At 72.4% G+C, this 55878-nt stretch carries 51 protein-coding genes and 1 pseudogene (2 of these 52 only partly in view); 28 read left to right on the top strand and 24 right to left on the bottom strand.

Annotation, left to right across the window (positions count from 1 at the left end; all coding sequences use genetic code 11):
- Both QFW80_RS10525 and QFW80_RS10520 read left to right on the top strand, forming a co-directional pair.
- Window positions 1–883, top strand: the 3' portion of a protein-coding gene (locus tag QFW80_RS10525) for a DNA/RNA non-specific endonuclease (RefSeq protein WP_280601853.1). Its footprint begins 359 nt before the window's first position; only the last 883 of its 1242 coding nucleotides appear in the window; its start codon lies beyond the left edge, outside the window; the stop codon is at window positions 881–883.
- A complete protein-coding gene (locus QFW80_RS10520) occupies window positions 880–1269 on the top strand; it encodes a hypothetical protein (RefSeq protein ID WP_280601852.1) in 390 nt (129 codons plus the stop codon). The genes QFW80_RS10525 and QFW80_RS10520 overlap by 4 nt, the downstream gene beginning before the upstream one ends.
- 12 nt (window positions 1270–1281) lie before the next feature.
- Here QFW80_RS10520 and cyoE read toward each other — a convergent pair whose 3' ends face one another.
- The 4 genes from cyoE to QFW80_RS10500 all read right to left on the bottom strand — a co-directional run bounded on the left by cyoE (window position 1282) and on the right by QFW80_RS10500 (window position 4859).
- Complete coding sequence (cyoE, locus tag QFW80_RS10515) at window positions 1282–2220, bottom strand: heme o synthase (RefSeq protein ID WP_280601850.1); 939 nt, start codon at window positions 2218–2220, stop codon at window positions 1282–1284.
- Window positions 2221–2365: 145 nt separating this feature from the next.
- A complete protein-coding gene (locus QFW80_RS10510; RefSeq protein ID WP_280602215.1) occupies window positions 2366–3577 on the bottom strand; it encodes a COX15/CtaA family protein in 1212 nt (403 codons plus the stop codon).
- A complete protein-coding gene (locus QFW80_RS10505; RefSeq protein WP_280601848.1) occupies window positions 3577–4146 on the bottom strand; it encodes a hypothetical protein in 570 nt (189 codons plus the stop codon). Before QFW80_RS10505 ends, QFW80_RS10510 begins: the two co-directional genes overlap by 1 nt.
- Entirely contained in the window at window positions 4143–4859 is a 717-nt protein-coding gene (locus QFW80_RS10500) for an SURF1 family protein (RefSeq protein WP_280601846.1), read from the bottom strand. Before QFW80_RS10500 ends, QFW80_RS10505 begins: the two co-directional genes overlap by 4 nt.
- A 62-nt stretch (window positions 4860–4921) precedes the next feature.
- On the opposite strand from QFW80_RS10500, the gene QFW80_RS10495 reads away from it, so the two are divergent.
- The gene (locus QFW80_RS10495) at window positions 4922–5149 is read left to right on the top strand and encodes a twin transmembrane helix small protein (protein ID WP_280576898.1); all 228 of its coding nucleotides are present in this window, start codon (window positions 4922–4924) and stop codon (window positions 5147–5149) included.
- A gap of 118 nt (window positions 5150–5267) precedes the next feature.
- On the opposite strand, the gene QFW80_RS10490 is transcribed toward QFW80_RS10495, so the two are convergent.
- The 5 genes from QFW80_RS10490 to coxB are packed head-to-tail and all read right to left on the bottom strand — an operon-like array spanning window position 5268 to window position 9541.
- On the bottom strand, window positions 5268–6152 hold the full coding sequence (locus tag QFW80_RS10490; protein WP_280601844.1) for a cytochrome c oxidase subunit 3: 885 nt from the start codon (window positions 6150–6152) through the stop codon (window positions 5268–5270).
- Between the two features lie 25 nt (window positions 6153–6177).
- On the bottom strand, window positions 6178–6759 hold the full coding sequence (locus QFW80_RS10485; RefSeq protein ID WP_280601842.1) for a cytochrome c oxidase assembly protein: 582 nt from the start codon (window positions 6757–6759) through the stop codon (window positions 6178–6180).
- Entirely contained in the window at window positions 6756–6893 is a 138-nt protein-coding gene (locus QFW80_RS10480) for a hypothetical protein (protein ID WP_280601841.1), read from the bottom strand. Before QFW80_RS10480 ends, QFW80_RS10485 begins: the two co-directional genes overlap by 4 nt.
- Window positions 6894–6914: 21 nt before the next feature.
- Window positions 6915–8549, bottom strand: a complete 1635-nt coding sequence (gene ctaD, locus QFW80_RS10475; protein WP_280601839.1) for a cytochrome c oxidase subunit I — start codon at window positions 8547–8549, stop codon at window positions 6915–6917.
- A gap of 23 nt (window positions 8550–8572) precedes the next feature.
- On the bottom strand, window positions 8573–9541 hold the full coding sequence (gene coxB, locus QFW80_RS10470) for a cytochrome c oxidase subunit II (RefSeq protein ID WP_280601837.1): 969 nt from the start codon (window positions 9539–9541) through the stop codon (window positions 8573–8575).
- A gap of 316 nt (window positions 9542–9857) precedes the next feature.
- Between coxB and QFW80_RS10465 the strand changes: the two genes are divergently transcribed.
- The 3 genes from QFW80_RS10465 (at window position 9858) to QFW80_RS10455 (ending at window position 15791) form a co-directional block, all read left to right on the top strand.
- Entirely contained in the window at window positions 9858–10574 is a 717-nt protein-coding gene (locus QFW80_RS10465) for an AraC family transcriptional regulator (protein WP_280601835.1), read from the top strand.
- Between the two features lie 158 nt (window positions 10575–10732).
- Complete coding sequence (gene putA / locus QFW80_RS10460) at window positions 10733–14005, top strand: bifunctional proline dehydrogenase/L-glutamate gamma-semialdehyde dehydrogenase PutA (protein ID WP_280601833.1); 3273 nt, start codon at window positions 10733–10735, stop codon at window positions 14003–14005.
- An 871-nt stretch (window positions 14006–14876) separates the two neighbouring features.
- The gene (locus QFW80_RS10455) at window positions 14877–15791 is read left to right on the top strand and encodes an AEC family transporter (protein WP_280601832.1); all 915 of its coding nucleotides are present in this window, start codon (window positions 14877–14879) and stop codon (window positions 15789–15791) included.
- A 653-nt stretch (window positions 15792–16444) separates the two neighbouring features.
- Here QFW80_RS10455 and QFW80_RS10450 read toward each other — a convergent pair.
- Window positions 16445–17782: an OmpP1/FadL family transporter gene (locus QFW80_RS10450; protein WP_280601831.1), complete on the bottom strand. Its 1338-nt coding sequence runs from the start codon at window positions 17780–17782 to the stop codon at window positions 16445–16447.
- A gap of 202 nt (window positions 17783–17984) precedes the next feature.
- Between QFW80_RS10450 and QFW80_RS10445 the strand changes: the two genes are divergently transcribed.
- Genes QFW80_RS10445 through crcB form a run of 3 tightly spaced genes read left to right on the top strand, consistent with a single transcriptional unit; the run spans window position 17985 to window position 19441 of the window.
- Window positions 17985–18677, top strand: a complete 693-nt coding sequence (locus QFW80_RS10445; protein WP_280601830.1) for a rhomboid family intramembrane serine protease — start codon at window positions 17985–17987, stop codon at window positions 18675–18677.
- Window positions 18678–18728: 51 nt separating this feature from the next.
- Entirely contained in the window at window positions 18729–19049 is a 321-nt protein-coding gene (locus tag QFW80_RS10440) for a DUF1820 family protein (protein WP_280601828.1), read from the top strand.
- Between the two features lie 5 nt (window positions 19050–19054).
- Window positions 19055–19441, top strand: coding sequence for a fluoride efflux transporter CrcB (crcB, locus tag QFW80_RS10435; RefSeq protein WP_280601827.1), 387 nt, complete (start codon window positions 19055–19057; stop codon window positions 19439–19441).
- A gap of 274 nt (window positions 19442–19715) precedes the next feature.
- On the opposite strand, the gene QFW80_RS10430 is transcribed toward crcB, so the two are convergent.
- The 3 genes from QFW80_RS10430 to gpmI all read right to left on the bottom strand — a co-directional run bounded on the left by QFW80_RS10430 (window position 19716) and on the right by gpmI (window position 24672).
- Window positions 19716–21599, bottom strand: coding sequence for a S41 family peptidase (locus tag QFW80_RS10430; RefSeq protein WP_280601825.1), 1884 nt, complete (start codon window positions 21597–21599; stop codon window positions 19716–19718).
- A gap of 323 nt (window positions 21600–21922) precedes the next feature.
- Window positions 21923–23161 carry a murein hydrolase activator EnvC family protein gene (locus QFW80_RS10425; protein ID WP_425603545.1) on the bottom strand — a complete coding sequence of 413 codons (1239 nt, stop codon included), beginning with the start codon at window positions 23159–23161 and terminating at the stop codon, window positions 21923–21925.
- Entirely contained in the window at window positions 23158–24672 is a 1515-nt protein-coding gene (gpmI, locus tag QFW80_RS10420) for a 2,3-bisphosphoglycerate-independent phosphoglycerate mutase (RefSeq protein WP_280601823.1), read from the bottom strand. Before gpmI ends, QFW80_RS10425 begins: the two co-directional genes overlap by 4 nt.
- 172 nt (window positions 24673–24844) lie before the next feature.
- Here gpmI and QFW80_RS10415 point away from each other — a divergent pair, with 172 nt between their 5' ends.
- From QFW80_RS10415 to QFW80_RS10405, 3 genes are all read left to right on the top strand, one after another.
- Window positions 24845–25519, top strand: coding sequence for a DUF4097 family beta strand repeat-containing protein (locus QFW80_RS10415; protein ID WP_280601822.1), 675 nt, complete (start codon window positions 24845–24847; stop codon window positions 25517–25519).
- A gap of 70 nt (window positions 25520–25589) precedes the next feature.
- Complete coding sequence (locus QFW80_RS10410; protein ID WP_280601821.1) at window positions 25590–27290, top strand: M28 family metallopeptidase; 1701 nt, start codon at window positions 25590–25592, stop codon at window positions 27288–27290.
- 235 nt (window positions 27291–27525) lie between these two features.
- The gene (locus QFW80_RS10405; protein ID WP_280601820.1) at window positions 27526–27924 is read left to right on the top strand and encodes an MAPEG family protein; all 399 of its coding nucleotides are present in this window, start codon (window positions 27526–27528) and stop codon (window positions 27922–27924) included.
- Here the strand turns inward: QFW80_RS10405 and QFW80_RS10400 are convergent.
- Both QFW80_RS10400 and tyrS read right to left on the bottom strand, forming a co-directional pair.
- Entirely contained in the window at window positions 27911–28456 is a 546-nt protein-coding gene (locus QFW80_RS10400; RefSeq protein ID WP_280601818.1) for an MgtC/SapB family protein, read from the bottom strand. The genes QFW80_RS10405 and QFW80_RS10400 overlap by 14 nt on opposite strands.
- 25 nt (window positions 28457–28481) lie before the next feature.
- On the bottom strand, window positions 28482–29699 hold the full coding sequence (tyrS, locus tag QFW80_RS10395) for a tyrosine--tRNA ligase (RefSeq protein WP_280601816.1): 1218 nt from the start codon (window positions 29697–29699) through the stop codon (window positions 28482–28484).
- 182 nt (window positions 29700–29881) lie between these two features.
- Between tyrS and QFW80_RS10390 the strand changes: the two genes are divergently transcribed.
- From QFW80_RS10390 to QFW80_RS10380, 3 genes are all read left to right on the top strand, one after another.
- On the top strand, window positions 29882–31363 hold the full coding sequence (locus QFW80_RS10390) for a M23 family metallopeptidase (RefSeq protein ID WP_280601814.1): 1482 nt from the start codon (window positions 29882–29884) through the stop codon (window positions 31361–31363).
- Between the two features lie 417 nt (window positions 31364–31780).
- The gene (locus tag QFW80_RS10385; RefSeq protein ID WP_280601813.1) at window positions 31781–32881 is read left to right on the top strand and encodes an anhydro-N-acetylmuramic acid kinase; all 1101 of its coding nucleotides are present in this window, start codon (window positions 31781–31783) and stop codon (window positions 32879–32881) included.
- 64 nt (window positions 32882–32945) lie between these two features.
- Window positions 32946–33122 (top strand): hypothetical protein, encoded by a 177-nt coding sequence (locus tag QFW80_RS10380; protein WP_280601812.1) that lies wholly within the window; start codon window positions 32946–32948, stop codon window positions 33120–33122.
- Window positions 33123–33179: 57 nt separating this feature from the next.
- On the opposite strand, the gene QFW80_RS10375 is transcribed toward QFW80_RS10380, so the two are convergent.
- The 4 genes from QFW80_RS10375 to QFW80_RS10360 form a co-directional block, all read right to left on the bottom strand.
- Window positions 33180–33443, bottom strand: a complete 264-nt coding sequence (locus QFW80_RS10375; protein ID WP_280601811.1) for a hypothetical protein — start codon at window positions 33441–33443, stop codon at window positions 33180–33182.
- Window positions 33440–34744: an AmpG family muropeptide MFS transporter gene (locus QFW80_RS10370; protein ID WP_425603544.1), complete on the bottom strand. Its 1305-nt coding sequence runs from the start codon at window positions 34742–34744 to the stop codon at window positions 33440–33442. Before QFW80_RS10370 ends, QFW80_RS10375 begins: the two co-directional genes overlap by 4 nt.
- A complete protein-coding gene (locus QFW80_RS10365) occupies window positions 34741–35541 on the bottom strand; it encodes an exodeoxyribonuclease III (protein ID WP_280601809.1) in 801 nt (266 codons plus the stop codon). Before QFW80_RS10365 ends, QFW80_RS10370 begins: the two co-directional genes overlap by 4 nt.
- Window positions 35542–35695: 154 nt before the next feature.
- Window positions 35696–36046, bottom strand: a complete 351-nt coding sequence (locus QFW80_RS10360) for a zinc ribbon domain-containing protein YjdM (RefSeq protein ID WP_280601807.1) — start codon at window positions 36044–36046, stop codon at window positions 35696–35698.
- A gap of 74 nt (window positions 36047–36120) precedes the next feature.
- On the opposite strand from QFW80_RS10360, the gene pyrE reads away from it, so the two are divergent.
- Both pyrE and QFW80_RS10350 read left to right on the top strand, forming a co-directional pair.
- Window positions 36121–36780, top strand: a complete 660-nt coding sequence (gene pyrE / locus QFW80_RS10355; protein ID WP_280601805.1) for an orotate phosphoribosyltransferase — start codon at window positions 36121–36123, stop codon at window positions 36778–36780.
- A gap of 25 nt (window positions 36781–36805) precedes the next feature.
- Window positions 36806–37456, top strand: coding sequence for a hypothetical protein (locus QFW80_RS10350; RefSeq protein WP_280601804.1), 651 nt, complete (start codon window positions 36806–36808; stop codon window positions 37454–37456).
- Between the two features lie 32 nt (window positions 37457–37488).
- Here QFW80_RS10350 and QFW80_RS10345 read toward each other — a convergent pair whose 3' ends face one another.
- Window positions 37489–38739 carry a TIGR03862 family flavoprotein gene (locus QFW80_RS10345; protein WP_280601802.1) on the bottom strand — a complete coding sequence of 417 codons (1251 nt, stop codon included), beginning with the start codon at window positions 38737–38739 and terminating at the stop codon, window positions 37489–37491.
- A 91-nt stretch (window positions 38740–38830) separates the two neighbouring features.
- On the opposite strand from QFW80_RS10345, the gene QFW80_RS10340 reads away from it, so the two are divergent.
- Entirely contained in the window at window positions 38831–39952 is a 1122-nt protein-coding gene (locus QFW80_RS10340) for a Gfo/Idh/MocA family protein (RefSeq protein WP_425603543.1), read from the top strand.
- 857 nt (window positions 39953–40809) lie between these two features.
- Here QFW80_RS10340 and QFW80_RS10335 read toward each other — a convergent pair.
- The 3 genes and pseudogenes from QFW80_RS10335 to coaBC form a co-directional block, all read right to left on the bottom strand.
- A complete protein-coding gene (locus QFW80_RS10335) occupies window positions 40810–43149 on the bottom strand; it encodes a phosphomannomutase/phosphoglucomutase (RefSeq protein ID WP_280601801.1) in 2340 nt (779 codons plus the stop codon).
- A 22-nt stretch (window positions 43150–43171) separates the two neighbouring features.
- A complete protein-coding gene (gene dut, locus QFW80_RS10330) occupies window positions 43172–43645 on the bottom strand; it encodes a dUTP diphosphatase (RefSeq protein WP_280601800.1) in 474 nt (157 codons plus the stop codon).
- Window positions 43642–44864, bottom strand: a pseudogene (coaBC, locus tag QFW80_RS10325) (bifunctional phosphopantothenoylcysteine decarboxylase/phosphopantothenate--cysteine ligase CoaBC). The gene dut and the pseudogene coaBC overlap by 4 nt, the downstream one beginning before the upstream one ends.
- A 198-nt stretch (window positions 44865–45062) precedes the next feature.
- On the opposite strand from coaBC, the gene radC reads away from it, so the two are divergent.
- The 10 genes from radC to QFW80_RS10275 all read left to right on the top strand — a co-directional run bounded on the left by radC (window position 45063) and on the right by QFW80_RS10275 (window position 54449).
- Window positions 45063–45737, top strand: a complete 675-nt coding sequence (gene radC / locus QFW80_RS10320) for a RadC family protein (protein WP_280601798.1) — start codon at window positions 45063–45065, stop codon at window positions 45735–45737.
- A gap of 97 nt (window positions 45738–45834) precedes the next feature.
- Entirely contained in the window at window positions 45835–47535 is a 1701-nt protein-coding gene (gene argS / locus QFW80_RS10315; RefSeq protein ID WP_425603542.1) for an arginine--tRNA ligase, read from the top strand.
- Between the two features lie 12 nt (window positions 47536–47547).
- Window positions 47548–48294 (top strand): SPOR domain-containing protein, encoded by a 747-nt coding sequence (locus QFW80_RS10310; protein ID WP_280601797.1) that lies wholly within the window; start codon window positions 47548–47550, stop codon window positions 48292–48294.
- 76 nt (window positions 48295–48370) lie between these two features.
- The gene (locus tag QFW80_RS10305; protein WP_280601796.1) at window positions 48371–48742 is read left to right on the top strand and encodes a hypothetical protein; all 372 of its coding nucleotides are present in this window, start codon (window positions 48371–48373) and stop codon (window positions 48740–48742) included.
- Window positions 48743–48884: 142 nt separating this feature from the next.
- Window positions 48885–49640, top strand: coding sequence for an SDR family NAD(P)-dependent oxidoreductase (locus tag QFW80_RS10300; RefSeq protein WP_280601795.1), 756 nt, complete (start codon window positions 48885–48887; stop codon window positions 49638–49640).
- A 281-nt stretch (window positions 49641–49921) separates the two neighbouring features.
- Window positions 49922–51172 (top strand): MFS transporter, encoded by a 1251-nt coding sequence (locus QFW80_RS10295; RefSeq protein ID WP_280602210.1) that lies wholly within the window; start codon window positions 49922–49924, stop codon window positions 51170–51172.
- 410 nt (window positions 51173–51582) lie between these two features.
- Complete coding sequence (locus QFW80_RS10290) at window positions 51583–52047, top strand: DUF4126 family protein (RefSeq protein WP_280601794.1); 465 nt, start codon at window positions 51583–51585, stop codon at window positions 52045–52047.
- Entirely contained in the window at window positions 52044–53408 is a 1365-nt protein-coding gene (locus QFW80_RS10285) for an FAD-containing oxidoreductase (protein WP_280601793.1), read from the top strand. The genes QFW80_RS10290 and QFW80_RS10285 overlap by 4 nt, the downstream gene beginning before the upstream one ends.
- A 106-nt stretch (window positions 53409–53514) precedes the next feature.
- Window positions 53515–54069, top strand: a complete 555-nt coding sequence (locus QFW80_RS10280) for an RNA polymerase sigma factor (protein WP_280601791.1) — start codon at window positions 53515–53517, stop codon at window positions 54067–54069.
- On the top strand, window positions 54066–54449 hold the full coding sequence (locus tag QFW80_RS10275) for a DUF6768 family protein (RefSeq protein ID WP_280601789.1): 384 nt from the start codon (window positions 54066–54068) through the stop codon (window positions 54447–54449). Before QFW80_RS10280 ends, QFW80_RS10275 begins: the two co-directional genes overlap by 4 nt.
- A 9-nt stretch (window positions 54450–54458) precedes the next feature.
- Here the strand turns inward: QFW80_RS10275 and speA are convergent, their stop codons facing one another.
- Window positions 54459–55878: the 3' portion of an arginine decarboxylase gene (speA, locus tag QFW80_RS10270; RefSeq protein ID WP_280601787.1), read on the bottom strand. Its footprint extends 470 nt past the window's final position; the window shows 1420 of its 1890 coding nt (coding positions 471–1890); its start codon lies off the right edge, out of view; its stop codon occupies window positions 54459–54461.

Raw genomic sequence — 55878 nt, 5'->3', positions numbered from 1 at the left:
GCGGATCGAGATCCAGGGCGCCGACACGCTCGGCACGCCGCTGGAGGCCAGCTTCCAGGCGCTGGCGAAGGCCAACGGACTGGGCGCCGTCAGCGACGTGCGCCTGTCGCTGGAGATGACCGCGGATGGCGAACTGCGGGTGATGACCGCCAGCCAGGCCCTGTTCGACGCGCCGCGCGACGGCGGGCCGGCGTCGCTCCCGGCGGACCGGCAGGATTTCATCCGCCACACCGCGCTGCTCGACGACCCGGCCGGCACCGACCGCGCCGGCTACACCCGCATGCTGCTCGACGGCACCCCGCACGAGGCGAGCGTACGCATCGCCGAGGACGTGGACGGGCGCGCGATCACCGGCACCGTGACCGAGACCGGCAGCGGCGAGACCAATGAAGTCGTGTGGACGCTCGACGACAGCGGACGCCCGCGCTCGGCCGACGCCACGCTGACCTGGGAGCCGGGCAGCGGCGGCCGCGAGTCCGACCGCATCGAGGCCAACGCGCAGAGCCGCTTCCGCGCCGACAACGACATGAAGGGCAGCGGCGACGACGTCGGCCACGTGATCGCCTACCGCTTCGTCAACGGCCACGGGCCGGTGAACATGTTCCCGCAGCAGAGCCACTTCAACCAGCGCGTGTTCGCCGCGATGGAGCAGGAATGGGCTGACTGGCTGGGCGCGGGCATGGACGTGCGCATCCAGGTCACGCTGGGGCCGGAGAACACGCGCCGCCCCGACGAAGTGCGGGTGGACTACGAAGTGATCGACCCGGCCAGCGGACGCACGGTCTATGATCCGCAGCTGGTGGTGTTCGACAACGAGGCAGGCCAGGTGTTCGACCGGATCGCGCGCGAGGACATGGATTCGATGATCGGGATGCGCGCTTGAGCGGCGCCGACAAGGACGCGCTGGTGCGCGGCATCGGCGAACTGCTGGTGCGCGACATCGCCACCGCCGGACACGACCTGGACGGCTATGCGCTGATCGCCGACTACGCCGGCGATGCGCGCCGGATCAGCGGCTTCGGCTATCGCGACGGCGAGGCGCCGCGCGCGGCGACGCCGCAGGCCGCGCTCGACACCATCGGCGCGCGCCTGGACGAGCTGCGCGAGGCGACCCGCGTCGACGGCCGGGCGCCGTGGACGGTGTGCGTGATCCAGTTGCGCCGCGCCGGCGGCAGGCTGCACGCCGAGTTCGTCTACGACGAGGCGGCGCAGTGGGAAATCACGCCCGCGACGCTGGCCGAAGTCGCGGAGCGCGCGCGGCCGGCCTGACGCCTGCAGGTCTCAGCCGACGCGCTGCAGCTCGAACGCCTGCACCGGCGCCGGATCGATCCACGGCAGCAGCCAGTGGTCGAGCAGCAGGAACGCGAACAGCGCCATCAGGTACACCACCGAGTAGTTGAACACCTTCATCGCGAACAGCTCGTCCGGTGGATCGAGCAGGCGCCAGGCGTACCACAGGAACACCAGGCCCAGCACCACCGCGCCGCCGAGGTAGAACAGCCCGCTCATGCCGATCGCCACCGGCAGCAGGGTCACCACGCACAGCAGCACGGTGTAGAACAGGATCTGCCAGCGGGTGTAGGCCACGCCGTGGGTCACCGGCAGCATCGGTACCAGCGCACGCGCGTAGTCGTCGCGGCGGAAGATCGCCAGCGCCCAGAAATGCGGCGGCGTCCACACGAAGATGATCAGCACCAGCAGCAGCGCGTGGGCCCAGTCCCACTGCCCCTGCATGTTCGTCACCGCGGCCCAGCCCAGCAGCGGCGGCGCCGCGCCGGCGATGCCGCCGATGACGATGTTCTGTGGCGTGGCGCGCTTGAGGAAGCCGGTGTAGACCACCGCGTAGCCGATCAGCGAAGCGAAGGTGAGCGCGGCGGTGAGCGGGTTCACCAGCGCCACCAGCAGCGCCATCGACAGCGCGCCCAGCGCGACCGCGAACGCCAGCACCTGCGCCGGGCGCAGCGCGCCGGTGGCGAGCGGGCGGTCGGCGGTGCGCACCATGACCTTGTCGATGCGCTGGTCGATCAGGTGGTTGATCGCGGCGGCCGAGGCCGCGGCCAGCCAGATGCCGAGCAGCCCGAACACCGCCTCGCGCCAAGGCGGCAGGCCCGGCACCGCGAGGAACATCCCCACCAGCGCGGTGAACACGATCAGCGCCACCACGCGCGGCTTGGTCAGCGCCCAGTACGGACGCAGGTCGAAGGCGCGTGCAGCGCTCATCGGCCCGCCACCACGGAGCGGCCGAGCGCGACGCGACCCGGGGTGCCCGCGCCAGGCATGCGCGCGCGCGAAAGGCCGGCGCTCGCCGCTGCGACGCTGGAACGCGCCAGGGCACCCGGCTGTGCAGGGAGGCCGCGCACCGGCCTCAGCCCGCGCGCCGCAGGCGCGCCAGCAGCGACACCAGCGCGAACAGCAGCAGCGCCGCGCCGCCGTTGTGCATCACCGCCACCGGCAGTGGCAGCGACAGCTTCACGTTGAGCACGCCGAGCAGCACCTGCGAGACGGTGAGCAGCGCGAGCGCCAGCGCCCAGCCGCGCAGGCCCGGCGTGCGCGACAGGCGCCACGACAGCGCCAGCAGCACGCCCGCGGCCACCACCGCGAACAGCCGGTGCGCCATCTGGATCGCGATGCGCGACGCGCCGTCGAGCACCCCGCCCTCGTAGTCCACGCCCACGCCGCGCCAGAGCACGAAGCCTTCGCGGAAATCGGACGGCGGCCACCACTGGCCGACGCACTTGGGGAAGTCGATGTAATGGGCCTGTGCGGTGGTCCAGCCGCCGGCGCCGCAGGCCAGCGCGGCGTAGTTGGCGCTGACCCAGCCGCCGAGCGCGATCTGCACGCCGAGCACCGCCACCGCCGCGACCAGCCAGCGCCGCAGCGCGCGCGCGTCGGCCAGCACGATCGGCAGGTGGGTGGCACGCCAGGCCATCCACGCCAGCAGCGAGAACGTCAGCATGCCGCCCAGCAGGTGGCCCATCACGATCACCGGCTTGAGCAGCATCGTGACCGTCCACTTGCCCAGCAGCGCCTGGAAGATCACCACCGCCAGGGTGAGTGCGGCGGCGGGCGCGAGATCGCGCGGGCCGCCGGCGGCCGTGCGTCGGGCCCAGGCGACCGCCGCGCCCAGCAGCATCGCCTCGCCCAGCCCGGCGACCGCAAGCGCCGCCCCGATCTGGCCGCGCATGTACAGCGGAATGGCTCCCGCCACCAGCGCGGAGGCCACCAGCACCAGCGCCACGCCGAAACGGCGCCGGCGCGCGGCGAGCAGCGCCAGCACCAGCACCAGCACGCCCAGGGTCGCGGCGAGGTGGCGGTGCACCTGCTCGCGCCAGGCCTTGTGGTCCTCGAACGGGCGGATCGCGCTGGCCGCGTGGCCGCTGGCCTCGTCCACCGCCTGCGGCCAGGTCGCGCGGCCGTAGCAGGTGGGCCAGTCCGGGCAGCTCAGGCCGGCATCGGACAGCCGCACGAAGGCGCCGAACACGATCACGCCGAACGTCAGCGCCACCGCCAGCCAGGCGATGCGGTGGAAGTGCCGGTGCACCAGCGGGCGCGAGGGGACGGGAGCGGGGGTCGACATCATCTGAGCTTGAGCAGGCGGGCCACGTCTTCGCGCAGGTGGCCCGGATCGGAGCCGGGAGGGTAGCGCAGGATGACGAAGCCGTTCGGGTCGATCACGTACACCGGGGTGCCGGCCGGGTCCTCGCGCCGCGGCAGCGCCTGCAGCAGCGCGGGGTCCGGCGCCAGTTCGCGCCAGGCGGCATTGCGCACCGCGCCGACGGGCGGAGTGCCGATCCAGAGGATGTGGACGTGGTCGGCGCGGTGGCCGAACAGCTGCCACACGGTATCGAGCTGGCGCGAGAGTTCCACGCACGCCGCCGCGCAGTCCGCGGGCGGCGCCAGCGCGATGCGCCAGGTGCGCTCCGCCGGCCGCCAGGCGTATTCCCCGCCGTCCCGCAGCCGCGGTGCCACCGTGCGCAGGTCGCCCGGCGGGTCGAGCAGTTCGCCGTGGTTGCGCGTGCCCTCGGGCCGCCAGCCGGAGAACCGCAGCGCGCCGGCCACCAGCGCGCTGCCCAGGAACAGGACCACGATCAGGACCAGCATGCCGCGATTGCGGGCGCGCTGCGGCGCGGGGAGGGGGGCGTTCATCGGCGGGACCGGCGGAAGGTGAGGATCAGCGCGGTGACCAGCACCGCGAGCGCGAGGCCGAACCACTGCACCGCGTAGCCCAGGTGCTTGTCCGGCGGCAGGGTGTTGGGCAGCACGTCGAGGTCGCGCGCGTGGCCGAGCGGCAGCGCCGGGTCGAGCTTGAGCACCCGCGGCGGCAGCCCGTCGAGTCCGAGCCCGGCCGGCAGCGCGGCCCCGTCGAGCCGGATCGCCAGCAGGTTGCCGTGGGCGGTGCTCGCCGGCGCCGCATCGGCCAGGCCGGCCGACGGCGGCGGCGCGAGCAGGCCCTGCACGCGCTGCCGTCCCGCGATCGGCGGCGACACGGGCATGCTGCGGTCCGGCGGTACCGGCAACCAGCCCAGTTCGACCAGCAGCGGCGGTGCGCCGACCGGTGCGAAGGCGCGGTACACGCGCACGCCCGCACGGCCGCCGCGCTGCTGGTTGTCGAGCAGTACCGCCGGCGCCGGCAGGAACTCGCCTTCGCCGGCGGCCCAGTCGAACGTGCGCGCGCGCGACGCGTCGGCCGCGGCCGACAACGGCCGGGGATTGCGGTCGGCGAGCGTCGCGGCCACCGCGTCGAGCAGCGCCTGCTTCTCGTGCATGCGCGAGAGCTGCCAGCGCCCGAGCGCGGCGAAGGCCGCGATCGCCAGCAGCGCCAGCGTCCAGCCGGCAACCAGCGTGGCGCGCCTGCTCACGCCCGGATCCCGCACGGCTGCGATAATGCCGCCCGGCCCCGCAGCCCTGCCCGGAGTTGGTGATGAACGATTCGCTGAAGACGCTGGTGATCGTCGCCTTCCTGGCGCTGATCCTGTGGAACCTGGGCGCCGGCCTGTACTACATGCTGGTCGACAAGGGCCAGAGCAAGCGCACCGTCAACGCGCTGACCAAGCGCATTGCGCTGTCGGTGGGACTGATCCTGCTGGTGCTGCTGGCCAACCACATGGGCTGGATCGAGTTCCACGGCGTCGGTCGCAACCCGGGCTAGCGCCGGACGCGGTGGCCCCGCAGAAACGGAAAGCGCCGGCATGCCGGCGCCCTCCTGCTTCGGATCATGGCGATCGCGCTGTTCCGATCCCCGATCCCCGGTGGCCCGGACGGGGCCGTCAAAGCACATAGACGAACAGGAACAGCCCCAGCCACACCACGTCGACGAAGTGCCAGTACCAGGCCACCGCCTCGAACGCGAAGTGGTTCTCCTTGGTGAAATGACCCTTGGCGCAGCGCAGCCAGATGATCGCCAGCATCAGCGTGCCGAGCGTGACGTGCAGGCCGTGGAAGCCGGTGAGCATGAAGAACGTCGAGCCGTAGATGCCCGAACCCAGCGTCAGGTTGAGGTCGCGGTAGGCGTGGACGTATTCCTCGGCCTGGAAGAACAGGAACACGCAGCCCAACAGCACGGTCAGCCCCAGGAACACCAGCAGCTGGGTGCGATGGCCGGCCTTGAGCGCGTGGTGGGCGATGGTGACGGTCACGCCCGAGGTCAGCAGGATCAGGGTGTTGAGCAGCGGCAGGCCCCAGGCGGGGATGGTCTGGAAGCTGCCGCCGACACTGCCGGGGCCGGCGGTCGGCCACGCGGCGCTGTAGCCTTCCCACAGCAGGTAGTTGGTGGCCACGCCGTCGCCGGCCCCGCCCAGCCACGGCAGCGCGAACTGGCGGGCGTAGAACAGGGCGCCGAAGAACGCAGCGAAGAACATCACTTCCGAGAAGATGAACCACACCATCCCCATCCGGAACGAGACGTCGACCTGCTTGTTGTAGTAGCCCGACACCGACTCGAGCACCACATCGGCGAACCACTTGAACAGGATGAACGACAGCCCGGCCACGCCGACCAGGAACGTCGCCTTGCCCCAGCTGACGTCGTTGAGCCAGGTGGCGAAGCCGAGCATCGCCACGAACAGCGCGACCGAGGCGTACACCGGCCAGCGGCTGCCGTGCGGCACGAAATACACGTTCGGGTCGCTCGGGTGGGCGTGGGTCTGGGCCATGGTGTGGAGTCCGGATTGCGTTGGGTCAGGGGGCCGAATGCGGCACGGTCGACGACGGCGCCGCCGCCGCGAGGCGTTCGGTGAGCACGTCGTTCTTGAAGAAGGTGTACGACAGGGTGATGGTGTGCACGTCGGCCGGCAGCGACGGGTCGACGATGAAGCGCACCGGCAGGTCGCGCGTCTCGCCGGCCTGCAGGGTCTGCGCGGTGAAGCAGAAGCACTCGGTCTTGGCGAAGTAGCCCGAGGCGCGCGCTGGCGCCACCGACGGTGTCGCGCTGCCGACGATCGCCCGCGCGCCGTTGTTGTGCGCGGCGTAGGTGGCCTCGTACTGCTCGCCCACGCGCACGCGCATGCGGGTGGCGTTGGGACGGAAGCCCCAGGGCAGCTTCGAGTTCACGCTGCCGTCGAATTCCACCGTCACCCAGCGCTCATCCGGCACCGCCGACGCGACCGCGGAGGCGTCTGCGGCGGTGTTGTCCAGGCGAATGCCGAACACCTTCTCGCACGCGATCCGGTAGAGCGGCACCAGCGAGAAGGTGAACACGAACGCGCCCAGCGAGATCGCCGCCAGCTTCGCGATGCCCTTGCCGGGTGCCGGCGCACTCATCGCCCGATCACCCCGGACGCGATGAAGGCGACGTAGATCGCCACCGCGATCGCGCCGACGATCACGGCCGTGCGCACCGCGCGACGGCGGCGCAGGGCCGCGTCGTCGCCGTCGTGCTGCGGGGCCGGTGTCATCTCGATCGCCATATCGCGCCGTCAGTGCGCCACGTCGTCGTGCGCCAGGTCGCCCGGACGCAGCACCGGTGGGGTGCCGAAGGTGTGGTGCGGCGCCGGCGACGGCACGGTCCATTCCAGGCCCCGCGCGCTGTCCCACGACCGCGCCGCGGCCGGCGCGCCGTGCTTCAGCGAATGCCACAGCACGAAGAACATCATGAATGGAGTGACGAACATGCCGAACGCGCCGATCGAGCTGATCAGGTTCCAGTCCGCGAACACCACGTTGTAGTCCGGAATGCGGCGCGGCATGCCGGCCAGGCCCAGGAAGTGCTGCGGGAAGAACAGCAGGTTCACGAACACCATCGTCCACCAGAAGTGGAACTTGGCCCAGGTCTCGTTGTACATGCGCCCGGTCCACTTCGGCCACCAGTAGTACACCGCGGCGATGATCGCGAACAGCGCGCCGGTCACCAGCACGTAGTGGAAGTGCGCGACCACGAAGTACGTGTCGTGGTACTGGAAGTCCGCGGGCACGATCGCGAGCATCAGGCCGGAGAACCCGCCGATGGTGAACAGGATCACGAACGCGATCGACCACAGCATCGGCGACTCGAAGCTGATCGAGCCGCGCCACATCGTGCTGACCCAGTTGAACACCTTCACGCCGGTGGGGATCGCGATCAGCATGGTCGCGAACATGAAGTAGATCTCGCCGCCCAGCGGCATGCCCACCGTGAACATGTGGTGCGCCCACACGATGAACGACAGGAACGCGATCGAGGCCGTGGCGTACACCATCGCCTGGTAGCCGAACAGCGGCTTGCGGCTGAAGGTCGGGATGATCTCCGACACGATGCCGAACGCCGGGAGGATCATGATGTAGACCTCGGGATGCCCGAAGAACCAGAAGATGTGCTGGTACATCACCGGGTCGCCGCCGCCGGCGGCGTTGAAGAACGAGGTCGCGAAGAACTTGTCGGTCAGCAGCATGGTGACCGCGCCGGCCAGCACCGGCATCACCGCGATCAGCAGGAACGCGGTGATCAGCCACGCCCAGCAGAAGATCGGCATCTTCAGCAGGTCCACGCCCGGGGCGCGCATGTTGAGGATGGTCGCAATGACGTTGATCGCGCCCATGATCGAGCTGATGCCCATCATGTGGATGGCGAAGATCACGAACGCCACGTTGTAGCCGCCCTGCAGCGACAGCGGCGGGTACAGCGTCCAGCCGCCGGCCGGGCCGCCGCCGGGCAGGAACAGCGTCATCAGCAGCAGGGTGAAGGCGAACGGCAGGATCCAGAACGACCAGTTGTTCATGCGCGGCAGCGCCATGTCCGGCGCGCCGATCTGCAGCGGCACCATCCAGTTCGCCAGGCCCACGAAGGCCGGCATCACGCCGCCGAAGATCATCACCAGCGCGTGCATGGTGGTCATCTGGTTGAAGAACTCGGGGCTGACGTGCTGCAGGCCCGGCACCGCCAGCTCGGTGCGGATGACCACGCTCATCGCCGCGCCGATGATGAACATCACGAACGAGAACAGCAGGTACAGCGTGCCGATGTCCTTGTGGTTCGTGGAGAAGAACCAGCGCTCGACGAACGACTGCCGGTGGCCGTGTTCGTCGGTGTGGACGTGCTCGATCGGAGCGGCGACGGTGTTGGGATGCGTTGACATGGGGCGATGGCCTTGGAATTCGGTCAGCCGGCGCTGGGCGCGTCGGCGGGAGCGGCGGCGTCGGTCGCCTGCGGCGCGGCGGGCTCCTCGCCCTGCTGCACGTCTTCGATCATGTCCGGGTCGACCGAACGCGGGGAGGTGCCGTCACCGCCCTCGGGCACCTGCGACGGGTCGGCCGGCGCGGAGTCTTCGGCCTTGCGCGCGGCCAGCCAGGTGTCGAACTCGGCGCGCGGCACGGCGCGCACCACGATCGGCATGAAGCCGTGGTCCTTGCCGCACAGCTCGGCGCACTGGCCGCGGTACACGCCGGGCTCGAGGATCTCGGTCCAGGCCTCGTTGATCAGGCCCGGGATCGCGTCCTGCTTCCAGCCCAGCGCCGGCACCCACCAGGCGTGGATCACGTCGTCGGCAGTGATCACGAAGCGGATCTTGGTGTCGGTCGGCACGACCAGCTCGTTGTCGACCTCGAGCAGGTAGTGCGGGTTGGCCGCGGCGTCGGGACGCTCGCCGCTCTGGCGCAGGCGGTCGGACTCGCGGTCCAGGCGGCTGGTCAGCTCCACGCCCTCGCCCAGGTATTCGTACTTCCACATCCACTGGATGCCGGTGACCTTGATGGTCATCTCCGACTCGCGGGTGTCGTACATCGCCACCAGCTTGGCGGTCGCCGGCACGGCCATGATCACCAGCAGGATGATCGGCACCACCGTCCACAGGATCTCGAGCTTCGTGCTGTGGGTGAAGGTGGTGTCCGGCACCGCGCCGCGTGAATGGCGGAACTTGTACATCGCCACGCCCATGGCCGCGAACACGATCACGCCGATCGCCACGCAGATCCACAGCGCCAGCATGTGCGCCTCGTACGCGTTCTGCGCCGAGGTGGTGACCCCGCGCCCCATGTTCAGCTGCCACGGCTTCGCATCCGCGGCCAGCGCCGCCATCGGCAACGATGCCAGTACCGCCAACCCCCACCGCGAGAAACGCGCCTGCATCATTGCCTAGACCCCAGTCATCGGTCGCGGCCCGGGGGCCGCCTGCGAACCTCAAGAGCTCATGACTGCGGACACCACGCCGGCGCAACCCGCCACCGCACCACCCGCGTCTGAACGTGGCGCACCCGCATCACGGGCGCGCGAAAACTTCCAAATGGTAGCGGCCGCGAGGGTTTAGGGGCAAGCCGACGGCCGCGACGCGGGCCGGCGCAGGCGTCTGCGCGGGACACGGCGGGGCTAGAATCCGGGCTTGTTCCCCCCGGCGCCGACGGACCGGTCGCGCTGGCCGCCGCGCCCGTGCGCAGGATCCGACCGCCCCATGCGCCAGCCCGCATCGCCCGCCCTGGACGCCACCGAGGTCGAGGCCCTGTTCGACGCCATCCCGGAGGTCCTGTTCTTCATCAAGGACCGCGAGGGCCGCTACACCCACGTCAACGCCACCATGCTGCGGCGGCTGGGCCTGCGCTCGCGCCGCGACATCATCGGCCGCCGCGCCAGCGACGTGTATCCGGGCGGGCTGGCGGCCAACTACGGGCTGCAGGACCAGCAGGTGCTGGCCGGGGCGGTGATCGACCACCTGCTGGAGCAACACCTGTTCTCCGACCAGGAGCCCGGATGGTGCCTGACCAGCAAGCGCCCGCTGCGGGTGGGCGGCGAGGTGGTGGGGCTGGTGGGCATTTCCCGCGACCTGGCCGGGCGCGAGGGCCTGGAAGACGACTACCGCTCGCTGCACGCGGCGCTGGTGCACATGAACCAGCACTACGCCGGGCACGTGCGCGTGGCCGACCTGCGGGCGATCACCGGATTCTCGGAGTCCAAGCTCGAACGCACCTTCCAGAAGGTGTTCCAGCTCACCCCGCTGCAGCTGCTGACCCGGATCCGGATCCAGGCCGCGATGCATCGGCTGCAGGGGCCCGAGCCGATCGCCGTCATCGCCCAGGCCTGCGGCTTCAGCGACCAGAGCGCGTTCACCCGCCGCTTCACCGCCCTGGTGGGCCTGACGCCGGGCGCCTACCGGCGCCTGCACGCGGGCTGAGGCGGCCGGACGCGACCGATTGTGCCGCCGCCCGCGCCGGCGCCGGGGGAATCGTTCAATCCGCGCCCACACCGCGGCGGCGACAATGGCCGACCGCCGTGCGCCAACCGCGCGCGCGGCCCCGCCGGCGGTCGCGCCGGCCCCTGACCGGCCCGCCCATGACCGTTTCCTCCTCCCCGTCCGCCCCGGCACCCGTCCAGCCCGACCCGGCCACGCCCGGTCCGGCGCCGCTGCGCGCGGCGATCACCGCCGGCTGGGCGCTCGACGAGGCCATGCACGTGCAGGCCCTGCTGGCCGTCGCCCGGCAGCCCGCGCCGGGCTGGGGCGAGTCCGACCGCGCGGCGATCCGGGCCACCGCGACCGACCTGGTCCGCCGGGTGCGCGCCCGCGCCGCCGACCAGGGCGCAATCGAGGCCTTCATGCGCCAGTACGACCTGGGCAGCGAGGAGGGCGTGCTGCTGATGTGCGTGGCCGAGGCGCTGCTGCGCATCCCCGACCAGGACACCGCTGACCGCCTGATCCGCGACAAGCTGGGCGAGGCGGACTGGAAGAAGCACGTGGGCCAGTCCGATTCGGTGCTGGTCAACGCCTCGACCTGGGGCTTGATGCTGACCGGGCACCTGGTCGACCTGGCCGACGAGACCCGGCGCGACGTGCACAACGCCTTCAAGCGCCTGGTCGGGCGCGTGGGCGAGCCGGTGATCCGGCTGGCGGTGCGCCAGGCGATGCGGATCATGGGCCACCAGTTCGTGATGGGCCGGACCATCGGCGAGGCGCTCGCGCGCTCGCGCAAGGGCGCCAACGCCGCCTACCGCTATTCCTTCGACATGCTGGGCGAGGCGGCCCTCACCCAGGCCGACGCCGACCGCTACCTGCAGGCCTACGCCGCGGCGATCGACGCCATCGGCGCCACCGGCCCGTTCGCCGACGCGATCGCCGCGCCGTCGATCTCGGTCAAGCTCTCGGCGCTGCACCCGCGCTACGAGCACGCGCAGCGCGCGCGCGTGCTGGCCGAACTGGCGCCACGGCTGCTGAAGCTGGCGCGCCTGGCCAAGGGCCACGCGATAGGCCTGACCCTGGACGCCGAGGAGGCCGACCGGCTGGAACTGTCGCTGGACGTGATCGAGCGCGTGTTCGCCGATCCGCTGCTCGCCGGCTGGGACGGCTTCGGCATCGTGGTGCAGGCTTACCAGAAGCGCGCGCCGTTCGTGATCGACTGGATCGCCGACCTCGCCCGCCGCCACGGTCGCCGCATCCCGGTGCGCCTGGTCAAGGGCGCGTACTGGGACAGCGAGGTCAAGCGCGCGCAGGTGGACGGCCTGCCGGGCTACCCGGTGTTCACCCGCAAGCCGAACACCGACGTCAGCTACCTGGCCAACGCCGCGCGGCTGCTGTCGAACACCGACGCGATCTACCCGATGTTCGCGACCCACAACGCGCAGACCATCGCGGCGGTGCACCGGATGGCGGGCGCGCTGCTGCCGTCGTCCGCCGGTCCGCGGTCGGCGGACGGCGCAGGGGCGGGCGACGGCGCCCGGCATTCCTACGAGTTCCAGAAACTGCACGGCATGGGCGACGACCTGTATGCCGAGGTGATTCCGGCCGACCGCCTCGGCGTGCCGTGCCGCGTGTACGCCCCGGTCGGTTCGCACGAGGACCTGCTGCCCTACCTCGTGCGCCGGCTACTGGAGAACGGCGCCAACTCCAGCTTCGTCAACCGCATCAGCGACGAGGACGTCTCGATCGACGATCTGGTGCGCGACCCGGTCGAGGTCGTGGCCGGCTTCGACGCCATCCCCCATCCGCGCATCCCGCCGCCGGTCGACCTGTACCGCAGCCAGGGCTTTGAAAGGAGCAATTCCATGGGCGTGAACCTCGCCGACGACGACCAGCTGCGCGCGCTCGCCTCCCAGGTGGAGGCGGCCATCGCCCGCGCCGGCGACGGCGGCTGGCGTGCCGCGCCGCTGGTCCCGGGCGCGCAGGCGTCCGGGCCGATGATCGCGGTCACCAGCCCGGCCGACCGCCGTCGCCAGGTGGGCCAGTGGCAGGCCGCCGACACCGCCACCGTGCAGCGCGCGCTGGCCAATGCGGTCGACGCCCAGGCCGCGTGGGACGCGACCCCGGCCGCCTCGCGCGCGGCGATCCTCGAGCACGCGGCCGACCTGCTGGAACGGCGCATGCCGCAGTTCATCGCGCTGTGCACGCTCGAAGCCGGCAAGACCATCCCTGACGGCGTGGCCGAGGTGCGCGAGGCGGTGGACTTCCTGCGCTACTACGCCGCGCAGGCCAGGCGCGAGTTCGCGCCGCAGCCGCTGCCCGGCCCCACCGGCGAATCCAACGCGCTGCAGCTCGGCGGCCGCGGCGTGTTCGTGTGCATCAGCCCGTGGAACTTCCCGCTGGCGATCTTCGCCGGCCAGGTGGCCGCGGCGCTGGCGGCCGGCAACAGCGTGATCGCCAAGCCCGCCGAACAGACCAACCTGGTCGGCTGGCACGCGGTGACGCTGCTGCACGAGGCCGGCGTGCCGGAGGCGGCGCTGCAGTTCGTGCCCGGCGACGGCGCCACCGTCGGTGCCGCGCTGACCTCCGATCCGCGCGTGGCGGGCGTGGCCTTCACCGGCTCGACCGACACCGCGCGCGCGATCAACCGCGCCATGGCCGCGCGCGATGCCGCGATCGGCGTGCTGATCGCCGAGACCGGCGGCCAGAACGCGCTGATCGCCGATTCCTCCGCCCTGCCCGAGCAGCTGGTGAAGGACGCGCTGGCGTCCGCCTTCACCTCGGCCGGCCAGCGCTGCTCGGCGGCGCGGGTGCTGTTCGTGCAGGAAGACATCGCCGACAAGGTGATCGGCATGCTCGCCGGCGCCATGGCCGAACTGCAGGTGGGCGACCCGGCCCTGCTGTCGACCGACGTCGGCCCGGTGATCGACACCGACGCCAAGTGCCTGCTCGACGAGCACGCCGGGCGCATGCAGGGCGCGGCGAAACTCATCGCCGAGGCGAAACTGGGCGCGGGCACCGAACACGGCACCTTCTTCGCGCCGCGCGCCTGGGAGCTGCAGTCGCTGTCGCAGCTCACGCGCGAGAACTTCGGCCCCGCGCTGCACGTGATCCGCTGGAAGGCGAGCGACCTCGACGCGGTGGTCGACGCCATCAACGCCACCGGCTACGGCCTCACGCTGGGGATCCACTCGCGCATCGACGAGACCGTCGATCGGATCGTGCAGCGGGCGAAGGTGGGCAACGTGTACGTCAACCGCAACCAGATCGGCGCGGTGGTCGGGGTGCAGCCCTTCGGCGGCCAGAACCTGTCCGGCACCGGCCCCAAGGCCGGCGGCCCGCACTACCTGCCGCGCTTCGCCACCGAAAAGACCGTCACCATCAACACCACCGCCGCCGGCGGCAACGCCTCCCTGCTGACGTTGGGTGAGTAGCTGCCGTATGCGCGGCATGCCGCGCGGCAGCTGCGAACGCCCGCTGCGCTGCAGCGGGCCGGACCGAGTGAGCGCGCTGACGAAGCATTGCTTCGTGCGCGAACGAACGCCCGCCGTGCTTCGGCGGGCCGGACCGAGTAGCTGCCGTGTGCGCGGCATGCCGCGCGGCAGCTGCGAACGCCCGCTGCGCTGCAGCGGGCCGGACCGAGTGAGCGCGCTTGCGAAGCATTGCTTCGTGCGCGAACGAACGCCCGCCGTGCTTCGGCGGGCCGGATCGAGTAGCTGCCGTGTGCGCGGCATGCCGCGCGCAGCGATGAGCGCCCGTTGCGCTGCAGCGTGCTGGACCGAACGAGCCGCGTAGCCCGGATAAGGCCGAAGGCCGCATCCGGGAGAAACGGAAAAGCCGGCACACATCCATGTCAAACGTCGTGCGGCGGGGCGACGGCACCCCGGGTGCGCTTCGCTTACCCGGGCTACGAATCACGGGTCCGCCTGCATCCAAAGCCGCGTAGCCCGGATCAGGCCGAAGGCCGCATCCGGGGGAGAACGCAAAAGCCGGCGCACCGTCCATGTCAACGTCGTGCGGCGTGGCGACGGCACCCCGGGTGCGCTTCGCTTACCCGGGCTACGAATCACGGGTCCGCCCGCATCCAAAGCCGTGTAGCCCGGATCAGGCCGAAGGCCGCATCCGGGAGAAACGCAAAAGCCGGCGCACCGTCCATGTCAATGTCCTGCGGCGTGGCGGCGGCACCCCGGGTGCGCTTCGCTTACCCGGGCTACGGATCACGGCCCGCCTGCATCCATCGGCCAATGGCGCGCCATGATCGCGTGCCTATGATGGCGATCCTCCCACGACGCGTGACCGGTCCCGATGGCCTTCGCCGCCTTCGCACTGATGCTGGCGATGCTCGCCCTGGGGATGGCGTTCGCGCGGCTGCGGGTACTGCCGGGCAACGCCGCGGAGACGTTGAACCGGGTGGTGCTGTACGTGTGCCTGCCGGCGGCGATCCTGATCCACGTGCCGCGGCTGCGCTTCGACCTGTCGCTGCTGGGGCTGGTGCTGGTGCCCTGGGCGCTGGCGGCGGCCACGTGGCTGGCGCTGCGGCTGCTGGCGCCACGGCTGCAGCTGCGCCGCGACGAACACGCGGTGCTGCTGCTGTGCACGATGCTCGGCAACACCAGCTTCATCGGCTATCCGATGGTGCAGGCGCTGCTGGGCGCGCAGGCGCTGCCGTATGCGGTGGTGTACGACCAGTTCGGCACCTTCGTGATGCTGTCCACGCTGGGGCTGGTGGTGCTGGCACGCTACGGTGGCGAGCATCCGCCCACCCGCCGCGAGATCGCGCTGCGCATCGCGCGCTTTCCGCCGATGTGGGCGCTCGCGTTCGGACTGACCCTGATGCCCGAACAGCCACCGGTCTGGATCGCATCTGCACTCGAGCGGTTGGCCGGCGTGCTGTTGCTGCTGGTGATGCTGGCGGTAGGGCTGACGATCCAGCTACGCCTGCCGCGCGACGAGATCGCGCCGCTGGCCACCGGGCTGCTGCTCAAGCTGGCGCTGCTGCCGGCGCTGTCGCTGGCGCTGGCGCTCGGCGTCGGCCTGCGCGGTGACGTGCTGCAGGTGGCGGTGCTGGAATCGGCGATGCCGCCGATGATCACCGCCGCGGCGCTGGCCATCTCGCACCGCCTGGCGCCACGCCTGGCCGCGGCCCTGGTCGGCTACGGCATCGTGCTGTCGCTGGCCACGCTGCCGGCGTGGACGTTCCTGCTGCAGCGGCTGGGGTGAGTGCCGCGCGTTCCGTGCGCTTGACCGCATTGCAACGGTTGCGGCGCACGGGACCCGCTGCCGCACAACCGGATGCAGGCCGCCGTCCGTTGCGGCAGCGGACATGCGCATCGAGGCCAGGCGCCGCTGGATGATCAGGAGATCCGATGCGACGGGCACCGGCACGACGGATTCGTCTGCCGAAGTTTCGTCGAGACGGCCTGACCTGCCGCGGGGGATCCACCCCGGGTGCGCTTCGCTTACCCGGGCTACGCGGGTCGTGGCGCCCGCCCCGGGCAGGCGCGTAGCCCGGATAAGGCTGTAAGCCGCATCCGGGAAGCCGAGACGCCGGAAGATGATCCGCGGGCGAGTCGTTCCATGCGATGCCACTCCGTCCTGCGGCGTGGCGCCGACCACCCGGGTGCGCTTGGCTTGCAGGGCTGGGGTGCGGTTGGGGGTGCGGTTGGGGGTGCGGTTGGGGTGCGGTTGCGGTTGCGGTTGCGGGTGCGGTTGCGGTTGCGGGTGCGGGTGCGGGTGCGGGTGCGGGTGCGGGTGCGGGTGCGGGTGCGGGTGCGGTTGCGGGTGCGGTTGCGGGTGCGATTGCCGTCGAGCATCCAGCGCAAGAAAAAGCCCCGCCGAAGCGGGGCCTTTTCGTCTCACGAAGGACCGCAGGATCAGAAGCGGTACTGCGCCGACACGCCGTAGAGGTTGGCGCTGCCGTCGTAGGGCCCGACGATGCGCGAGCCGCTGGAGGCGATGTCGACCTTCGGGTCGTCCGGCTTGATGTGGGTGAAGCCGAAGTTGACGTCGAGCGTGTCGTTGACCATCCAGGTCGCGCCGACCGAGTACCAGCGACGGTCGTCGTCGGGCAGGCGCGGGGTGCGGTGCACCAGGCTGGTGGGGGTCTGGTCGTCGGCGATGCCGCCGCGCAGGGTCCAGCGCTCGTTGAGCTTGTACTCGGCGCCGATCGACACGAAGCTGGTGTCGTCCCACTCGAACGGCTCGACCGCGTCCGGATCCGGATTGTCGAAGTTGATCCGCACCTCGCGCAGCGAGGACCAGCCGGTCTCGGCCCAGCTCGCCGACAGCGCGAACTGCTCGTTGAGCTGCCAGGTCGCGCCGACCGAGAGGATCGACGGCGTGGTCAGGTTGGCCGAGACGTCGCCGTCCTTGAACAGCGGAGAGGTCATCGGGCTGGCACCGAACACCGCGGCCACGTTGCCCGGCACGGTCCAGTCGGCGGTGCCGCGCAGTTCGTAGTCGATTTCGGAACGGTAGCTCACGCCGATCGCGACGTTGTCGGTCGGGCGGAAGTGCGCGCCCACCAGCCAGCCGAAGCCGTTGTCGTCGCCGCCGACCTCCACGAAACCGTCGGCCGCCTGCGGCTGCGCGAACGGCAGCGGGCGCGTGGCCGGGTTGGAGTACAGCAGGGTGCCGAAGTCGACCGAACGCGACAGGGTCACGTCCGCGCGCGAGACGATCGCGCCCAGGCCCACGGAGAAGCGGTCGGTGATGTCGAGCGCGCCCGACAGGGTGAGGTCGACGATCCGCACGTCGGAGGTGTGGGCGAAGTAGCGGCCGACCCAGCCGTCCTCGTATTCGGTCTTCAGGCCGAACGGGGCGCTGACCATGGCGCCGAAGGCGACGCCGTTGTCGAACTTGCGGATGTAGGACATCGCCGGGACGGGCGTGATGTCGCCGGCGTCGCCGCCGTTGCTGCCGGTCATCGGGCGGCCGAACGCGTCGGTCGCGGTGCCCTCGAACTCGTAGCTCAGGTCGATCGCGGTGACGTCGATCTGGAAGGTGTTGCCCTCGAACTGGGTCATCACCGCCGGGTTGTTGGCGACGACGGACGAGTCGCCGGTCTTGGCGGCGGTGCCGGCGAAGGCACTGCCCATCGACTTGACGCTGTTTTCCTTGAGCTGGAAGCCGGCGGCGTGGGCGCTGGAGGCGAAGCCCATCGCGCCGGCAATGCCGAGCGCCAGGACGGTGACGTGGGGAAGCTTGCGCATTGCGGGTCTCTCTCCGATGACGGGGTATGACGCGCCGCAGTGCACGCGGGCCTCATGCCCGCCTTCGCCGCCGGAACTCGCCCTCCCGACCCACGACGCGGCGCGCACTATACCGTACCGGTGCGTGTGGTGAACGTGCCCTGCGGCACGCGACGCCTGCCGCACCGGCGTGCGTGGGCGCGCGAGCGTGTAAGGTCGCGCCATGTTCGTGTCGGTCCCCACCCGCTCCGGCGCGTCGCTGCGCTGGGCGACCCCGCTGCTGGCCGCGCTCCTGTGGGCGGCGTTCCTGTGGGCGCTCTCGCGTCCGGACGCGCTGCAGCGCAGCCTGCTGCTGGAATGGGGCGCCCTGGCCGGCGGCGCGCCCGGCGAAGGGCCGTGGGAGACCTGGAGCGACCCGCAGCAGTGGCTGCGCCTGGTGAGCGCCCTGTTCCTGCACGCCGACTGGGCCCACCTGCTGGGCAACCTGGTCTTCCTGCTGATCTTCGGCCTGCCCGCCGAGCGGGTGATGGGGCCGTGGCGGTTCCTGGCGCTGTTCTTCCTCGGCGGCGCGCTGGCGAACCTGTTCGCGGTGCTGGTGATCGGCGCCCCGGACCGGCTCATCATCGGCGCCAGCGGCGCGGTCTCGGCCCTGATCGGCGCCTATTTGGCGCTGTTCCCGCGGGCGCGCCTGGGGGTGGTGGTGCCGCTGGGGCTGTTCCTGGAATTCGTGCGCGCCCCGGCCTCGCTGCTGATCGGGGTGTGGGCGGCGCTGCAGATCGTGTTCGCCTACATCGGCCCGGCGTTCGGCGCCGTGGCCTGGGCCGCGCACGCGGCCGGGTTCCTGTTCGGGATCCTCTACGCGATCGCCTCGCGCGGCGCGATCGCGCGCCGGCTGCGGCGCTTGAAAGGCTACTGAGCGCACCCACCTCGTCGCCAGCCCGTTCCGCCCCGCGCCTATACTCCCGCCATGTCGAAGACGCTCTACAAGGTCACCTTCCTCAACCACGGCAAGGTCTACGAGCTGTACGCGCGGCGCGTGGAGAGCGGCCGGCTGTGGGGCTTCGTCGAGGTCGCCGAACTGGTGTTCGACGTGCACGACGGGATCGTGGTCGATCCCACCGAGGAGCGCCTGCGCGACGAGTTCGGCAACACCCGCGCCCTGCACCTGCCGATGCAGGCGGTGCTGCGGGTGGAGGAAGTGGAGAAGAAGGGCCAGTCCGCGATCCGCGACGCGGTCTCGGGCGAGAAGGTGGTCACGCCCTTCCCGCTGCCGGCCAAACCGCGCTGAGCGCGATGTCGCTGCCGGCGATCGCGCTGGTGGGGCTGGGCGGGGCTGCCGGCTCGATCGCGCGCTACCTGCTGGCGGGCTGGACGCTGGCGACGGCCGCGCCGCAGAAATTCCCGCTCGGCACCTTCGCGGTGAACGTGGCCGGCTGCCTGGCGGCCGGCCTGCTTGCGGGCCTGGCCGAACGCCATCCGGGCTGGCTTTCGCCCGACCTGCGGCTGCTGCTGTTCACGGGCCTGCTCGGCGGCTTCACCACGTTCTCGGCCTTCGGCCTGGAGACCGCCCACCTGCTGCGCCGCGGCGAGTGGCTGGTGGCGGCGGGCTATGCGGGCGGCAGCCTGGCACTGGGCATCGCCGCGGTGTGGATCGGCCTTCGGGTGGCGGGGCCGCCCTAGGCGCACCTGCCGCGACGCGGCGGGCTGCGGCCGCATGCGGACGGCGCGCGGGTGCGCAGCGCGCCACGGTCGGGTCACGCGACGTCGGTCCGCGGCCGCGGACGAGGATCGTGGGACGCGATGGGCGTCGGCAAGCAGCGACGCCCGCGTGGGTCGCCGGACCCGGCCGCTGCACGAGGCCAGGCCGCCCGGACCGGAGGGCGACGAGGCCCGAGGCGGGCGGACGCGACGCAGGGCCGTGCGGACAGCGTGGGCCGCGGGCCAGGGCCCTGCACTATGGCGTCACGGGCTCAGCCGGTTGCGCGGGGCGGTCGGGCTGCGGCATCGGGGCGTCCGGGTCGGTCGGGGTCCCGGGGTCTGCGGGTTCTGCGGGGTCCGCGGCGTCCGCCGAATCTGCCGCGTCCGCCGCCTCGGTGGCCTCGGTGGCCTCGGTCGCCGTCGTCGCGTCGGCCGGGGGCGCGCCGGAACCGGCAGCCGGTGCCGGCGCATCCGCCGCCCTGGCCGCCGCGGACCCGGGCGCGGACGGCGTCGCCGCGGGGGCGGCCTGCGTGGCCGCCTGCCGTCTGGCGACCGAGCCGGGCGCCTTGAGTTCGGCCAGCGCGGCGGTGATCGGGCCGTCGCCCTCGAGCACGTCGCCGGCGTTGGCGCCTTCCTCCTCCTCGTCGCCGCGCAGGTGGCCCGGCAGGGTCGCCTCGGTGTAGCCGGGGCCGTTCGCGGTCGCGCTTGCCTCGCGGTCGTCCGGCGTCAGCACCACGTCCGGATCGATGCCGCGGGCCTGGATCGAACGCCCGCTGGGGGTGAAATAGCGCGCGGTGGTGAGCTTGACCGCATCGCCGTTGCCCAGCGGCATCACCGTCTGCACCGAGCCCTTGCCGAAGCTGCGGCTGCCGACGATGCGCGCGCGGCGGTTGTCGTGCAGGGCGCCGGCCAGCACCTCCGAGGCGCTGGCCGAGCCGGCATCGATGATCACCACCACCGGTGCGCCGGCCAGCAAGTCGCCGGCGGTGGCGCTGAATTCAGTGTCGTTGACCGGGTTGCGGCCCCGGGTGCTGACGATGCGGCCGCGCTCGAGCAGGTCGTCGGCCACCCGCACGGCCGAGGTCAGCAGGCCGCCTGGATTGCTGCGCAGGTCGATCACCAGGCCCTTGAGCCGACCGCCGGCCTCGCCCTTGAGCCGCTCGACGGTGCGGGTGAAGTCCTCGCCGGTCTCGACCTGGAACTGGCTGATGCGCACGTAGCCGTAGCCCGGCTCCAGCATGCGGCCGCGCACGCTGGCGACGCGGATCGTTTCGCGGTTGACCGTGATTTCCAGCGGCTCGGCCTCCCCTTCGCGCAGCACGGTGAGCACCGCGCGCGTGCCCGGCGCGCCGCGCAGCGGGCCATGGCCCTCGGCGTCGGCCGGGGTCAGCGGCTTGCCGTCGACCGCGACGATGGTGTCGCCGGAGCGGATCCCGGCCTTGGCCGCCGGGGTATCGTCGATCGGCGCGATCACCCGCACCTTGCCGTCGGGCAGTTGCAGTACCTCGACCCCGATGCCGTCGTAGGCACCGGTGGTGCCCTCGTCGAAGGCCTCGGCCGCGCGCTTCTCGAGGTAGGCGCTGTGCGGGTCGAGGTCGAGCAGCAGGCCACGGATGGCGGCGCTCATCAGCTCGCGGTCGTCCACTTCGTCCACGTAGCCCTGGCGGATGGCGTTGAACAGGCCGACATAGCGGCGGATCTCTTCCAGTGGGACCTTGGTGGCGGCGCTTTCGGCCGCGTCGGGATCGTCGCTGGCGGGCACCGGCGCCTCGGCCTCGGGTGCGGTCTCTTCGGGCGCGTCGCCGGGGTCGGATGCGTCCTGCGGCGGGGCGGGCGAGCGTTCCGGACGACCGTCCTCGCGAGCCGGAGCCTCCGGACCGGCGGGAGGGGCGTCGACCTGCGGCGGGGTGGGGTCCATCGGCCGCGGCGCGGGCGATGCGGGATCGCGCGGCGCCTGCGGTCGCGCGTCGTCGACCGGCGCCGGCACGGGCGCGTCCTGCGCCTCGGGGGCGCCCTGCTCGGGCGCCGGACGTGGGGCCTGCGCCTCCGGCGCCGGCTGCGGTTCCTGGGCGGGTGCGGGCAGGGACGCGAGCGCCAGCGGCAGCAGGGCGGCGAGCAGCGGCAACGGGCGGACGGGCATGCAGGAACTCCGGGGGAACGGCGACGTGTGGCCGCGCGGGGCGCGGCTCCGCCCGATTATGCGGGCGCGTCGGGGAGTTTCGTGAAGCCGCACTGGCTGCGGACGCTGGCCGGGCAGGCGGGCAACTCAGCCGCCAGCCCGATCGCCTCGCGCGCACCGATGGCGGCAGGCCTGGCGCCGTCCCAGAGCGGACACCGCACACGCAGGACCGGTGCGCTGCGGCGAGCGCCCCGACCGTGCGCCTGGCGCGGGACGAGTGCGCCGGCGCGCCGGCGCAGCCGTCTCGGAGCGCGGGGAGTCCCTGCAGGCGCGTGCCGCGCCGCTCAGCGCTTCTGCAGGAAGCCGGTCGGATTCACCGGCTGGCCGTTGCGGCGCAGTTCGAAATACAGCGCCGGCTGGCCCTGGCCGCCGGAATTGCCGACGGTCGCAACCGCGTCGCCGCGGCGGACGGCGGCGCCGGCCTCCTTGAGCAGCGCGTCGCAGTGGGCGTACAGGCTCATCGCGCCGTTGCCGTGGTCGACGATCAGGATCATGCCGTAGCCGGTCATCCACTCGGCGAACACCACCGTGCCGTCCGCCACCGCGCGGATCGGCGAACCGGCCGCCGCACCGATCAGCACGCCCTGGCTGCTGCGCCCGTCGGGCATGCGTCCGCCGAAGCCGGCCAGCAGCGAGCCCGACAGCGGCCAGCCCAGGCCGCCGACCTGGATCGGCGCCGCGCGCGCGACCTGGGCGGGAGCGCGGCGCGCCGGGTTGCCGCCGCCGGGCGAGGCCTGCCGCCTGGCCTCCCGCGCGGCGGCCGCCTTGCGTTCGGCCTCGGCCTTCGCCGCGGCGGCGCGCAGGCGCGCCAGCAGGCGCTCCAGCGATTTCGCATCACGGCCCAGGGCCTGCTCGCGCGCACTGCGGTCGCGGTAGCGCTTGTCGAGCGTCGCCACGGCCTGCGCACGCTCGCGGCGGTCGCGCTCCAGCGCCGCCACCTGGGCGCGCTGGTTCTCGCGGGCGCGCTCGAGCGCCTGGCGGCGATCGGCGATCTCGCGTTCGAGCGATTCGAGCCCCGCCAGCTCCCCGCGCAGCGCGGCGATGCGTTCGGCGCGCTGCCGCTGCAGGTAGCGGTGGTAGGTCAGCGCGCGGCTGGCGTCGGCCACCTGGTCCTGGGCCAGCAGCAGCTTGAGCGGCGCGGCATCGCCGGCGGTGTAGCTGGCGCGCAGCAGCGCGCGCAGCTCCTCGCGCTGGGCGCCCATGCGCGTGCGCAGGGCGTCGCGGGTGGTCGCAAGCTCCTTCAGCGCGGCCTGCTGCCGCGCGAGTTCGGCCTCGGTCTGCTGCAGGGCGCGCGCACTGCTGGCGACCTGCTCGTCGGCGGCGCGCAGCTGGCGCGCGGCCTCGCCGCGCTGGCCTTCGATCCGGCGGCGTTCGCTGGCGACGTCGCGCAGCTCCTTGCGCACGCGGTCCAGGCGCTGCTCGGTCTCGCCGCCGGACTGCCAGGCCCCCGCCGGCGCCGCCATGCACGCGGCGGCCAGCAGCGCCGCCGCCAGGGCCCGCCGGGCGCGGGCCGCGTGGATCATTCCTTCGCGACCAGCAGGCTGGCGCCGGTCATCTCGGCCGGTTGCGTAACGCCGAGCAGGTCGAGGATGGTCGGCGCGAGATCGCGCAGCGCGCCCCCGCGGCGCAGCGTGGCTGCACGGGAGCCGACGTAGACCAGGTCCACCGGGCCGACGGTGTGCGAGGTATGCGGCTCGCCGGTCTCCGGGTCGCGCATCATTTCGCAGTTGCCGTGGTCGGCGGTCACCAGCAGTTCGCCGCCCTTGTCGCGCACCGCGGCGATGATCTCGCCGACCGCGCGATCCACGGTTTCGACGGCCTTGATCGCCGCCGACAGCACGCCGGTGTGGCCGACCATGTCGGGGTTGGCGAAGTTGCAGATGATCGCGTCGAAGCGCTCGGCTTCGATCGCCTCGACCAGCTTCGCGCACACTTCCGGCGCGCTCATCTCCGGCTGCAGGTCGTAGGTGGCCACCTTCGGGCTGGGGACCAGGATGCGCTCCTCGCCCGGGTACGGCGCCTCGCGGCCGCCGCTCATGAAGAAGGTGACGTGGGCGTACTTCTCGGTCTCGGCGATGCGCAGCTGGGTCAGCCCCTGCGCGCCCAGCACCTCGCCGAGCGTGTTGGCGAGGTTGTCGGGCGCGAACGCGACCGGTGCCGGCAGCGTGGCGTCGTATTCGGTCAGGCACACGTAGCGCGCCAGCGCCGGACGGCGCACGCCGTTGCCGAAGCCGGCGAAATCCGGCGATACGAACGCGGCGCTGAGCTGGCGCGCGCGGTCGGCGCGGAAGTTCATGAACACGATCGCGTCGCCGTCGCGCATCGGCTGCGCGCCGGCGAGCGCGGTCGGCGCGACGAACTCGTCGTTCTCGCCGCGTGCATAGGCCGCCCGCAGCGCCGACAGCGCATCGGGCGCATCGCCCTGCGCCTCGACCACCGCGTCCCAGGCCTTGCGCACGCGCTCCCAGCGCTGGTCGCGATCCATCGCCCAGTAGCGGCCCGACACGCTGGCGATGTGCGCATTGCCGAGCGCGTCGCACTTGTCCTGCAGCGCGCGCAGGCTCGGCTCGGCCGAGCGCGGCGGCATGTCGCGGCCGTCGAGGAAGGCGTGCACGGCCACGCGCGGCACGCCGCGGCGGGCGGCGAGGTCGAGCATGGCGAAGATGTGCGCCTCGTGGCTGTGCACGCCGCCGGGCGACAGCAGCCCCATCACGTGCAGGGTGCCGCCATCGGCGAGCACCGCGTCGCAGGCGGCATTGAGCTCGGCGGTCTCGAAGAAGCTGCCGTCCTCGATCGCGGCGTCGATCCGGGTGAGGTCCTGGTAGACGATGCGCCCGGCGCCGATGTTCATGTGCCCGACTTCGGAATTGCCCATCTGCCCGTCCGGCAGCCCGACATAGCGGCCCTCGGTGTGGATCAGCGTGGTCGGGTGCTCGGCCAGCAGCCGGCGCCAGTTGGGCACGTCGGCCAGGGCGATGGCGTTGTCGGCCGGATCGTCGCGGTGGCCCCAGCCATCGAGGATCAGCAGGACCACGGGGCGGGGGCGGGCGGCGCGGGAAGCGGGGGAGGCAGGCACGGACGGGAGTCCCGGTGACTTTCGACCGGTGCGATTGTAGCCAAGCCGGTGCAAGCTGGTTCCGAACCTGCTCCACTGCACACCGTTGCACCGGCAACCGCATGCCGCACCGCCCGGGAGGGCCATCGCCATGAAGCATTCCTGCATCGCCGTCACCCTCGCCTGCTCGCTGCTGCTGTCCGCCGCCCCGGCGCTGGCGCAGCAGGACATCAGCAAGGTCAACGGCAGCGTCGTCGCCCAGGCCGGGCGGCCCTACGGCGACGTCGACACCGTCAACGGCAGCATCACCATCGAATCGGGCGCCATGGTCGCGGATGCCGAAACGGTGAACGGCAGCATCCGCGCGGGCGACGACATCGGCGCCGACAGCCTGTCGACGGTCAACGGCAGCATCCGCATCGGCGAACGCGCGCGCATCGCCCGCGACGTGGAAACGGTGAACGGCAGCATCTTCGTCGGCGCCGCCGGCAGCGTGGGCGGTGGCGTGAGCACCGTCAATGGCGCGATCGGGCTGGTCGACGTCGACCTGGCCGGCGGCATCGAAACCGTCAGCGGCGACATCACCGTCGGCGTCGGTTCGCACGTGCGCGGCGGCATCACCGTGACCAAGCCGACCTCGAACTGGTTCCCGGTGCAGGTCAACAAGCGCAAGCCGCGGATCATCATCGGCCCGGACGCGGTGGTCGAAGGCCCGCTGAAGTTCGAGCGCGAGGTGACGCTGTACGTGCACCAGACCGCGCGCACCGGCCCGGTCACCGGCGCCACGGCGACCCCGTACAGCGGGGAGCGCGCGCCGGCGGAGTGATCCGGCCGGCGACGCGGGCGCGGTGGTCGGGGACGCGTAGAATCGGCGCACCGTTCGACCGGAGTCACCGATGCGCCATTCCCTGATCCTGCTGTGCAGCGGCAGCCTGCTGCTGGCCGCGTGCAACCGCGCGCCCGCGCCCGAGGCCGCCGACACGCCCGCCCCGCCCGTCGCCGAGGCGCCCGCGCCCGACGCGCACACCTTCAAGCCGGAGATCGACGCCGACGACGTCCGCGCCCTGGTCACCACGCTCGCGTCCGACGAGTTCGAGGGCCGCGCCCCCGGTTCGGCCGGCGAAGAGAAGACGGTCGAGTACATCAAGGCCCAGTACGAGCGCATCGGCCTGGAGCCGGGCGGCGACAACGGCACCTATTTCCAGACCGTGCCGATGGTGGAGACCACCGCCGACGAGGCGACCGTGCTGCGCCTGGACAGCGGCGGCGCCACCCGCGAGCTGAAGTTCGGCAGCGACATGGTGATCGGCACCCGCACCGGCAAGACGCAGGTCGCGGTGGCCGACAGCGAGCTGGTGTTCGTCGGCTACGGCGTTAACGCCCCCGAACAGGACTGGAACGACTACGCCGGCCTCGACGTGAAGGGCAAGACCGTCGTGATCCTGGTCAACGACCCGGGCTTCCATGCCGGCGACGAGAGCCTGTTCGAAGGCAACCGGATGACCTACTACGGCCGCTGGACCTACAAGTTCGAGGAAGCCGCGCGCCAGGGCGCCGCCGCCGCGCTGATCATCCACGACACCGAAGGCGCCTCCTACGGCTGGGACGTGGTGAAGAATTCCTGGTCGGGCGCCCAGTTCGACCTGCGCGCCGAGGACGATCCCGAGCCGCGCCTGCCGGCACAGGGCTGGATCACCGGCGAGGTGGCGCAGCAGCTGTTCTCCGAATCCGGGCTCGACCTGAAAGCGCAGTACGCCGCCGCCAACCGCCGCGGCTTCAAGGCCGTGCCGCTGACGGCGAAGGTCTCGTTCGACCTCGCCAGCACGGTCGAGCAGAAATCCTCGCAGAACGTGATCGGCTACATCCCGGGCACCCAGGCGCCGGAGGAGTCGGTGATCTACCTCGCCCACTGGGACCACCTGGGCAAGCACGAGGGCGAAGGCGACACGATCTACAACGGCGCGGTCGACAACGCCACCGGCGTGGCCGGCATCATCGAGATCGCCGAGCGCTTCAAGCAGTCCGCGCAGCCGCAGCGCTCGGTGGTGTTCCTGGCGGTGACGCTGGAGGAGTCGGGCCTGCTGGGCTCGAAGTTCTACGTCGCCCAGCCGGGCTTCGCGCTGGAGAAGACCGTCGGCGTGATCAACCTCGACGCGATGAGCGTCGCCGGGCGTTCGCGCGACGTGGTGGTCACCGGCAAGGGCAATTCGGCGCTGGAGGACATCCTCAAGGCGCACGCCGACAAGCAGCAGCGCACCCTGGTGGAGGAAGGCAACCCGGCCGGCGGCTTCTACTTCCGCTCCGACCACTTCAACTTCGCCAAGGCCGGCGTGCCGGCGCTGTACGCCAAGGGCGGCAGCGACCTGCTCGAGGGCGGCGCGGAGGCCGGCAAGACGGCGAACGACGAGTACGCCAGCCGCTACCACCAGCCGGGCGACGAGATCCACGCAGGCTGGAAGTTCGACGGCATCGTCGAGGACCTGGAACTGCTGTTCTCCGTCGGCCTGGACCTGGCCGACGGCGGCCAGTGGCCGAACTGGTACGACGGCAACCCGTTCAAGGCCGCGCGCGACGCGCAGCGGGCCGCGCTCGAATAGCGCGCAGCGGGGCGCCGCGCGGCCTCCCGGAGACGGCGCCCATGCGGCGCCGTTTCCGTATCCGTCCCGCGACGTCGTGCCCCGTGCGTCCCACGCAACGTGGAGGCTGTCCGCCGCACCCTGCGCCGATCCGCCTGCAGGGTGGCCGGGGCGCGCGCCGGCATCGGCACCATCGGGCGACGGGGCGCGCCCGTCCTGCTCTAATCTGGCATTCCTGCCGGAGACCGCCGACGCCATGACCCTCGCCACCGCCTACTGGTGCGTGCTCATCGCCGCCCTGCTGCCCTACGTGTGGGTCGCCTTCGCCAAGACCGGCGCGCCCGGCTACAACAACCGCAATCCGCGCGCGTGGCTCGGCAAGCAGGAGGGCAACTACCGCGTGCAGCGCGCGAACGCCGCGCACCTCAATGCATTCGAGGCATTCGCGCCGTTCGCCGCCGGCGTGGTGATGGCGCAGCTGGCGGGCGTGGACCCGGGCCGGATCGCGCTGCTGGCGGTGGCATTCGTGGTCCTGCGCATCGCGCACGGCGTGTGCTACCTGGCGGACCTGCCGCGGTGGCGCAGCCTGGCGTGGATCACGGGCTACGCCTGCGTGCTCGGCCTGCTCGGCCTGGCGGCGCTCAGCGTCGCCTGACGCGCGCCGGATCCTCGGCGCTGGGCGCCTGCGACACCGCGGCCTGCGGGTCCTTCGCGGCCTCCTGCAGGCCCTTGCGCTTTTCCCACCACGACAGCGCGACCAGCACGAACAGCGACAGCGCGGTGGCGGTGCCGGCGACCAGGTAGTAGTCCAGTCCCGCGGCCACGCCGATCACCGCCACCGTGAGCAGCGAGGCGGCGGTGGTGATGCCGGAGATGGTCTCGCCCCCGCGGCGGCTCTCGCCGAAGATCGTCCCGGCGCCGATGAACGCCACGCCGGCGATCACCGCCTCGACCAGGCGCAGCGGATCGACCTGCATGATCCCGCTGGCCGGCGAACCCGCCTGCGCCTCGACCGTCAGCCGGCCGACGCCGACCAGCAGCGCCGACGCGCCGGCCACGAGCATGTGGGTGCGGAAGCCCGCCGGCCTGCGCTTGAGTTCGCGCTCGAACCCGATCAGGCCACCGAGCAGCATCGCGATCGCCATGCTGGCGACCACGTCCAGTTGTTGTGCGATTCCGGGGTCCATGCCCGCCAGCCTGGCGGGCGCCTCGTCATGCCGCGGTGACGAGCCGCACCCGCGCGAAGTTGCGCTTGCCCACCTGCAGCACGCCTTCGAAGCCCGGCGCCAGCACCAGGCCCGCGTCCTCCACCACGGCGCCGTCGATCTTCACCGCGCCCTCCCTGAGCTTGCGGTTGGCCTCCGAATTGGACGGCGTGATGCCGGCGGCGGTCAGCAGCGCGGCCACGCGCAGGCCCTCGGCGGGCACCGCCACGTCCTGCAGCGGCAGCAGCGAGGTGTCGCCCTGGCCGGTGACCGCCGCATGCCAGCCGGCGATCGCGGTTTCGGCCGCGCTCGCGTCGTGGAAGCGCGCCGCCAGCTCGCGCGCCAGGCGCAGCTTGATCTCGCGCGGGTTCAGTCCCGCGGCCACGCCGGCCTTGAGCCGCTCCGCCTCGTCGATCGAGATCTCGAAGCTCAGCAGGTCGATCCACCGCCACATCAGGTCGTCGCCGATCTTCATGGTCTTGTTGACGATGTCGATCGGGGCTTCGGCGATGCCGATGTAGTTGCCCAGCGACTTGCTCATCTTGTTGACGCCGTCCAGCCCCTCGAGCAGCGGCATGGTCAGCACCACCTGCGGCGCCTGTCCGTGCGCTTCCTGCAGGCCGCGGCCCATCAGCAGGTTGAACTTCTGGTCGGTGCCGCCGAGCTCCACGTCCGCGCGCAGCGCGACCGAGTCGTAGCCCTGCACCAGCGGATAGAGGAACTCGTGGATCGCGATCGGCTGCTGCGCCGCATAGCGCTTGGCGAAGTCGTCGCGCTCGAGCATGCGCGCCACCGTGTGCTGGCCGGCGAGGCGGATCATGTCGGCCGCCGACATCGCGCCGAACCATTCGCTGTTGAAGCGCACCTCGGTGCGGTCGCGGTCGAGCACCTTGAACACCTGCGACTCATAGGTCCGTGCGTTCTCGAGCACGTCCTCGCGGGTCAGCGGCTTGCGGGTTGCACTCTTGCCCGACGGGTCGCCGATCATCCCGGTGAAGTCGCCGATCAGGAACACGACCTGATGGCCCAGGTCCTGGAACTGCCGCATCTTGTTCAGCAGCACCGTGTGGCCCAGGTGCAGGTCTGGGGCGGTGGGGTCGAAGCCGGCCTTGACGCGCAGCGGGCGGCCTTCGTCCAGTCGCGCGGCCAGCTCCCCGGGCTTGAGGATCTCGTCGGCGCCCCGGGCCAGCAGTTCCAGGGCGGCGTCGGTCGCCGGGCCGCTCACGGGGAGACCCGGCGCGCAGCGCCCGGCTTCAGGGATGTGATGCCTGTCATAAGAAATCGTAAAAGTCCCGTTAACAAGTGTGCGCGCGCAAAACCCTTGGGCAACAAGGGTTTGACGCTCCCAGTTCATGTGCTTATGGTACGCCGCTGACGCGCCCGTCACGCCATACCCGGATTTTCGCCATGACGCAGCCGCCCCAGATGTCGTCGGACGTCGCCCATCACCAGGCCGTCCGCCAGCACAACCTCCGGGCCGCCGCGCAGAACACCGCCAACGAACAGCGACTGGCCGATGCCGGCGATGCCGGTGCGCGCTTCTCGTTCAACGGCCGCTGGAGCCGGCGCGACTGGGCGCACGCCAGCCTGTTCGCCACGCTCGGTGCGCTGGTCATCGGCCTGGTGCCGGGCTTTTCCAACGCCATGCGCGTCGCCGACCACGGGCCGGCGCTGACCACCCTGGCCCTGCCGCTGCCGCCGCTGCCCAAGGCGACCCGCGCCGCGCAGGCCCAGCGCAGCTGGGAGGTGGTCAAGGTGGAATCCGGCCAGACCCTCGGCTCGATCTTCGAGGCGCGCGGCATTCCCGCCGCCACCCTGCACCGGCTGCTCGAGGCCTCGGACGACCGGCAGGCGCTGGCCCGGCTGCGCCCGGGCGCCGAACTCGCGTTCGACCAGGCCGCCGACGGCCGCCTGCTGGCGTTCCGCTACGACCGCAACGACACCCAGCGGGTGGAACTGTCGCTGGCCGGCGACCGGGTCGCCGAACAGGTGATCGAGCGTCCGGTCGAAGTGCGCACCGCGGTGGTGAGCGGCAAGGTCGGCAAGTCGCTGTTCCATTCCGCGCGCAAGCTGGGCCTGAGCCCGTCGGTGATCAACACCCTGACCGACGAGGTGTTCAAGTACGACATCGACTTCGACCGCGACGTGACCTCCGGCGACCGCTTCAGCGTGGTGGTCGAGCAGACCTGGCGCGAGGGCGAGCTGATCCGTTCCGGCCCGGTGACCGCGGCGGTGTTCACCGCCAAGGGCAAGCCGTTCACCGCGATCCGCTTCGAGCGCGACGGCAAGGGCGAGTATTTCTCCGCCGAGGGCCGGCCGCTGAAGAAGAGCTTCATCCGCAGCCCGATCCAGTACGCGCGCCTGAGCTCGCGTTTCGGCAACCGCCGGCATCCGGTGCTGGGCACCCAGCGCATGCACAAGGGCGTGGACTACGCCGCCCGCAGCGGCACCCCGATCATGGCCGCGGGCGACGCGCGAGTGGTCTCGGCCGGCTGGCACGGCGGCTACGGCAACACCGTGGTGCTCGACCACGGCAAGGGCCACACCACGCTGTATGCGCACATGTCGCGCACCGCCAAGCTCAAGCGCGGCCAGCGCGTCTCGCAGGGTGACGTGATCGGATTCGTCGGCTCAACCGGCCTGTCCACCGGCCCGCACCTGCACTACGAATTCCGCGTCAACGGCGTGCACCGCAACCCGCTGCAGCACACCATGCCGCCGCCCGAGCCGCTGAGCGGCACCGCGCTGGCGCAGTTCCGCGCCCAGACCGGTCCGGCGCTGGAGCGCATCCGCGAAGTCGAGGAAATCATCTACGCCAGCGTGCCCGAGGCGGCGGACGCCGACCGCCGCGTCGCCGCCGCCACCGCGCCGCGCGGCAAGCGCGGCTGAGCGCCCGCGCGACGCGCAGCACCATCGCGTAGCCCGGGTAAGCGAAGCGCGCCCGGGGGGACCCGCCGCATACGCGGCCCGCAGGCCGCGAACGCGTCGACGGCGGGTGCGACGACGGTGAACGGCCCGCCCCTTCGATCCGCAGACGCCGCTCCGGCGGCACGTCCTTCGGTGCCGTCACGCGAAGATGGCCCTGATCCCGGCGTCGCCCGCACAAGCGAAGCGCGCCCCGGGGTCGATCCGCGTCCCGGGCGGATCGCACCTCACGCCATCCGCGCAGATCGTCCTGGCCCTTGCCACCGCGCCGGCGCAACGCGCCGCTATCGGCCAACACCGGCGCGCCTGGCCGCACCCGCATGCGTCCGGTCCGGTGCAAGACGTCCGCTGGCCGCGCATGCCGCCCCGTAGAATCCCGCCATGTCTGACCTCTATCTCGGCCTGATTTCCGGCACCAGCGCCGACGGCATCGACGCTGCCCTGGTGCGTTTCGACGATGGCCCTGCGCGGCTCGTGTTCGGCCGCACCTATCCCTGGGATCCGATGCTGCGCGCGCAGCTGGTGGCGCTCGGCCAGCAGGGCGCGTCGCTGTCGCTGGACGCGATCGCCGAACTCGACGTGCGCGTCGCGCGCGCCTTCGCCGAAGCCGCCAACCTCGCACTCGCCGACAGCGGCACCCCGGCGCACGCGGTCCGCGCGATCGGCTCGCACGGCCAGACCCTGCGCCATCGCCCCTGGGGGCCGTATCCGTTCACCCTGCAGCTCGGCGATCCCTCGACCATCGCCGAACGCACCGGGATCACCACCGTGGCCGACCTGCGCCGGCGCGACATCGCCGCCGGCGGCCACGGCGCGCCCCTGCTGCCGGGCCTGCACGCCGCGCTGCTGCACGCGGCCGACGAGGACCGCGCGGTGCTCAACCTCGGCGGCATCGCCAACCTGACCCTGCTGCCGGCCCGGGGCGAGGTGCACGGCTTCGACACCGGCCCGGCCAATGCGCTGATGGACGCCTGGACGCTGCGCCACCTCGACCAGGCCTTCGACCAGGGGGGCGCGTTCGCCGCCGGCGGCCGGGTCGACCAGGGCCTGCTCGGACGCCTGCTCGACGACGACTGGTTCACGCAGCCGCCGCCCAAGTCCACCGGGCGCGACCACTTCCATCTCGGCTGGGTCGAGGCGCGGCTGCGCGGCGACGAAGCGGCCGCCGACGTGCAGGCCACGCTCAACGCGCTGACCGCGCGCACCGTGGCCACCGCCCTGCAGGCGAGCCAGCCGGGCACCCGGCGCGTGATCGCCTGCGGCGGCGGCGTGCACAATCCGGTGCTGATGGCCGCGCTCGCGGCGGCGCTGCCGGACGCGATCGTCGAGTCCACCGCGGCGCACGGGATCGATCCCGACCACGTCGAGGCCATGGGCTTCGCCTGGCTGGCGCGGCAGACCCTGCTCGGCCTGCCCGGCAACCTGCCCAGCGTGACCGGCGCGGCGGGGCCGCGCGTGCTGGGCGGCCTCTATCCGGCGTGATTGCCGCGCCGGGGCGCGGTTCGCGTTGTGTCGGGCATGACCCCTCGCCACGAGGCATCGCCCCATGGACCTCCGCCGGGTGCCGCCATCGACGTTCGCCCTGCTGGTCGCGGGCGGGCTGGTCCTCGCGACCGGCCTCTACACCGTCAATACCGGCCTGCAGCTCGCCGGCGGCCTGATTTTGGTCGTCGCTGCGATCCTCGCGCTGGGGCAGGCGAAGGGTCCGCCGCGACGCCGCTGAACCCGCCCGCACGGCACCGCGGCCGCTTGCAGGCGCTCCGCGGTGACGCAACGCCCCTCACCCCCCGGCGGGCGGCCCCACCCGACCGATCGCCGCGTAGCCCGGATCGCTCGGGATCTGCTCCAGCGCGGCGATCGCGGCCTGCAGCGCGTCGGCCTCGCTCAGGTCCAGCCGCACCGACCCGTCGCCCTCGTAGACGTGCAGGCCCTGCTCGAGCAGGTACTGCATCGCCGCCGGCAGGGTCCAGCCGCGGGCCTCGGCCACGCGGCGGATCCGGTCGACCAGCACCGGGTCGGCATCCCTGAGCACGATGTCGGTCATGGCGGTGGCTCGGCGGCGGACGTCGCGACGCCATCGTCCGCCAGGACCAGCCTGGGTTTCAACCAGAAGAACAGCGCCACCGCCGGCACCGCCACCAGGGTGGTGATGGCGAAGTACACCCCGTAGCCGACCTGCTCGACGATCCCGCCCGAGACCGCGCTCAGCACCTTGCCCGGCAGCATCACCAGCGAGGAGAACAGCGCGTACTGGGTGGCGGTGAAGCGCTGGTTGACCAGGGCCGAAAGGAACGCCACCAGGGTGGTGCCCTGGAAGCCCTGGGCCAGGTTCTCGCCCGAGATCACCACCGTGAGCTTCCACACGTCGCCGTCGGCGCCGACCAGCCACAGGTACAGCAGGTTGCTGGCCGCGCCCAGGATCACGCCCGCCAGCAGCGGCCACTTCACGCCCCAGCGGGCGACGGCGATGCCGCCCAGGAACACGCCCACGATTCCGATCCAGATGCCGTAGACCTTCGACACCGCGGCGATTTCGGTCTTGGTGAATCCCTGGTCGAGGTAGAACGGCGCCATGATGCCGCCGCCCAGCGACTGGTCGGAGATCTTCGCCAGCAGGATGAAGGCCAGCAGCGCCAGCGCCAGCCCGCCGCCGAAGCGGCGGAAGAAGTCGGCGAAGGGTTCGACCACGCCCTCGCGCAGGCCCCGGGCCCAGGTTTCGGCGCGCACCCGCACCACGTCCGGCTCGCGCGCGATCAGCACCGCCGCCAGCGGTACCAGCATCACCAGCGCCATCACCCGGTACACCACCGGCCAGGCGACGTGGTCGGCCAGCACCAGCGCCAGCGCGCCGGTGACGATCAGCGCGATCCGGTAGCCCAGCGAATAGGTCGCCACCAGCGCGCCCTGCGAGGTGTTGGGCGCGATCTCGACCCGGTAGGCGTCGACCGCGATGTCGAGCGTGGCGCCGGCGAACGCGGTCATCAGCGTGATCCACACGAATGCGGCCAGCCGGTCGGGGGTGAGCTGGGCCATCAGCAGCAGGCCCGCGGTCACCACCACCAGCGCCAGCAGCAGCCAGCCGCGGCGCTGGCCGAGGCGGCCCAGCAGCGGCAGCCGCCAGCGGTCCACCAGCGGCGCCCACAGGAACTTGAGCGTGTAGGCCATGCCGGCGCTGGCGATGAGCGTGATGTTGCGCAGCTCGATGCCGTTTTCCTTCAGCCAGTACGCCAGCGTGCCGGCCACCAGCAGGAACGGCATGCCCGAGGCGAAGCCGAAGAAGAACATCGTCCACGCCGCCGGCTGGGTGAACGCCCGCCAGATCGACGGCTTGGCCGCTGCGCTCACTCGGCGTAATCCACGACGTAGGGCGCGTGGTCGGAGAAGCGCGGCTGCGGATGCACCTCGGCGCCGCGGATGCGCTGCGCCAGCGCGGGCGTCACCAGCTGGTAGTCGATGCGCCAGCCGACGTTGTTGGCGCGCGCCGCGCCGCGGTTGCTCCACCAGGTGTACTCGACCGCGTCCGGCCTGGCCACGCGGAAGCTGTCCTTCCAGCCGTGCGCGGGCGGCTCGACCAGCCCGTCGCCGTGGGCGTCGGCGATCATGCCGTTGAGCCAGGCGCGCTCGGGCGGCAGGCAGCCGGAATTCTTCTGGTTGCTCGACCAGTTCCTGATGTCGTTCTTCGCGCGCACGATGTTCCAGTCGCCGCACAGCACGTAGTCACGGCCGCTGGCCAGCCACTGGTCCAGGATCGGCCTGAGCCAGTCCATCACCTCGAACTTGAAGCCCTGGCGCAGTTCGCCCGACGACCCCGAGGGAATGTAGAACGAGACCACGCTCAGGTTGCCGTAGCGGGCCTCGATGTAGCGGCCCTCGTCGTCGAACGGGGCCCAGCCCAGCGACGTGCGCACCTCGTCGGGTTCGCGCTTGCTGTAGATCGCCACGCCGCTGTAGCCCTTCTTGGTGATCGCGTCGCGGTAGTGGCAGTGGCCGTAGGGACGGAAGCAGGCGTCGCCGAGCTGGTCTTCCTGCGACTTGGTTTCCTGCAGGCAGACGATGTCGGCGTCCTGCGCGGGCAGCCAGTCGAAGAACCCCTTGTTGGCGGCGGAACGGATGCCGTTGGCGTTGAAGCTGACGATGCGCATGCGGACAGGCGGGCGTGGGGGATCGGGCAAGCCTAGCCGAATCCGCACGGGGTCGCCCATGGGCCGCACCTCCGCTGTCGCACGTTCGGTGCCCACCGCGGCAGCAGCCGCGCGCCGGCTCCGGTCCGTGCGGACGCCCGCCGCCCGCGTGCGCTCAGGCCTTGCGCACGAACGCCGACTTCAGTCCCATCTGGCCGATGCCCTCGATCCGGCAGTCGATGTCGTGGTCGCCGTCGACCAGGCGGATGTTGCGCACCTTGGTGCCGCCCTTCACCACCAGCGACGAGCCCTTGACCTTCAGGTCCTTGAGCACCACCACGCTGTCGCCGTCGGCCAGCAGCGTGCCGTGCGCATCGCGCACCTGCGCCGTGGCGGCGGCATCGGCCGCCTCGTCGGCCAGCTCCGCCGGCGACCATTCGTGCGCGCACTCGGGACAGACGAGCAGCGCGCCGTCCTCGTAGACGTGGGCGGACGCACAGTGCGGGCAATCGGGCAGGCCTGGCATCGGGGCGGGTCCTCGGGAGAAGAGGCGGCATTGTCCCATCGCGCCGCCTCCGGCACGCATGGGACAATGCCGCCATGACCGACCACCGCACCCGTTTCCTGGAGCTGGCGCTGCGCGCACAGGCGCTGCGCTTCGGCGAGTTCACGCTCAAGTCCGGGCGCGTGAGCCCTTACTTCTTCAACGCCGGGCGCTTCGATTCGGGTACGGCGCTGGCCACGCTCGCCGGCTGCTACGCCGATGCGCTGGAGGCGTCGGGGGTCGGCTTCGACCTGCTGTTCGGGCCGGCCTACAAGGGCATCCCGCTGGCCACCGCGCTGGCCTGCGAATACGCGCGCCGCGGCCGCGACCTGCCGCTGGCGTTCAACCGCAAGGAGGCCAAGGCGCACGGCGAGGGCGGCACCCTGATCGGCGCGCCGCTGGACGGGCGCCGGGTGCTGGTGGTGGACGACGTGATCACCGCCGGGACCGCGATCCGCGAGGCGCTCGGCACCATCCGCGCCGCCGGCGGCACGCCCGCGGGCATCGTGATCGCGCTCGACCGCCAGGAAATCGCCGGCGACGGCGCCACCACGTCGGCCGCGCAGGCGGTGACTGCGGAGGCCGGGATCCCGGTGGTGGCGGTCGCGACGCTGGACGACCTGCTGGCATTCGCCGACCGGAGTGCGGCCCTGTCGGACGAGCGTTCGCGTTTGCAGGCCTATCGGGCGCAATATGGCGTCCATGGCACACGTTGATTCGATCCGCAGGGGGCGGGCTTCGATGAAGATGCATCCATGGCTGGCGGCCGCGGCGCTGTGCGCGCTGTCCGCCGGCGCTCCGGCACAGAAGCGGCCGGCCGACGCCGGCGCCGAGAAGAAGCTCTACTGCTGGGACGAAGGCGGCCGCCGGGTCTGCGGCGACGCCCTGCCCGCGAACGCGGTCAATGCCGCGCGCACCGAACTCAGCGCCCGCAGCGGGCGCCCGCTGGCGAGGCTCGACGAGCAGATGACGCCCGAGGAGCGGGCGGCGGCCGAAGCGGCCGAGCGCGAGGCCGGGATCGCGGCCAATGCCGAGGCCGCGCGGCTGCGCCGCGAACGCGCGATGGCGGAGTCCTACGAAACCGAGGAAGACCTGCGCGCCGCGTTCGGCGACCGCATCGTGCTGGTCGACGAGGGCCTGAAGACCTCGCGCATGGGCGTGGCCAACCTGCGCCAGAGCCTGGTCTCGCTGCTGCGCCAGGCCAACGACCTGGAGCTGCAGGGCCAGCCGGTGCGCAAGGCGCTGGCCGACAACATCCAGTCCCAGCACCGCGACCTGCTGCGGCAGCAGGCGATCATGCGCCAGCAGATGGAGGAACGCGCCTCGCTGGACGAGGAACTGGCGCACGCGGTCGAGCGCTACCACGCGCTGAAGAGTCCGCAGCGGCGCTAGCACGGGCGTCCAAGCGGGCATGCGCCATCGGGTTACTCCGCCGCGGTCGGCCGCAGCCAGCCGACGACCCCGTCCGCGGCCACGCATCCGCTGGCGAAGCACGCGGTGAGCAGGTAGCCGCCGGTCGGCGCTTCCCAGTCCAGCATCTCGCCGGCCACGAACGTCCCCGGGCGGGCGTGCAGCATCAGCCCGTCGTCGAGCGCCTCGAGCCGGACGCCGCCGGCCGTGCTGATCGCCTCGGCCACCGGACGCGGGCGGCGCAGGCGCAGCGGCAGGCGCGTGAGCGCGGCGGCCACCCGGTCGGGATCGTCCAGGGCGTCGGCCGGCAGTACCTCGCGCAGCAGGCCGGCCTTGGCGCCGTGGACGCCGACGGTGCGGCGCAGGTGCTCGGACAGGCTGCGCCCAGCCCGCGGGCGCGCCAATGCGGCGCGCAGCGCGTCCGGGTCCCGCCCCGGCACCAGGTCCAGGGCGATGTCGGCATGGCCGTCGCGTTCGATGCGTTCCCGCAACGTCGCCGAAACCGCATAGATCAGGCTGCCTTCGAGCCCGTATCCGGCCACCACGCACTCGCCCTGCAACTGTCGGGCGCCGCCGTCCGCATCCTGCCAGTGCAGCACCACGGGCTTGAGCGGCGCGCCGGCATGGCGCTGCGCGAAGTGCGGCGACCAGTCGAGTTCGAAGCCGCAGTTCGCCGCACGCAGCGGCGCGACCTCCACCCCCGTGGCCGCCAGCACCGGGGCCCAGGCGCCATCGCTGCCCAGCTGCGGCCAACTGGCGCCGCCGAGCGCGAGGACGGTGGCATCGGCCCGCACCTGCACCGGGCCGTGGGGCGTGTCGAAGCACAGCGCGCCGTCATCGGCCCAGCCGGTCCAGCGCTGCTGGACGTGCAGCGCCACGCCCTGCGCGCGCAGCCGCCGCACCCAGCCGCGCAGCAGCGGTGCGGCCTTGCGGTCGAGCGGAAACACGCGCCCCGAGCTGCCGACGTAGGTATCGACGCCCAGGCCACGCGCCCAGTCGCGCAACGCGTCGGCATCGAAGCGCTCGAGCCAGCGGCCGACGGCCGCGGCGCGTTCGCGATAGCGGCTGGCGAACAGCGGCCGCGGATCGGAATGGGTGAGGTTGAGCCCGCCCTTGCCCGCGATCAGGAACTTGCGTCCCACCGAGCCCTTGGCCTCGAACAGGTCCACCGCGAACCCGGCGGCCCGCAGGCGTTCGGCGGCCATCAGGCCGGCAGGCCCGCCGCCGACCACTGCGACGCGACGTGTGGGATGCGGGTCGTGCATGCACGCATTATCGCCGCCGCGTCGCACCGGGCCGGCGCATGCCGCGGGTGAGCGCTAACATGGACCCGACACCGAAGGATGGGAGGACGCGATGACCGGGGACCGGAACCGTGGCTGGACGCGCCGCCAGGCGCTGCAATCGATGGCGCTCGCGGGCGCGGCGGCAGCGTGGAGCCCGCGCTCGCTGGCGCAGGACCGCAGGATCGGCGTGGCGCTGGTGGGACTGGGCGGCTACGCCAAGGGCCTGCTCGCCCCGGCGCTGCAGCTGACCAGGCACTGCCGCCTCGCCGGGCTGGTGACCGGGTCGCCCGACAAGCTGCCCGAGTGGCAGGGCAAGTACGGCATCCCCGACCGCAACGTCTATTCCTACGAGGATTTCCACCGCATCGCCGACAACCCGGACATCGATGCGGTGTACATCGTCACCCCGAACCACCTGCACAAGGCGCACGCCCTCATCGCCGCGGCCGCCGGCAAGCACGTGTGGTGCGAGAAGCCGATGGCGATGGACGCGGCCGAGGGCGAGGCGATGATCAAGGCCTGCCGCGACCACAAGGTGCAGCTGACCATCGGCTACCGCATGCAGCACGAGCCCAACACCCGCCGCTTCATGGCGATGGCGACCGAGCGCCCGTTCGGCCGCATCGTCAAGCTGCGCGCGGACGCGGGCTGGTTCGGTTGGCGCAACGGCCCCGACGAGGCCTGGCGGCTGGATCCGGCGCGCGGCGGCGGCGCGATGTACGACATGGGCGTGTACTGCGTGAACGCGGCGCGCTATTCCACCGGCCTGGAGCCGGTCGCGGTCCAGGCCTGGGACGAGACCGCGCGCCGCGAACTGTTCAAGGGCGTGGACGAGACGATGCGCTTCCGGCTCGAATTCCCCGAGGACATCGTCGCCGAGTGCGTGACCAGCTTCGGCCGCAACCTCAACACGCTGCAGGTCGACTGCGAGCGCGGCTGGTACACGATGTCGCCGTTCCAGAGCTACGACGGCAATGGCGGCCGCGCCAGCGACGGCACCGTGTTCGAGCCGCAGCTGGGCAAGAGCCCGCGCATGCAGGCCGAGCAGATGGACCAGGACGCGCTGGCCATCCTCGAGCGGCGTGCGCCGCGCGTGCCGGGCGAGGAAGGCGTGCGCGACCTGCGCGTGCTCGACGCCGTCTTCGCCTCGGCAAAGGCCGACGGCAAGCGGGTGGAGATCGCGCAGGGCTGAGCGCGTCTCCGGTACTGCAGGTCGCGGTTTGGCACCGCCGGTTCGCCGGCCGCGCTCCGGGCCGCTGGATCGGGCTTCTGATGCGGTCGGACGTTCCGTTGCTCGCCGCGCGGGTAGCGGCGGCGCAGCGTGCCGCCTTTTCCGGTGGCCGTGAGCGGCAGACGGAGGTCCCTCAAGACGATGCGTTGCAGCGAGCAGTCATGGATACGTGGCATGGCTCCATGTCCGCGCAACCTGAGCGACCCCGGTCCGACCGGTGGGCCTTCGCTGCGAATGTCCCCCGGCGTCCGCATGCGCGGCCGCCTCCTCCTTGAGTTCGCGCAAAGGCCCACCGGCCGGACCGGGGCTGGGCTTGCGGCACGAACGGGAAGCCGCTACTCCGCTACCCGCGCGTCGAGGCGCTTCGACGCTGCCGTCGTCTTCAGTGCGGCGCGTCGTCCCTCCGGCACGGCTGATCCGCACTGCCGTCGCGGCAGTCGGTTCGCCGGCCCATGCGCGTCGCAGGCATTGCAACCCGGCGGCCGTCATCCCACGGCTCCCCGGGACTGCGACGCATCCGCTATTTGCACCGGACGACACACGATGCTCGGGACGCCGGGGGCGGGTGTCTCCGGGGACGGAATCAAGGAGGAGGCGACGGCATGAGCCGTCGCCCGGGGGACATTCGTCACCGGAGGCACCCGGCTCCGGCGCCGCCCGATCATCGCGGCCCCACTCTTGCCCGGACCAATCGTCGCGAGGCGCAGCGGCGGCATGTCACGCGCGGCCGCGAACTCCCAAGTTCCTCGCAGGCGCGCAGAAGACGCCTGCCGACTCACGCCGACCGGACGCTCCCGTGCAGGAGCGTCCCGTCGCCCTCAGAACGGCAGCTTCAGCTCCGGATCGACCAGCGCGATCTGGGCGCGGAAGTCGGCCAGGATGCGGTCGAGCGCCTCCTGGCTGTCGGCGTCGAAGCGCAGCACCAGCACCGGGGTGGTATTGGAGGCGCGCACCAGGCCCCAGCCGTCGTTCCAGTCCACGCGCAGGCCGTCGATGGTCGACGTGCGCGCGCCCTCGAAGCGCGCCTGCTGCTGGAAGCGTTCGACGAAGCCGTGCGGGTTGCCGTCGGCCACCTCGACCTTGATCTCCGGCGTCGACACCCCGCCCGGCAGCGCGTTGAGCGCCTCGCTGGGATCGCCCGGGTCCAGCGCCAGGATCTCGAGCAGGCGCGCGGCGGCGTAGATGCCGTCGTCGAAGCCGTACCAGCGCTCCTGGAAGAAGAAGTGGCCGCTCATCTCTCCGGCCAGTTCGGCTTCGGTCTCGCGCATCTTGGCCTTGATCAGCGAATGCCCGGTCTTCCACATCAGCGGGCTGCCGCCGTGGCGCAGGATGTGGCCCGGCAGGCGCCCGGTGCACTTGACGTCGTACACGATCACCGCGCCCGGGTTGCGGTCCAGCACGTCGGCCGCGAACAGCATCAGCAGGCGGTCGGGGAAGATGTTCTCGCCGTCCTTCGTGACCACGCCCAGGCGGTCGCCGTCGCCGTCGAAGGCGATGCCCAGGTCGGCCCCGAAGCGCTTGACCGTGCCGATCAGGTCCACCAGGTTGTGCGGCTCGCTCGGGTCGGGGTGGTGGTTGGGGAAGGTGCCGTCGATCTCGCAGAACAGCGGGATGACCTCGGCGCCGATCGCCTCCAGCACGCGCGGGCCGATCTCGCCGGCGACGCCGTTGCCGGCGTCGACCACGACCTTCAGGGGCCGCGCCAGCTGGATGTCGCTGGCGATGCGCTCGACGTAGTCGTCGCCGATGTCGCGCTCGCTCACCTCGCCCGGCGCCGGCGCGTCGTGCAGGCGGCCGTCGGCGATGCGCGCGTACAGGTCGGTGATCGCATCGCCCGACAGCGTGCCGCCGCCGACCACGATCTTGAAACCGTTGTAGTCAGGCGGGTTGTGGCTGCCGGTGACCGAGATGCAGCAGCCGGTGCGCAGGTGGTAGGCGCCGAAGTAGGTGACCGGGGTCGGCGCCAGGCCGATGTCGATCACGTTGCGGCCGGCGCGGCGCAGGCCCTTGACCAGGCCGGCGACGAGGTCGGGGCCGGACAGGCGGCCGTCGCGGCCGATCACGATGTCGTGCAGGTCCTGCTCCTGCATCAGCGAGCCCACCGACTGGCCGATCAGTTCGGCCACGCCGGCGTCGAGGGTCTTGCCGACGATGCCGCGGATGTCGTAGGCGCGGAAGATGCCCTTGTCGATGTCGACCGGCGGCGGTCGCGGCGCGTCGCGCGCGACCACGGTGGGCGTCGCGGGCACGGCCGTGCCGTCCCCGGCCGGCGGCTCGGAGAGGGCCTCGACCAGGGTGCGCTCCGGCGCCGCATCGTGCGCACCGGCGTCCGGCGACAGCGCCCGGCGCACGCGGGCCGGCACGCGCCACAGCAGGTAGGCCAGCAGCAGCAGGAGGATCACGGCGACGAACAGCGGGATGCCCTCCAGACCGAAGGGTGGACGCCCGGTGCGCGGCATCGAGGCGGCCACGCGCAGGTCGCTTCCCGCGACCGGCACCGCCATGCGCTCGGCGGCCTCGGCCTGGGACACGTCGCCCTTCTCCAGCAGGGTGAATCCGCCCTGGCGCAGCGCCACGTAGGTGGCCGGGTCGACGTCGACGCCATCCAGCGCCGCGGTCGCGCGCGTGGCCGGCAGGCGCACGAACGCCACGCCCCTGGCCACCTCGCCGGCCTGGACCGGGGCCGCGATCGCCAGCCGCGGCGCGTCGTCGACCCGGATCAGCGACACCACCGGTTCGCCGCGCACCAGCGCGGCTTCCATCACCGCGACCGGGCCGTAGCCGCCCGCCGGCAGCGCCGCATACATCGCGTCCAGTTCGGCCGGATGCAGTTCCACCTGCTCGGCCTCGGGCCAGCCGGCGGCGACCGCGCGCGCCGCGGCCGGCAGGTCCCCAGCCTCCAGCGCGGCCTGGACCGGAGCGTCCGCCAGCAGGTCCTGCAGCCGCTTCACGTCCGTGCGCAGGAGGCCGGCGACCATGCCGGCCGCGTTGTCGCGCGCCAGGGTCACGCTGGTGCGGCGCGACTCCTCCTGCAGCGCGCGCCAGCCGCTCCACGCCAGCCACACCGCCAGCAGGGCCAGCGCGGCGGCCAGCCACGGCAGCCAGGGGCGCAGCTGCGCGAACACGCGCGCCTTGGTGGGTTCGGTCTTGTCGGTCATGCGGAATTCCGGTCCGTCCGTGTCAGCGCACGCCGGTATGGCCGAAGCCACCGCCGCCGCGCGCACTGTCGTTGAAAGTATCCACGACCTGCAGGCGCGCGCGCACCACCGGCAGCAGCACCAGCTGCGCGATGCGGTCGCCGGGTTCGATCGTGTAGGCCTCGCTGCCGCGGTTCCACACGCTGATCAGCAGCGGGCCCTGGTAGTCCGAATCGATCAGGCCGGTGCCGTTGCCGAGCACGATGCCGTGGCGGTGCCCCAGCCCCGAGCGCGGCAGGATCACCGCGCACAGGCCGGGATCGTCGATGTGGATGGCCATGCCCGAGGGCACCAGCGCGGCGTCGCCCGGCGCCAGCACCAGCGCGGCGTCGAGCGCCGCGCGCAGGTCGAGCCCGGCGCTGCCGTCGGTGGCGTGCGCGGGCAGCGGCCACTGCGTGCCGAGCCGCGGGTCGAGCAGCCTGACCTGCAGGTCATGGGCGGCGGTGGCGGCGCTCATGCCGGCAGCCTGCCGGCGATCAGGGCCACCAGCTGCGCGGCGACCTCGCGTTTGGGCGCCGGGCCCAGGCGCTGCTCGCCCCCGTGCCAGTACACGGCCAGGGTGTTGTCGTCGCGCTCGAAGCCGCCCTCGGCGCCGCCGACCAGGTTGGCCGCGATCAGGTCCACCCGCTTGGCCGCGAGCTTGCCGCGCGCGTAATGCTCGACTTCGTGGGTCTCGGCCGCGAACCCGACCACCAGCGCGGGACGCCGCGGATGCGCGGCCACGTCGGCCAGCACGTCGGGCGTGCGCACCAGTTCCAGCACCAGGGTGTCGCTGCCGGCGGTCTTCTTGATCTTGTGTTCGGACACGCGGCGGGGGGTGAAGTCGGCCACCGCCGCAGCGCCCACGTAGACGTCGGCCGGCAGCGCGCCCAGCACGGCGGCGTGCATCTGCGCCGCCGAGCGCACGTCGATGCGGGCGACGCCCGCGGGCGTGTCCAGGTGCACCGGGCCGGCGACCAGCACCACCTCGGCGCCGGCCTCGCGCGCCGCCTCGGCCACCGCGAAACCCATCTTGCCGCTGCTGCGGTTGCCGACGAAGCGCACCGGGTCGATGTCCTCGAAGGTCGGGCCGGCGCTGACCAGCACCCGCTTCCCGGCCAGCGCGCCTGCGGCGGGCGCGCCGCTCACGCGGCCTCCAGCGCGGCGACGATCGCCGCCGGTTCGGCCAGCCGGCCCGGGCCGGATTCGCCCTCGGCCAGCGGTCCGTCCTCCGGCCCGACCACGGCCGCGCCGCGCTCGCGCAGCAGGGCGACGTTGGCCTGGGTGGCCGGGTGCAGCCACATGCGGTGGTTCATCGCCGGGCACAGGGTGAGCGGCGCGGTGGTGGCCAGGCACAGGGTGCTCACCAGGTCGTCTGCCAGGCCGTGCGCGAGGCGGGCGAGGGTGTTGGCGCTGGCCGGTGCGATCACCACCCGGTCGGCCCAGCGCGCGAGCTCGAGGTGGCCCATCGCCGCCTCCGCGGCCGCGTCCCAAAGCGAGGTGCGCACCGGGCGGCCCGACAGCGCCTGGAAGGTCTGCGCGCCGACGAAGCGCTGGGCGTTCTCGGTCATCGCCACCTGCACCTGCGCCCCGGCGTCGCCCAGGCGACGCACCAGCTCCGCCGCCTTGTACGCGGCGATGCCGCCGCACACGCACAGCAGCACGCGCTGTCCCCGCAAGCCGAGACCGGCTGCCATCGTCAGGAATGTCCTACCCCGGATCCGGGCGACAGCTTACCCGATGGCGGGGCGTCGCCCGGCTGCGCGGCGCGCGGCGATGCGCTGCAATCCAATCCATGCTGGCGGCCGGGTCGGGCGCGCGCCGATGGGAATTCCCCTGTTCCGCCGGGGCGCCCCGCCCGCCGCCAGCGCCTGCCTCCGCTTCGACCGCCGCCCATGCACATCCGCGACTGGCCCAGCCACGAACGTCCCCGCGAGAAACTGCTGTCCCGGGGCGCGGCGGCGCTGTCGGACGCCGAACTGCTGGCGATCTTCCTCGGCTCCGGGCTGCGCGGGCAGGATGCGGTCGCCACCGCCCGGCAGCTGCTGGACCGCCATGGGCCGCTGCGCCGGCTGCTGGAGCTCGATCCGGCGGGACTTGCGCGCCTGCCCGGGCTGGGGCCGGCGCGCGCGTGCAAGCTGTCGGCGGCGCTGGAGCTGTGCAACCGCTGGCTCGCGGCGGGACTGGAGCGCGGCGAGGCGCTGACCGATCCCGCGTCGGCCGGCCGCTATTTCGCCCAGCGCCTGCGCGGCCAGGCGATCGAGGTGTTCGCGGCGCTGTTCCTGGACACGCGCCACCGCGCCCTGGCGTTCGAGGAACTGTTCCGCGGCACCATCGACGGCGCCGAGGTGCACCCGCGCGAAGTGGTGCGCCGCGCGCTGGCGCACAACGCCGCTGCGGTGATCGTCGGCCACAACCACCCCAGCGGCAATCCCGAGCCCAGCGCGGCCGACCGCGCGGTGACCGCGCAGCTCAAGCAGTCTCTGGCGCTGGTGGACGTGCGCCTGCTGGACCACTTCGTGGTCGGCGACGGCGCGCCGGTATCGCTCGCGGCGCGGGGCTGGGTGTAGCCGCGCGACGGCGCGACCCGGGACCGGCAGCGCCGCGTCGGCCCCGCCGGCGCGGCTCGCGTACACTAGCGCCCTGCAAAACCGACGCGCCTGTTCCGTGAATCCCCAGCTCCGCGGCCAGATCCGACAGCATGTCGAGACGGCCATCGCCGCCCTGCGCGACGCAGGCACCCTGCCCGCCGACCTCGCCACGCCCGACTTCGTCGTTGAGCGGCCGAAGGACCGCGCGCACGGCGATTTCTCCACCAATGCCGCGATGCTGCTGGCCAGGCCCGCGAAGTCGAACCCGCGCGCGCTGGCGCAGGCGCTGGTCGACGCGCTGCCGGCCAACGACACCATCGCCGCGGTCGAGATCGCGGGCCCGGGCTTCCTCAACTTCCGGCTCACGCCCGCCGCCTGGCAGCGGCAGCTGGCCACGGTGTTCGCGCACGGCCACTGCTACGGCGCCAACGACAGCGGCGGCGGTCGCACGGCGGGCATCGAATACGTCTCGGCGAATCCGACCGGCCCGCTGCACGTCGGCCACGGCCGCGCCGGCGTGATCGGCGACTGCATCGCGCGCGTGCTCGGGGCCAACGGCTGGAAGGTGCGGCGCGAGTACTACTACAACGACGCCGGGGTCCAGATCGAGAACCTCGCGCGCTCCACCCAGGCGCGCGCGAAGGGCCTCAAGCCCGGCGACGCCGACTGGCCGGCCGACGCCTACAACGGCGACTACATCGCCGACGTCGCACAGGCCTACCTGCGCGGCGACAGCGTCGAGGTCGACGGCCACACCGTCACCGGCAAGGACGACGCCGACGACCTCGACGCCATCCGCCAGTTCGCCGTCGCCTGGCTGCGGCGCGAGCAGAACGACGACCTGGCCGCGTTCGGGGTGTCGTTCGACGTCTACTTCCTCGAGTCCTCGCTGTACACCGACGGCAAGGTGGAGGAAACCGTGCGCACGCTGGTCGAGCGCGGCCACACCTACGAGGACGGCGGCGCGCTGTGGCTGAAGACCACGGACTTCGGCGACGACAAGGACCGCGTGATGCGCAAGTCCGACGGCACGTACACGTACTTCGTGCCGGACGTGGCCTACCACCTGTCGAAGTGGCAGCGCGGCTACGAGCGCGCGATCACCGAGCTGGGCGCCGACCACCACGGCTCGCTGGCGCGGGTGAAGGCCGGCCTGCAGGCGCTCGACGCCGGCATTCCCGCCAACTACCCCGAATACGTGCTGCACCAGATGGTCACGGTGATGCGCGGCGGCGAGGAAGTGAAGCTGTCCAAGCGCGCCGGCAGCTACCTCACCCTGCGCGACCTGATCGACGAGGCCGGCAGCGACGCGGTGCGCTGGTTCCTGGTCGCGCGCCGGCCCGACTCGCAACTCACCTTCGACATCGACCTGGCGCGCAGCCAGTCGCTCGACAACCCGGTGTATTACGTGCAGCTCTCGCACGCGCGCATCTGCGGGCTGATGCGGCAGCTGGCCGAGCGCGGGCTGGCGTTCGAACTCGAGGCCGGCCTGGCGCAGGCGCCGGACCTGTCCGACGCCTCGCTGCGCGACCTGCTGATCGACCTCTCGCGCTGGCCGGAGGTGGTGGCCGCCGCGGGCGAGCAGCTCGAGCCGCACCTGGTCGCGGCGTACCTGCTCGAACTGGCGCAGGGGTTCCAGACGTATTACAACGACCACCAGTTCCTGGTCGACGACGCCGACGCCCGCAACGCGCGGCTGGCGCTGGCCCTGGCCGTGCGCCAGGTGCTCGCGAACGGGCTGGCATTGCTGGGCGTGAGTGCGCCCGAACGGATGTAGGGGCAGTACGGCATGGCGGCGAAACGCGGCAGGTCACAGGCGAGGCGCAACGGCGGCAACGGGCTGCCCGGCTGGGCGTGGATGATCCTCGGGATCGTGATCGCGCTGGTCGCGGTGCTGGTGCTGCCGCGGTACCTGAAGTCCGAGCGCAGCGACGGCTTCTTCCGGCCGCAGCCCGACGCCGGCGCGCAGCCCGCGGTCAGCGCGATCGACGAGGACGACGCCCCGCCGGAGGCGGACGTGCCCGCGCCGTCGGCCACCGTGCGCCCGGGCGCCGAAGCGGCCCCGGCCAGCCCCGACTACGATTTCTACACCGTGCTGCCGGAGCAGGAGGTCGCGCTGACCGACGCCGAACTCGCCGCCAGCGCGCGCGAGGAGGCCGAGCGCCAGCGCCGCACCCTGGCCGCCCAGCGCCAGCGCGAACAGGATGCCGCCGACCTCGCGGCGCAGGCCCCCGCCACCCCGGCGGCGACGCCCGCTGCGGCAGCCGCGACCCCCGCCGCTCCGGCCGCGGCCGCCTCCGACGGCGCCCGCTACATCCTCCAGGCCGGCTCGTTCAGCGCGTCCGGCGATGCCGAGGCGCTCAAGGCCCGGATCGCCCTGCTCGGGCTGAGCGCGCGGGTCGAATCCGGTTCGGCCAACGGCAAGACCGTGTACCGCGTGCGCATGGGGCCCTACGGCACCGCAACCGAACTGGCCGAGGCCAAGCAGAAGCTCGGCAACGGCGGGCTGCCGGCGCTGGCGATCAGGGCGAACTGAGCGGTCCGTCCCAGGCCGGTCGCAGGCCGCGCGATGCCCGCCCGGCACACTGCCGGGCCTGGAGAGAGGCACCGCCATGGCCATCGAAGCCGCCCTGATCAAACCCGTGGTCGATGCGCTGCTGGCGCTGTTCCGCGAGAGCAACGACCTGACCCTCAAGCGCAGCGCCGAGCGCGCGCTGCGCGAGGCCATCCGCGAACTGCTGCAGGCTAACCCGGACGAGAACCGCGCCCAGGCGCGGATCGCGATCGCCAAGGCCGCCGGCATCCTGTCCGAGGACGTGGTGCTGGCCGAGGACATGCTGGAGAAGCACCGCGCCACCAAGGCGCGCACGCGCGGCAAGTCGTCGACCGGGCGCCGGCGCGCGGGCCCCGCGCCCGACAGGCCTGCGACGAAGACGACGCGCGCGGCGCGCACGCCCGACGCGGGCGACGCCGCCGCGGGATGAGGCGCGCGGCACTCCGGCGGCATCGCCGCGCCGAACCGCCGCGCGCCCGTCGGTCGCGCGGGACCCGCTGCAGCAACCGCGTAGGCGCGGACGGGCGACGGTCAGGCGGGTCCGTGGGCATCCGCCGGCTTAGAATCGCCCCATGTCCCGCACCATCCTGATCACCGGCGCCACCTCCGGCTTCGGCGCCGCCGCCGTCGAGCGGTTCCTGGCCGACGGCTGGCGCGTGGTGGCCAGCGGCCGTCGCGCCGAACGCCTGCAGGCGCTGGCCGACCGCCACGGCGACGCACGCCTGCACGTGGCCGCCTTCGACATCCGCGACGCCGACGCCATGCACGCGGCGCTCGACGCGCTGCCCGAGGCCTTCGCCGGCATCGACGTGCTGGTCAACAACGCCGGGCTCGCGCTCGGCACCGCGCCGGCGCAGCGCGCCGACCTCGCGCAGTGGCGGCAGATGATCGACACCAACGTCACCGCCCTGGTCGCGCTGACGCACGCGCTGCTGCCGGGCCTGATCGAACGCCGCGGCACGATCATCAACATCAGCTCGATCGCGGGCGTGTATCCGTATCCGGGCGGCAACGTGTACGGCGGCACGAAGGCGTTCGTGAGCCAGTTCTCGCTCGGCCTGCGCAGCGACCTGCACGGCACCGGCGTGCGGGTGACCGCGATCGAGCCGGGCATGGCCGAGACCGAGTTCACCCTGGTGCGCACCGGTGGCGACCGCGCCGCCTCCGACACCCTGTACGCCGGCGCGCAGCCGATCACCGCCGAGGACATCGCCGGCGTCATCCACTACGTCGCCACGCTGCCGCCGCACCTGAACATCAACCGGCTCGAGCTCATGCCGGTCAGCCAGTCCTTCGCCGGCTTCCAGGTCGCCCGCGATCCGGGTTGAGCCGCCCTGCTGGCCGGGTTCCGTGCCTGGAGGACCCGACAGACCCGGATGACCTGGCCGGACCTCCGGGTGGCGCCGGCGTCGATGCGATGCGCCGCCCGCGCACGGCCTCCACGCGGCCTGCGGCTAGCATGGGCGCGTCGCGTCGCACCCCCTCCGTTCCAGGACCGGATCATGTCAACCGAACGCATTCGCGGATCCGTCGCCTGCTGATGGCGGACGCCGCGCCTGACGCCCCGGCCACGCGCGACGCCGGCCATCGCCCCGTGTCCCGCGGCTCGATGGCGGTCGCCGCGCTGTCGACGATCGTGGAGTGGTACGACTTCACCCTGTACCTGTACCTGTCGACGGTGCTGTCGCGCGTGTTCTTCGGCGGCGGCGAGTCCTCGCTCATCGCCACCCTGGGCGGGTTCGCGGTCGCCTACCTGATGCGGCCGCTGGGCGCGCTGTTCTTCGGCCACCTCGGCGATCGCGGCGGACGGCGGCGGATGATGCTGCTGTCGGTCGCGGTGATGACCGCTGCGATGCTGGCGATGGCGCTGATGCCGACGCATGCGCAGATCGGTTCCGCCGCCGGCGTGGCGATCATCCTGCTGCGCTGCGTGATGGGCTTCGCGGTGGGCGGCGAATACACCGGCGTGGTCGCCTACCTGCTGGAAGGCGCGCCGCGCGGCCGGCGCGGGCTGGTGACCTCGCTGGCCGCCGCGGCGGCGGAAGTCGGCGCGCTGCTCGCGGTCGCGGTGTCGGCGCTCACGGTGAACCTGCTCGACGCGCAGTCGCTCGACGCTTGGGGCTGGCGCATCCCGTTCTTCGTCGGCGCGGCGCTCGCCGGCACGGTGTGGATCGCACGGGCACGGATGCAGGAATCGCCGGAGTTCGAGCGCCAGCGGCGCGAAGGCAGCATCCCGGCCAGTCCCCTGCGGCATGCGCTCAGGTTCCACCGCGCGGGCATCGCGCGCGGCTTCGCGATCTCCGCGCTGGGCTCGATCACCTACTACGTCGGCATCACCTACGTGCCCGCGTTCCTGACCTCGGTGGGCACGTTCAGCGAGGGCGTCTCGCTGGGGCTGTCCACGTGGGCGGCCGTGGCGGTGATCCTGGTGACGCCGCTGTTCGGGCTGGTTTCCGACCATGCCGGCCGCCGCGCGGTGCTGGTGGCGCTGGCGCTGTGCAGCGCGCTGCTGCCGATCACGTTGTTCGCGATGATGGCGCGCGGGTCGGCCGACACGGCGCTGGCCGGCGCCCTGCTGCTGGCCTGCGTGGCCGGCGGCGTCAGCGCGGTGGGCGCGGTGGCCACCGCCGAGCAGTTTCCGGGGGAAGGCCGCCTGAGCGGGCTGGCCTTCGGCGCCACCACCGCGACCGCGCTGTTCGGCGGGCTGACGCCGTTCCTGGCGCAGGTGCTGGTGGAACGTACCGGCTGGGCGCTGGCGCCGGGGGCGATGATCGCGGTAGTCGGGGTAGCCGTGTTGCCGGTGCTGCTGCGTCTGCCGGAAACGGCGCCACGGCGGACCCGATGGGAACGGCGGCGCTGAAGGGCGGCTCGCCCACCGGGGAGGCGTCGCCCGGTGAGGGCCGGAGACGGCCGCCGGCAGGTTGGACTTCACGAGCGAAGTGGAGATGGTCCCGGGTGCGCTGCGCTTACCCGGGCTACGCGGCTGCCGGCACGGCGCCCCGCCAGGTGCCCTCGGGGCGGCGGTGAGGGGCGAGTCGCGGGAAGGATGGATCGGCCGGGCGAGCCTGGAGACGGGTGCCGGGGGGCGCGCCCCCATGCGTGATCGACGCGGGAGGACACCCCCGGGTGCGCCTCCTGCCCGGGCTGCGCGGGTGCGGCGGCATCGGCGATGGTCGTGTGGCGCGGGCGCGACGACGCTCGGAAGGAGTAGGCTGGGTCTGCCGGCGGCGACGCCGGCGCGTCCGCCCCTTCGCAGCACAGGAGCCCGCGATGATCTTCCTGGTGGCCTTGCTGCTCGGCATCGTGTCGGGCCTCCGCGCCATGCTGCCGCTGGCCGCCGTGGCCTGGGCGACGCGCGTGGGCTGGCTCGATTTCGGCGACAGCTGGCTCGCGATCCTCGGCCATGCCTGGGCACCGTGGATCCTGACCCTGCTGGCGGTGGGCGAACTGGTGGCCGACAAGCTGCCGTCGACCCCGAGCCGGACCGTGCCGCTGCAGTTCGGGACCCGGCTGGTGGTGGGGGCGGCGGCCGGGGCCCTGCTGGCGCTCGGTTCGGGCGCGCCATGGATCGGCGGGCTCGTGGCGGGCCTGATCGGCGCCATTGGCGGCACCCTGGGCGGCCGTGCGATGCGCGCACGCCTGGCGGCGAGGTTCGGTCGCGACCTGCCCGCCGCCCTGATCGAGGACACGGTCGCCATCGCCGGTGCGTGGCTGCTGCTGCGGACGTTGGCATGAGCCGCCACTTCGACGTCATCATCGTCGGCGCCGGCCAGGCCGGGCCGCCGCTCGCCGCGCGCCTCACCGCGGCAGGACGGTCGGTGGCGGTGGTGGAGCGCAAGCTGCCCGGCGGCACCTGCGTCAACACCGGCTGCATGCCGACCAAGACCCTGGTGGCCAGCGCGCGCGTGGCCCACCTCGCGCGCCGGGCGGCGGACTTCGGCGTGCTCACCGGCGGCGCGGTCGGGATCGACATGGCCAGGGTCCGCAGCCGCGCCGACACGGTCTCGTCCAACGCGCGCCGTGGCGTCGCCGACTGGCTCCAAGGCATGGACGGCTGCACCCTGCTCCACGGCCACGCCCGCTTCGAAGGGCCGCGCACGCTGCGCGTGGGCGACGAGACGATCACCGGCGACCAGGTGTTCCTCAACGTCGGTGGCCGCGCGCTGGTGCCGGACCTGCCCGGGCTCGACCGCGTCCCGTACCTCACCAATACCTCGATCCTGCGCCTGGACCGCGTGCCGCGGCACCTGGTGATCGTGGGCGGCAGCTACATCGGGCTGGAGTTCGCGCAGATCCATCGCCGTTTCGGCGCCGAGGTGACCGTGCTCGAACGCGGCCCCGCCCTGGTCGGCCGCGAGGACGACGACGTCTCGACGGCGGTGCGCGAGATCCTGGAGGGCGAGGGCATCGCCATCCGCACCGGCGTCTCGGCCATGCGCTTCGCGCCCGCGGCCGGGGGCATCGACGTGGAGGTCGATGGCGAGCGCCTGGACGCCAGCCATGTGCTGGTGGCGGTGGGGCGCCGGCCCAACACCGACGACCTCGCCCTGGAGCGCGCCGGCGTGGCGGTCGACGCGAAGGGCTACATCACCGTCGACGACGGCCTGCAGACCAGCGCGCCCGGGATCTGGGCGCTGGGCGACTGCAACGGCCGCGGCGCGTTCACCCACACCGCCTACAACGACTACGAGATCGTCGCGGCCAACCTGCTCGACGGCGAGTCGCGCAGGGTCGGCGACCGGGTGCCGGCCTACGCGCTGTTCATCGATCCGCCGCTGGGCCGCGTGGGCATGACGCAGCGCGAGGCCGCGGCGAGCGGCCGGCCGCTGCTGGTCGCCACCCGACCGATGCGTCGCGTGGGTCGGGCGATCGAAAAGGACGAGACCCGGGGCATCATGAAGGTGGTCGCCGACGCCGCCACCGGGCGCATGCTCGGCGCCGCCATCCTCGGCACCGGGGGGGACGAGGCCGTCCACGGCCTGATCGACATGATCAGCGTCGGCGCCACCGCCGACCAGCTGCGGCGTACCGTCCCCGTCCACCCCACGGTATCGGAACTGCTGCCCACCCTGGTGTCGGAGTTGCGGCCGGCCTAGGCCGGGGCCGCCGCCGGCGACCCCGCCGGAACGGCGGCAGCACCGCGGCATTGAACCGTCCGGCCGCCGGACGCCACCTTCCTGCATCACGCCAGGGGAGCGACCGGTGCCGCGCGATGCCGCCAGGATCTACGACGAATATCTCGCCGCCTCGGCGCGCGCGGGCGACCGCGCCGCCTGGGAGCGGCTGGTGGCGCGCTGGCAGCCGCGGCTCGAGCGCCACGCCTGGCGCCTGACGGGGGATCCCGACCGCGCGCGCGACGCGGTCCAGGATGCCTGGATCGAGATCATGCGCGGCCTGCGCGGTCTCGACGACGTGGTCGCGTTCCCGGCCTGGGCGCTGCGGATCGTGACCCGCCGCTGCCAGCGCGGCTTCGGCCATGCGCGACGCGAACGCGAGGGCCTGGCCGCACTGGCGGCGGACCGGACCGATGCGACGGCCGTGGACGAGGGCGAGCAGTCGGTCGCCGTGGCGCAGGTGCTGGCCGCGATGCGCGAGCTGCCGGCCGCACAGCGCGCGGCGCTGGCGCTGTTCCACCTCGAACACCTGGGCGTTGCGGAGATCGCGATCGCCCTGGACATCCCGCCGGGGACCGTGAAGACCCGGCTCATGCACGCGCGGCAACGCATCCGCGCACGACTGGAAGGAGCAACGAAATGAACGAAACCGACGACCTGATCCACCGCGCGCTCACCGAGGAGGACCGCGCCCTGCTGGCGCGCCATGGCGAACCCGGCTACATCCGCCAGGCGCTCGGGCTGTTCCGCGGCCCGGAAGGCTGGGTGGGCATGCTGGCCTACGTCACCGCGCTGGTCGCGTTCGCGGGATTCGCCTACGCCTTCTGGCAGCTGTGGATGGCGACCGATGCCGTCGCGGCGGTGCGCTGGGGCGTGGTGGCGCTGCTGGCGTTCCAGTACTCGGCGATGATGAAGTCGGTGATGGGCACCCGGGTGGAAGCCAACCGCGTGCTGCGCGAACTCAAGCGCGTGGAACTGCGGGTGGCACTGGCGCAGGACGCGCGGCCCGGAGGCGTGGCATGACCGCGCCGCTCACGCCGGCGGCGCGTCGTCGAGGTAGGTATAGCCGGTGAGGCCGGCTTCCAGCGCCTCGTTCAGGCGCGTGGCCTCGGACTTGGACAGGTCGGCCGCGCCCACGCGCGCCCGGTAGATCCGGCGCAGGTCGTCGAGCTTGTAGCCGACGTAGTCGAGCATCACGTCGGTGGTGTCGCCGCGGCGCTGCTGGGTGATGGCGTAGCCGCCGTCGTTGAGCCGGACCTCGACCGCGTCGGTGTCGCCGAACAGGTTGTGGATGTCGCCCAGGATCTCCTGGTACGCGCCGACCAGGAAGAAGCCGAGCCGGTAGCGCTCGCCCGGGCGCATCGAATGCAGCGGCAGCGAGGTGTCCAGGCCCTCGTTCTCGACGTAGGTGTCGATCTTGCCGTCGGAGTCGCAGGTCATGTCGGCGATCACGCCACGCCGGTCGGGCGTCTCGTCCAGGCGCTCGATCGGCACGATCGGGAACACCTGGTCGATCGCCCACACGTCGGGCATCGACTCGAACACGCTGAAGTTGACGAAGTACTTGTCCACCAGCCGCTCGGCCAGCTCGTCCAGCAGCGGGCGGTGGCTCTTCTCGCCGTACTCCAGCCGGGCGCGCACGCCGTGGGCGATGGCGTAGAACAGGTCGTCGATGCGCGCGCGCGCGACCAGGTCGATCTGGCCGAGCGCGTACGCGGCCAGCCCCTCGGCGTGGAAGTGCTGCGCTTCCTGGAACAGTTCCACCGGCGGGCGGCGGTCGAGGTCGCCGTGGATCTCGCGCAGGTAGGCGATCGCGTGCGGCTCGTCGTCGTGCGCGTCGGGCACGCGCCCCTCCGGCGCCTGCTCGACCTCCACCACGTTGGCCACCAGCATTGCGTGGTGCGCGGTCATCGCGCGTCCGCACTCGGTGACGATGCGCGGCGGCGTCAGGCCATGCTCGGCACAGGCGTCGGCGAGCGGCTGGACGATGGTCGAGGCGTACTGGTGCACGCCGTAGTTGATCGAACAGAAGCTGCGCGAACGCGTGCCCTCGTAGTCGATGCCGAGGCCGCCGCCGACATCGACGTGGCTGACCTTCGCGCCCAGCTTCGAGAGTTCGACGAAATAGCGCGTGGCCTCGCGCATGCCGTTGGCGATGTCGCGCACGTTCGAGATCTGCGAGCCCATGTGGAAATGCAGCAGGCCCAGAGCGTCGGACATGCCGCCGTCGCGCAGGGTCTTCCACAGGTCCAGCACCTGGCGCGGGGACAGGCCGAACTTGGCCTTGTCGCCGCCGCTGTTCTGCCACTTGCCGGCGCCCAGCGAGGCCAGGCGCATGCGCACGCCGATGCCGGGCTGCACCCCGAGCGCCTTCGCCTCTTCCAGGATCAGCGGCAGCTCGGACGGCTTTTCCACCACGATGAAGGTCGCCAGGCCCAGCTTGCGGCCGATC

Source organism: Luteimonas rhizosphaericola (genome assembly GCF_029888045.1).
Taxonomy (GTDB): domain Bacteria; phylum Pseudomonadota; class Gammaproteobacteria; order Xanthomonadales; family Xanthomonadaceae; genus Luteimonas; species Luteimonas rhizosphaericola.
Note: the sequence above shows the minus strand (reverse complement) of the source record. Positions and strands in the feature narration are given on the sequence as shown.

Excerpts from the sequence above, each read along its gene's own strand:
- QFW80_RS10410 (WP_280601821.1), top strand. The coding sequence starts at position 25,590 with ATGCGCCATTCCCTGATCCTGCTGTGCAGCGGCAGCCTGCTGCTGGCC.
- QFW80_RS10375 (WP_280601811.1), bottom strand. The coding sequence starts at position 33,443 with ATGACCGACATCGTGCTCAGGGATGCCGACCCGGTGCTGGTCGACCGG.
- QFW80_RS10445 (WP_280601830.1), top strand. The coding sequence starts at position 17,985 with ATGTTCGTGTCGGTCCCCACCCGCTCCGGCGCGTCGCTGCGCTGGGCG.
- QFW80_RS10335 (WP_280601801.1), bottom strand. The coding sequence starts at position 43,149 with ATGACCGACAAGACCGAACCCACCAAGGCGCGCGTGTTCGCGCAGCTG.
- QFW80_RS10305 (WP_280601796.1), top strand. The coding sequence starts at position 48,371 with ATGGCCATCGAAGCCGCCCTGATCAAACCCGTGGTCGATGCGCTGCTG.
- QFW80_RS10425 (WP_425603545.1), bottom strand. The coding sequence starts at position 23,161 with ATGATCCACGCGGCCCGCGCCCGGCGGGCCCTGGCGGCGGCGCTGCTG.
- QFW80_RS10450 (WP_280601831.1), bottom strand. The coding sequence starts at position 17,782 with ATGCGCAAGCTTCCCCACGTCACCGTCCTGGCGCTCGGCATTGCCGGC.
- QFW80_RS10490 (WP_280601844.1), bottom strand. The coding sequence starts at position 6,152 with ATGGCCCAGACCCACGCCCACCCGAGCGACCCGAACGTGTATTTCGTG.
- QFW80_RS10495 (WP_280576898.1), top strand. The coding sequence starts at position 4,922 with ATGAACGATTCGCTGAAGACGCTGGTGATCGTCGCCTTCCTGGCGCTG.
- pyrE (WP_280601805.1), top strand. The coding sequence starts at position 36,121 with ATGACCGACCACCGCACCCGTTTCCTGGAGCTGGCGCTGCGCGCACAG.
- cyoE (WP_280601850.1), bottom strand. The coding sequence starts at position 2,220 with ATGAGCGCTGCACGCGCCTTCGACCTGCGTCCGTACTGGGCGCTGACC.
- crcB (WP_280601827.1), top strand. The coding sequence starts at position 19,055 with ATGTCGCTGCCGGCGATCGCGCTGGTGGGGCTGGGCGGGGCTGCCGGC.
- QFW80_RS10400 (WP_280601818.1), bottom strand. The coding sequence starts at position 28,456 with ATGGACCCCGGAATCGCACAACAACTGGACGTGGTCGCCAGCATGGCG.
- QFW80_RS10465 (WP_280601835.1), top strand. The coding sequence starts at position 9,858 with ATGCGCCAGCCCGCATCGCCCGCCCTGGACGCCACCGAGGTCGAGGCC.
- QFW80_RS10385 (WP_280601813.1), top strand. The coding sequence starts at position 31,781 with ATGTCTGACCTCTATCTCGGCCTGATTTCCGGCACCAGCGCCGACGGC.
- QFW80_RS10340 (WP_425603543.1), top strand. The coding sequence starts at position 38,831 with ATGACCGGGGACCGGAACCGTGGCTGGACGCGCCGCCAGGCGCTGCAA.
- QFW80_RS10285 (WP_280601793.1), top strand. The coding sequence starts at position 52,044 with ATGAGCCGCCACTTCGACGTCATCATCGTCGGCGCCGGCCAGGCCGGG.
- QFW80_RS10510 (WP_280602215.1), bottom strand. The coding sequence starts at position 3,577 with ATGTCGACCCCCGCTCCCGTCCCCTCGCGCCCGCTGGTGCACCGGCAC.
- QFW80_RS10415 (WP_280601822.1), top strand. The coding sequence starts at position 24,845 with ATGAAGCATTCCTGCATCGCCGTCACCCTCGCCTGCTCGCTGCTGCTG.
- QFW80_RS10505 (WP_280601848.1), bottom strand. The coding sequence starts at position 4,146 with ATGAACGCCCCCCTCCCCGCGCCGCAGCGCGCCCGCAATCGCGGCATG.
- QFW80_RS10485 (WP_280601842.1), bottom strand. The coding sequence starts at position 6,759 with ATGAGTGCGCCGGCACCCGGCAAGGGCATCGCGAAGCTGGCGGCGATC.
- ctaD (WP_280601839.1), bottom strand. The coding sequence starts at position 8,549 with ATGTCAACGCATCCCAACACCGTCGCCGCTCCGATCGAGCACGTCCAC.
- QFW80_RS10390 (WP_280601814.1), top strand. The coding sequence starts at position 29,882 with ATGACGCAGCCGCCCCAGATGTCGTCGGACGTCGCCCATCACCAGGCC.
- QFW80_RS10440 (WP_280601828.1), top strand. The coding sequence starts at position 18,729 with ATGTCGAAGACGCTCTACAAGGTCACCTTCCTCAACCACGGCAAGGTC.
- radC (WP_280601798.1), top strand. The coding sequence starts at position 45,063 with ATGCACATCCGCGACTGGCCCAGCCACGAACGTCCCCGCGAGAAACTG.
- dut (WP_280601800.1), bottom strand. The coding sequence starts at position 43,645 with ATGAGCGCCGCCACCGCCGCCCATGACCTGCAGGTCAGGCTGCTCGAC.
- QFW80_RS10345 (WP_280601802.1), bottom strand. The coding sequence starts at position 38,739 with ATGCACGACCCGCATCCCACACGTCGCGTCGCAGTGGTCGGCGGCGGG.
- QFW80_RS10295 (WP_280602210.1), top strand. The coding sequence starts at position 49,922 with ATGGCGGTCGCCGCGCTGTCGACGATCGTGGAGTGGTACGACTTCACC.
- QFW80_RS10380 (WP_280601812.1), top strand. The coding sequence starts at position 32,946 with ATGGACCTCCGCCGGGTGCCGCCATCGACGTTCGCCCTGCTGGTCGCG.
- QFW80_RS10310 (WP_280601797.1), top strand. The coding sequence starts at position 47,548 with ATGGCGGCGAAACGCGGCAGGTCACAGGCGAGGCGCAACGGCGGCAAC.
- QFW80_RS10455 (WP_280601832.1), top strand. The coding sequence starts at position 14,877 with ATGGCCTTCGCCGCCTTCGCACTGATGCTGGCGATGCTCGCCCTGGGG.
- QFW80_RS10365 (WP_280601809.1), bottom strand. The coding sequence starts at position 35,541 with ATGCGCATCGTCAGCTTCAACGCCAACGGCATCCGTTCCGCCGCCAAC.
- QFW80_RS10360 (WP_280601807.1), bottom strand. The coding sequence starts at position 36,046 with ATGCCAGGCCTGCCCGATTGCCCGCACTGTGCGTCCGCCCACGTCTAC.
- QFW80_RS10430 (WP_280601825.1), bottom strand. The coding sequence starts at position 21,599 with ATGCCCGTCCGCCCGTTGCCGCTGCTCGCCGCCCTGCTGCCGCTGGCG.
- QFW80_RS10480 (WP_280601841.1), bottom strand. The coding sequence starts at position 6,893 with ATGACACCGGCCCCGCAGCACGACGGCGACGACGCGGCCCTGCGCCGC.
- coxB (WP_280601837.1), bottom strand. The coding sequence starts at position 9,541 with ATGATGCAGGCGCGTTTCTCGCGGTGGGGGTTGGCGGTACTGGCATCG.
- QFW80_RS10405 (WP_280601820.1), top strand. The coding sequence starts at position 27,526 with ATGACCCTCGCCACCGCCTACTGGTGCGTGCTCATCGCCGCCCTGCTG.
- QFW80_RS10300 (WP_280601795.1), top strand. The coding sequence starts at position 48,885 with ATGTCCCGCACCATCCTGATCACCGGCGCCACCTCCGGCTTCGGCGCC.
- QFW80_RS10275 (WP_280601789.1), top strand. The coding sequence starts at position 54,066 with ATGAACGAAACCGACGACCTGATCCACCGCGCGCTCACCGAGGAGGAC.
- putA (WP_280601833.1), top strand. The coding sequence starts at position 10,733 with ATGACCGTTTCCTCCTCCCCGTCCGCCCCGGCACCCGTCCAGCCCGAC.
- QFW80_RS10350 (WP_280601804.1), top strand. The coding sequence starts at position 36,806 with ATGAAGATGCATCCATGGCTGGCGGCCGCGGCGCTGTGCGCGCTGTCC.
- QFW80_RS10290 (WP_280601794.1), top strand. The coding sequence starts at position 51,583 with ATGATCTTCCTGGTGGCCTTGCTGCTCGGCATCGTGTCGGGCCTCCGC.